Raw genomic sequence first — 57,671 nt, forward strand, 5'->3', positions numbered from 1 at the left:
GGCATAATCGCCAGACCATCAAGGCCATCGGTCAGGTTGACCGCATTACCCGTACCAACGATGACAAAATAGGCCAGCAGGATATAGAACAGACCCAACTGCGGCATCACGTCTTTAAAGAATGGGACCACCAGTTGAGTCGCTGACGTATCTTTGCCCGCCATATACAGCGCAAAGGCGACACCAAGCGCAATCACTGACATCCAGAAGTATTTCCAGCGGGCGATAAGGCCTTTGGTATCCTTGCGCACCACTTTGCGGTAGTCGTCAACGAAGCCGATGATGCCATAGCCGATCAGTACGGTCAGCACGCACCAGACGTAAGGGTTGGACGGATAGGCCCACAGCAGTACGGAGACAACAATAGCGGTCAGGATCATGATCCCGCCCATCGTCGGAGTACCGCGCTTGCTAAAGTGTGACTCCGGGCCATCGTTGCGCACAACCTGGCCGAAAGAGAGTTTTTGCAGACGGGCGATCATGCGCGGTCCCATCCACAGAGAGATGAACAGCGCGGTCAGCAGGCTGACAATGGCGCGAAACGTCAGGTAGGAAAAGACGTTAAAGCCTGAATAATATTTGACCAAATGTTCGGCCAGCCATACTAACATGTTCCGTTCTCCTGTAATGCGCGTACTACCACTTCCATGGCGGCACTACGTGAACCCTTCACTAAAATGGTCATAATTTTGTGTTCTGCAATAAGCTCGCGCAGTCGAGCTAACAGCGCGGCCTTCTCGCTAAAATGTTCGCCAACACCGCTGGCACTGCTGATATCTGAACTCAACGTTCCGACGCTCAACACGCAATCGAGACCAGCCGCTTTCGCCGCCTCGCCCACCTGACGATGGCACGCTTCGCTTTCTGCGCCGAGCTCCGCCATATCGCCAACAACCAGCACCCGATAGCCCGGCATCTCAGATAAAACCTGCACCGCCGCGGTCATCGAGCCGACGTTTGCGTTGTATGAATCGTCCAGCAGGAGCTGGCTGTCGGTCAGTTGGATCGGAAACAGACGCCCCGGTACCGCCTTCAGATCCCGCAGCCCGGCTTTGATCGCCTCATGAGTTGCACCAACCGCCATTGACAGCGCAGCGGCGGCCAGCGCATTGGCGATGTTGTGACGACCCGGCAACGGCAGCAGTACATCAACGCTGCCCGTAGGGGTTTGCAGGGTAAATTCAGTACCGTGCGAGGTCACATGAACATTGGTCGCCGTAAAATCGCTATTGGCAGCATTCGGCGAGAAACGCCAGGTTTTACGCTCGCCAATCACGCTTTGCCAGCTCAGCCAGTCATTGTTATCGGCATTCATAATGGCAATGCCATTGACCGGCAGACCGGTATAAATTTCACCCTTGGCTTTGGCAACACCTTCCAGCGAACCAAAACCTTCAAGATGCGCGGCAGCAAGATTGTTGACTAACGCGGCTTCAGGGCGCGTCAGGCTGACGGTCCAGGCTATTTCGCCCTGGTGATTAGCACCTAATTCGATAACCGCGTAATCATGTTCTTTGGTCAGGCGCAGCAGCGTCATCGGAACACCGATATCGTTATTCAGATTGCCTGCGGTATACAGCGTGTTGCCACACTGGCTGAGAATCGCGGCGGTCATCTCTTTGACCGAGGTTTTCCCGGAAGAACCAGTTAGTGCAACAACTCGCGCCGGAACCTGCTGGCGCACCCACGCGGCCAGTTCGCCGAAGGCCAGACGCGTATCTTTCACTATCACCTGCGGCAAATCACACGCCAGTTGATGACTGACTAACAATGCGCCAGCACCTGCGGCTTTTGCCTGTTCGGCAAAATCATGCGCATCAAAGCGCTCGCCTTTCAGTGCCACGAACAGGCAGCCTGCTGTGATCTTGCGGGTATCTGAAGTAACTTCATCAATCGCCACATCGCTACCGCGCAGTTCACCGCGCGTCACGTCGGCAAGCTGGCTGAGAGTCAAGCGAATCATGCTACCGCTCCCAGCAGACGCGCCACGGTGAGGCGGTCAGAGTAATCTAGTCGGCGATTGCCGACGACCTGGTAGTCCTCATGGCCTTTACCTGCCACCAGCACCACATCGTTTTCTTTTGCCTGCATTACCGCGTTGGTGACCGCTTCCGCACGACCTTCCACCGCTTTCGCATGGCCCGCATCTAGCATGCCAGCGAGGATATCGTTGATGATCGCCCGCGGCTCTTCAGTGCGCGGATTGTCATCGGTGACAACCACGATATCGGCAAACTCTTCGGCGATAGCGCCCATCAGTGGGCGCTTACCTTTGTCGCGGTCTCCGCCGCAGCCAAACACACACCACAGCTTGCCGCTACAATGCAGACGCGCTGCCTGCAGCGCTTTTTCCAGGGCGTCAGGCGTATGGGCATAATCAACCACAACGGTCGGTTTACCCGGCGCGCTGAACACTTCCATGCGCCCGCAAACCGGTTGCAGACGAGAAGCGGTTTTTAACAGTTCAGCCAGCGGATACCCCAACGCCAGCAGCGTTGCCAGCGCCAACAGCAGATTACTGACGTTAAACGCGCCCATCAGGCGGCTTTCGATCTCACCGTTGCCCCAGTTGGATTCAAACTGAATGGTTGCGCCGCTATCGTGATAATTCACAGCGGTTGCTTTGAGCCAGCGACCCCGGCAGTTCGGATTAATATGGTTTTCCATTGAAACAGCAACCGCATCCGGCAGCTTCGCCAGCCAGCGGCGGCCCACTTCATCGTCAGCGTTGACGATCGCCTGGCCGCAATGATGCGTTGAATAGAGCAGCCATTTCGCCGCTTCGTAATGCTCCATGTCGCCATGGTAATCGAGGTGATCGCGGCTCAGATTAGTAAAGACCGATGCGGAAAACTTCAGCGCGGCAACGCGATGCTGCACCAGGCCATGGGAGGAAACCTCCATCGCGGCAAACGTCGCCCCCTGCCCTGCCAGGCCGGAGAGTACGTGCTGCACATCCACCGCAGAACCGGTAGTATTTTCTGTTGGGATCACGTTCTCTAGCAGGCCATTGCCTACCGTACCCATCACCGCACTGGTTTCGCCAAGCAGTTGCGCCCATTGCGCCAACAGTTGAGTAGTGGTGGTCTTGCCGTTCGTCCCGGTAACGCCAACCAGGCGCAGCTGTTCCGAAGGCTGATGGTAAAAACGCCCGGCCAGCGCGGATAAGCGCTCATTGAGCTGGCTCAGGTAAATAACCGGCACGCCGTGCATCTCACGGATTTCGCCGTCATCAGCCTCATCTTTGGCCTCAGCAATAATGGCAGCAACACCTTGCGCTATCGCCTGCGGGATATAACGACGCCCGTCCGCCTGATGACCCAAAACCGCGATAAAAAGATCGCCAGAAGCAGCCACCCGGCTGTCCAGCGTCATTTCCCGCAGAATTCGCTCCGGCGCATTTGGCACCCACGGAGCGAGAAGGTCGCGCAAATTACGATCTGCCACCTGTTCCCTCGCCTTGATTAATGACTAATTCACTTTTCTCAGCCGTTGCCAGCGCATCCGGCTCGATGTTCATGGTGCGCAGTACGCCGCCCATGATGGCACCGAAGACCGGCGCGGAAACGGCGCCGCCGTAGTATTTACCCGCCTGCGGGTCGTTGATCACCACCACCAGCGCGAAACGCGGATGGCTGGCGGGCGCAACGCCTGCGGTGTAAGCAATATATTTGTTGATGTAGCGACCATCTGGTCCTACTTTCTTCGCGGTACCGGTTTTAATGGCGATGCGATAGCCTTTGATCGCCGCCTTCACCCCGCCGCCGCCGGGCAGCGCCACGCTCTCCATCATGTGAACAACGGTACGAACGAGTGATTCCGGGAAGACGCGCTCGCCCGGAACCGGTGGATCAACTTTGGTAATCGACAGCGGGCGATAGATGCCATAGCTGCCAATCGTTGCGTAGACTCGCGCTAACTGTAACGGCGTTACCATTAGCCCATAGCCGAAAGAAAAGGTGGCCCTCTCTATGTCAGACCACCGTTGTTTTTGAGGATATAAGCCACTGCGTTCTCCGACCAACCCCAAATTGGTCGCTTTTCCAAGTCCAAAACGTGAGTAAGTATCTACTAACGCTGAGGACGGCATCGCTAACGCCAGCTTAGAAACACCGACGTTACTCGACTTCTGTAGTACCCCGGTCAGGGTCAATTCGCTATAGCGCGCCACGTCTTTAATCTCGTGGCCATTAATTCGGTATGGGACAGTATTAAGTACGGTATTTTCGTTAACGATACCGCGCTGGAGCGCCGTCATTACTACCATCGGCTTCACCGTTGAACCTGGTTCAAACACGTCGGTGATGGCGCGGTTACGCATGGTATCTTTGGCGGTACCGGCGAAATTATTCGGGTTGTAAGAGGGGCTATTGGCCATCGCCAGCACTTCGCCGGTGCTCACATCAACCAGAACCGCAGTGCCTGACTCCGCTTTGTTAAACGCCACGGCATTATTCAGCTCGCGGTAAACAAGTGCTTGCAGGCGTTCATCAATACTCAATGCCAGATTATGTGCCGCCTGGCTGTCGGTAGAAGAGATATCTTCAATCACGCGGCCATAGCGGTCTTTACGCACGACACGTTCGCCAGGCTGGCCGGTAAGCCACTTATCGAAACTCTTCTCGACGCCCTCAATCCCCTGGCTATCCACGTTGGTGAAGCCAATAAGGTGAGCGGTTACTTCTCCTGACGGGTAGTAACGGCGCGACTCTTCACGCAGATGAATCCCCGGTAGCTTCAGCTTGCGGATGTAATCGGCCATATCAGGGTTCACCTGACGCGCCAGATAGATGAAACGCATTCGCGGGTTGGTATTAATACGCGATGCCAGCTGATCCAGCGGCATATTCAACGCATCGGCCAGCGCTTTCCAACGATTATCCAGCGTGACGCCGCCAGCATCGTGTAGCTCTTTCGGGTCAGCCCAAATCGCTTTTACCGGCACGCTCACCGCCAGCGGGCGACCAGAGCGGTCGGTAATCATCCCACGCGCGGTGGAAACTTCCTGTACGCGCAGAGAGCGCATATCGCCCTGGCGTACCAGCATATCCGGGCTAATCACCTGCAGCCAGGCCACGCGGCCCAGCAGGAAGCCCAGCGCCAGCAGAATACAGCCGCATAACAACGCAAAACGCCAACTGACAAAGTTGGCTTGTTCTTCCTGACGTTTTGCTTTTGGCGTTTTCGGCGCTGCTTTCATGCGTCGCAATAATCCTTATTTCTGTACAACGATATTTTCTTGTGATGGATCAACGTGTTGCATCTGCAACTTCTCCGTCGCGATCCGCTCAACCCGACTGTGATCGCCCAAGGCGTTCTCTTCAAGGATCAGGTTGCGCCATTCAATGTCCAGCGCGTCACGTTCCAGAACCAGTTGTTCACGCTGTGCCGTTAACAGGCGAGTATGGTGCGCCGTTGTCACCACCGTAATCGCCGTAACAATGATGCAAATGAACAGACAGAGTGGCAGCTTCCCAAACCGCAGAAGGTCGTCTCCGATCACGCCAGGCAAAGCATGGCGCTCGTTGCTTCCAATCGACCCTTTAACCTTGCTTAGGGCTTCTGTCACTCTGCCGATCATGCGTTCGTCCTCTCTGCAATACGCAGAACTGAACTACGGGCACGAGGATTTTCAGCTACCTCTTCTTCACCCGGCATCAACTTGCCTAGTGCTCTTAACTCACGGCCGCCCAGTTTTTTGAGCTGCTCTTCGGTCATCGGTAATCCAGCCGGAACCTGCGGACCGCGGCTTTGTTCACGCATAAAGCGCTTCACAATACGGTCTTCCAGCGAATGGAAACTGATGATTGAGAGCCGCCCACCTGGAGCCAGCACGCTGAGCGAGCTTTTTAGCGCCTGCTCTATCTCCTCCAGTTCACTGTTCACCCAAATGCGCACCGCCTGGAAGGTACGGGTCGCGGGATGTTTGAATTTGTCCTTTACCGGGGTGGCGGCCGTCACAACTTCCGCCAACTCTTTAGTTCGCGTCATCGGCTCCACACGGTTGCGCTCAACAATGGCGCGGGCAATACGTTTACCAAAACGCTCCTCGCCAAAGGTTTTAATCACCCAGGCGATATCGGCTTCATCGGCGGTTTGTAGCCACTCGGCGGCAGATTGACCGCGAGTTGGATCCATGCGCATATCCAGCGGGCCATCGCGCATAAACGAAAAACCGCGTTCAGCGTCATCAAGTTGCGGAGAGGAAACGCCAAGATCGAGCAGAATCCCATCGATCTTGCCAGTAAGTTCGCGCTCGCTAACATAATCAGCAAGCGCAGAGAAAGGACCATGAATGATGGAGAAGCGCGGATCATCGATGGTCTTCGCGACGGCGATAGCCTGCGGATCGCGATCGATTGCCAGCAGACGTCCCTCCGCTCCCAGTTGGGAGAGAATCAGACGCGAGTGACCGCCGCGACCAAAGGTTCCATCAATGTAGATACCATCCGGACGAATATTCAGGCCGTTGACGGCTTCATCCAGAAGTACCGTAGTATGTTTAAAATTTTCCATCATTTTACAAAGACAAGTCCTGCAGGCGCTCCGACAGTTCCCCGGATGCGGACTGCTCAGCGTCAATATCTTCCTTGACCCGTTGATACCAGGTCGTTTCATCCCACAGCTCAAATTTATTGAACTGCCCGACCAGCATCACTTCTTTTGTCAGCCCGGCATGTTGCCGCAGCACCGGGGCAATCAATAGTCGCCCGGCATTATCCATCTGACATTCGCTGGCATGCCCCAGAAGCAAACGCTGCACGCGCCGCTCAGTGGGATTCATGCTCGATAAACGCGACAATTTTTGCTCGATGATTTCCCATTCGGGCAAGGGGTAAAGCAGCAGGCATGGGTGATGAATGTCAATGGTGCAAACCAATTGACCGGAAGCGTCCTCGATCAGCCCGTCGCGGTAACGCGTCGGTACGGCCAGACGGCCTTTGCTGTCAAGATTGACTAACGTTGCCCCTCGGAACATGCCAGCCTCACCCCTTTTCGCCACTTTAACCCACAAATTCCCACAAGAAGGAGTTTACGGAGCGGAGGAAAAGCTTGTCAAGCCAGCACGGATGCTAACAGAGCTCAAAAACCCATTATTTACAGCCGATATTCACCCTGATGGAAAATCACCCAACAAACGAAGCAAATTAACGTTATGAATATCGGCAAGAAAACAACCAACAAACTTGTAACAGTTAAAAGCAGCAAAATATCTTCGCGGGGAAAATATAAAGTGTCAGTTTGCGACGCGAGCGGCATTTTAGGCCATTCTGATGTCTGTTAACAGCACCAGTTGTTGTCATAGAAGCACGTTTGCCGCGGGGTACAGAGGAATGAGGGGGAGCACGGGCATAAAATGATTGTTAATTCAGCAAATAACCAAATGAATGTAACAAAATAATACGAATAAAAACCTGAGGCGCTTTTCATGAACGCACTTGATACAAAAAGGCAATGGGTCCTAATAAAACAAAAATAATACGTAAAGAAGTTTAGGGATTTGTCTGAAAGATATTCAGCCAAAAAATATTTACGTCATTTGTTCGGATTATCGCCAGACGTGTATCCGTCTGGCGAACAACCTGCGAATAATCCTAACTGCATACTGCCGATATGTTTAACGACGGTTCAAACTACCACGACGATACAGATTGCGCCGGATGCGACTCAAGCCCGGCTTTGGTTTGCGCGGTTCATCAAGGCTAGCGAGCACAATCTCCAGTACTCGTTCAGCAACATCACGATGGCGCTGAGCAACGGCTAACACCGGACACTGAAGGAAATCCAGCAGCTCATTATCGCCAAAAGTCGCAATAGCCAGTTCAGAAGGCAGCTTCCCTTCACGACGCAGCGTGACATCCATCACCCCCTGCAACAGCGGAAATGATGTCGTGAACAGCGCCTGCGGCATTGGATGCGTTTCCAGCCACTTCTCGAATAGCTGTGCCGCTGCTTCGCGTTCATAGCTGTTGGCGTAGAGGTAATTCACCTCTCGCGGATCGTCTTTCCACGCCGTACGGAAGCCCTGCTCGCGCAGGAAGCTCACCGATAGCTCCGGTAACGCACCAAGATACAGTACCGTTTCAGCAGGAAATTTACGTAATTCTGCGCCGAGCATTTCAGCATCGTCCTGATCGGCACCAACAACGCTAGTAAAGTGTTCACGATCGAGCGCCCGGTCAAGGGCGACAATCGGGAAGGAATCATTGGCCCAGCGTTGATAGAACGGATGTTCAGGCGGTAGCGAGGTAGAAACGATAATGGCATCAACCTGACGCTGTAGCAGGTGCTCAATACAGCGCATTTCGTTATCCGGTTGATCCTCAGAACAAGCAATCAATAACTGATAGCCGCGCTGACGCGCCTGACGCTCCAGGTAATTAGCGATGCGCGTATAGCTGGTATTTTCCAGATCCGGAATGACCAGACCAATGGAACGCGTGCGTCCTGCACGCAAGCCCGCAGCGACCGCATTCGGGTGATAGTTGTGCTCACGAACAACCGCCATCACCTTTTCAACAGTCTTATCGCTAACGCGATACTGCTTCGCTTTACCGTTAATCACATAGCTAGCGGTGGTTCGCGAGACACCGGCCAGCCGGGCGATTTCATCCAGTTTCACAATTGCCCCTTGGGTAATAAGTACAGAACATAACCATTCTTCAGGTATGGATTCATTTTTATAACATCTAAGCGCAGAAAAGTGAGCACAGCAACCGCTTTAGTCCACAGTTCCCACCGATTTCGCAAAAAAATAGCCCGACAGGCGGTGTCGGGCTATTTTTACATCAGTTTCAGCGACTCAACGCATGATTTTGTCGCCGCGCGACAATCCGACCACGCCGGAGCGAGCCACTTCCACAATTCGCGCAACATCGCGCAGTGAAGCCAGGAACGCATCCAGCTTGTCGCTAGTGCCCGCCAGTTGAACGGTATAAATAGACGGCGTCACATCGATAATTTGCCCACGGAAAATCTCCGTGTTGCGCTTGACCTCATCGCGCCCATAACCGCTGGCCTGGACTTTCACCAGCATAATTTCTCGCTCAACGTGCGCACCCTGCCCAAGCTCGGTAACGCGTAAAACGTCCACCAGCTTATGCAATTGCTTTTCTATTTGCTCGATCGCTTTCTCGTCGCCAACGGTTTGAATCGTCATCCTGGACAGCGTAGGATCGTCCGTCGGTGCTACCGTCAGGCTTTCAATATTGTAGCCACGCTGCGAAAAGAGGCCGATCACGCGGGATAATGCACCCGATTCATTCTCCAGCAATACTGATAATATCCGGCGCATAATCAGGTCCTCTCCGTTTTGCTCAGCCACATCTCGTCCATACCGCCGCCGCGAATCTGCATAGGGTATACATGTTCGCTGCCGTCAACCATCACATCAACAAAAACCAAGCGATTGTTGCGTACTTGCTCCAGCGCTTCGGCCAGCTTCGCTTCCAGCTCTTGTGGGTCGCTAATACGAATCCCAACATGACCATAGGCTTCCGCTACGCGGGCAAAATCGGGCAGCGATTCCATATAAGATTGTGAATGGCGGCCAGAATAGAGCATATCTTGCCACTGCTTAACCATCCCGAGATAACGGTTGTTCAGATTCAGTACCAACACAGGAAGATCGTATTGCAACGCGGTGGACAGCTCCTGAATATTCATCTGAATACTGCCATCCCCCGTCACACAAACAACCGTTTCTTCCGGCAGCACCATCTTCACGCCGAGCGCTGCAGGTAGGCCAAATCCCATGGTCCCCAGCCCGCCGGAATTAATCCAACGCCTTGGTTTGTCGAAAGGATAATAGAGTGCGGCAAACATTTGGTGCTGACCAACATCGGACGTCACGTACGCATCGCCGTTAGTCAGACGCCAGATAGTCTCGATAACCGCCTGCGGCTTGATCTTGCCGCTTTGGGTGTCATATTGCAGACAATGACGCGCGCGCCACTGCTCAATCTGCTGCCACCAGTCGCGAATTTCATCTAACGGCTGCAGAGACTCCTCGTGTTCGAGTAGCTCCAGCATTTGTTCCAGCACCAGACGCGCATCACCAACGATAGGAACATCGGCGGGAACGGTCTTTGAAATCGAAGTGGGATCAATATCAATGTGCAGTACCGTCGCGTTCGGACAGTACTTTGCCAGATTGTTCGTCGTACGATCGTCGAAGCGCACGCCAACAGCGAAAATCACATCAGAGTTATGCATGGTCATGTTGGCTTCATAGGTGCCATGCATACCTAACATCCCTAATGCCTGCTGATGCGATGCAGGAAAAGCGCCCAGCCCCATCAGCGAAGAAACGACGGGCAGCTTCAGTTTCTCAACCAGGGTATATAGCTGCGGTTCACATTTCGCATTAATCGCCCCACCGCCAACATAAACGACCGGTTTTTTTGCCGTAATCAGCGTTTGCAGCGCACGTTTAATCTGCCCTTTATGGCCCGTTGTCGTCGGGTTATAGGAGCGCATGCTGACCGTATCTGGCCAGGTGTAAGGCAGCTTTTTCGCCGGGTTCAAAATATCCTTCGGCAAATCAACCACCACCGGACCAGGACGTCCACTCGCCGCCAGCCAAAAGGCTTTTTTTAGGACACCAGGGATATCTTCGGTTTGCTTAACCAGAAAGCTGTGCTTCACCACCGGTCGGGAAATCCCCACCATATCGCACTCCTGAAAAGCATCGTAACCAATCAAAGAGGTCGCGACCTGTCCGGAAAGAATCACCAGCGGAATAGAATCCATGTAGGCCGTCGCAATGCCGGTAATCGCGTTCGTGGCTCCTGGCCCCGACGTCACCAGCACCACACCGACTTCGCCTGTCGCACGGGCCAGGCCATCAGCCATATGAACAGCGGCCTGTTCATGGCGAACCAGAATATGATCGATACCACCAAGGGTATGTAACGCATCATAGATATCGAGGACTGCGCCCCCGGGGTAACCGAACACTTGCTTGACGCCCTGATCGACTAGCGACTGGACGACCATCTCGGCTCCTGACAACATCTCCATGGTTTGCCTCCCGGCTTATTGTTTTTAACGACAGCGGAATCCAATTTCCGCGCGCTCGCACAATACGAAGCAAAAAGGCTCCGCAGTGAGGTGAATAGACTGCATGCCTTTACCATAACTGCTCGCCAACGGGCAGGCAATTAGCCACCGCCGCCACACTGCAAGCATTAATAGAAGAAAAGAAAGATTCTAAGAAGAAAAGCGGTGAAAAACTTCAGGGATAAGAAAATATGATGGTCAATACTCGGATAAAATTACCAACTACAGTAAATCATCCATTTTTCATCTGATGTCGATGGCCACCGGCGAGGATAAACAGAATAAAATTCTGCATTTGATGACTTTTGTCACACAAAGCAGGAGCCGAAGCCCCCGTTTGTTTAGCGACAATTTAGCGCTGGCAAATACTCGTCAGTAATTCTTCCATCCACTGATGGCCTTTATCACGGCCCGCTGCTTCGTGCCAGGAGAGATAGCAGGTGCGGCTATTCACTTTCAGCGGCAAAGGTAATATTTGTAGATCCAGCTTATCGGCAAATTCAGTCGCCAGCCAGCGTGGTGCAATTGCAACCATGTTGGTCTGCGAAACAACATTTAATACGCTGACCATCGCATTTCCCTGATACGCAATGCGAGATTGTTTATCTGCAGAGTCATACCATGGCTGGCTAAATGATGCATAGCGATCAAGAGCAACAACAGCATGTTCTTCCTGATAAATATCATTTTCCATCAATGGCCCAGAAATACGTGGATGCTTCCGGCTGGCCACCAGCACCATTTCATCTTTAAATAATGGAACACAAGCAAACTCAGGACGACGAAACTCTTCATAACCAACAACGAATTCAATTTCCTGATAACGCAATTGATGCTCAGTGTTTTGATTCAATGCAGATTTAAAAACCAAATGAATGTTCGGCGCAATTTCGCCAACTTTATTAAAGATAACGGAAGTCAAATAGTTATCTAACGGGCTGCAGACACACAGATTGAAAACACGTTCGCTACTGAGCGGCTCAAAGCCAGAGCCTGGTAATTCATTTTGCACTAATTGCAGTGCCTGACGTACTGAGCCAAATAGCTGGAAAGCACGCGCAGTAGGCTGGATGCCGCGTCCGTAGCGAACAAACAGCTCATCATTAAACATCACTTTTAAACGTGATACCGCATTACTGACCGCTGGTTGGGACATTCCCAAAGAATGTGCCGCACGGGTGATGTTTTGTTCCTGCATCACCGCATCAAAAACGGTAAGTAGATTGAGATCAACCATACGCAGTTGAGGTTTAGTGATCTCTGCCCCTGGGGCAGCTTTATATTCAGTACCTTCAATTAACATATCTAACTCCACTGTCACGCTAAATTCCCTTTGCCAAAGTGCAGTAATTAATTCTGAGAATATCATTTATCATGCATATGACATTTGCAAAAGGGCAAAGATGAATTTTAGGAATATATCAAGGTTATGAGTGGCGACGAAAAATCCGCGCGATTGAAAGTACCGAAACCACTTAAACCATATCGTTTACTTGATGACATTAAGTTTACCCATAAATATTAAAAATAAACAACAACAGTAGCGGTTAACTATAATTTAAGCACTATTAAAGTATCTATTTAAGCCACCCTTAAAGTTAACGTTTATTTATCATTGATAATCTATCCATATTCACACAAAAACATTCATACAATAAATAAATTCATAATTTTCATTAAGATATCATCTAGCCACAACGCACAGAAAATGAGAGCGTAAGTGAAAAGAAAACTTATCAAATGTTGACAGTCACACAGCGAGGAGCAACATCCAAAAAAGGATCATCGGTCAAAAAGCGCGATCTCTAGCACAATTAGCTAATTCACTGCTCAGGCAAAAAGACGTTTTCTTCTTCCGAGTGTTGACATTAAACGCCATATCCAGTAACTCTAAAAGCATAACGATTTCATTTGGAGTATGACGCAATGATTTGCACCACTCGCTTCCTCAGCCTACTACTACTAAACGCATCCATTTTGCGCGGTAGGCTGTTGGGCGACGTTCATCGTTAAGTCATCTTCCAGCAAGACTATAAAACCCGCGCCGATGCGCGGGTTTTTTTATGCTCGTCAGCAAGGCGCCCGGACACAGACTAAGGATTTAAACCATGAGCCAGCAAGTCATTATTTTCGATACAACCTTACGTGACGGCGAACAAGCCTTACAGGCCAGCCTGAGTGTGAAAGAGAAGCTGCAAATTGCTCTGGCCCTGGAGCGTATGGGCGTTGATGTGATGGAAGTCGGTTTTCCGGTCTCTTCTCCGGGCGACTTTGAGTCCGTACAAACCATCGCTCGCAACATTAAGAACAGTCGCGTTTGCGCGCTGGCCCGCTGTGTTGAAAAAGATATTGATGTAGCAGCAGAATCTTTAAAAGTGGCCGAGGCGTTCCGCATTCATACTTTTATCGCCACCTCACCGATGCATATCGCCACCAAGCTGCGCAGCACCCTGGACGAAGTGATTGAGCGCGCGGTGTATATGGTGAAGCGCGCACGTAATTACACTGACGACGTTGAGTTTTCCTGTGAAGATGCTGGCCGTACGCCAATTGCCGATCTGGCGCGCGTCGTCGAAGCCGCTATCAACGCTGGCGCAACCACTATCAACATCCCGGACACCGTTGGCTACACCATGCCGTTCGAATTCGCCAATATCATTACCGGTCTGTATGAACACGTTCCTAATATCGATAAAGCGATTATCTCCGTCCACACTCATGACGATTTAGGCATTGCGGTCGGTAACGCCATCGCTGCGGTTCACGCCGGCGCTCGTCAGGTTGAAGGCGCAATGAACGGCATCGGCGAGCGCGCAGGTAACTGCTCGCTGGAAGAAGTGATCATGGCTATCAAAGTGCGCAAAGACATCATGGATGTGCACACCCGCATTAATCACAACGAAATCTGGCGCACCAGCCAGACCGTTAGCCAGATTTGTAATATGCCGATCCCCGCGAACAAAGCCATCGTCGGTACCGGTGCCTTCGCTCACTCCTCCGGTATTCACCAGGATGGTGTGCTGAAGAATCGCGAAAACTACGAAATCATGACGCCGGAATCTATCGGTCTGAACCAGGTTCAGTTGAACCTGACTTCTCGTTCAGGCCGTGCCGCGGTGAAACACCGTATGGAAGAGATGGGCTATAAAGAAAGCGACTACAACATGGATCATCTGTATGACGCTTTCCTGAAGCTGGCGGATAAAAAGGGCCAGGTGTTTGATTATGATCTGGAAGCTTTAGCCTTCATTAACAAGCAGCAAGAAGAGCCAGAACATTTCCGCCTGGACTACTTCAGCGTCCAGTCCGGGTCCAGCGATATCGCGACCGCGTCCGTGAAGCTGGCCTGTGGTGAAGAAACAAAAGCTGAAGCCGCCAACGGCAATGGCCCGGTAGATGCCATTTATCAGGCAATTAACCGTATCACCGGCTATGAGGTTGAGCTGGTTAAATACGACCTGAACGCCAAGGGTCAAGGCAAAGATGCGCTGGGTCAGGTGGATATCGTGGCTACCTACAACGGACGTCGCTTCCACGGAGTGGGTCTGGCAACGGATATCGTGGAATCATCCGCGAAAGCCATGGTTCACGTCCTGAACAACATCTGGCGCGCCGCCGAAGTCGAGAAAGAATTGCAACGCAAAGCTCAGAATAAAGAGAACAATAAGGAAACCGTGTAATGTCGAAGAATTACCATATTGCTGTTTTGCCAGGTGATGGTATTGGCCCGGAAGTCATGAACCAGGCGATGAAAGTACTGGAAGCTGTTCGCAACCGTTTTGATATGCGCATTACCACCAGCCAGCATGACGTCGGCGGCATCGCCATCGACCGTCAGGGCACCCCGTTACCACAGACGACCGTAGAAGGCTGCGAGCAGGCTGATGCGATTTTATTTGGTTCCGTTGGTGGCCCGAAATGGGAACACCTGCCGCCTGCAGAGCAGCCGGAGCGCGGCGCGCTGCTGCCGCTGCGTAAACACTTCAAATTATTCAGCAACCTGCGTCCAGCCAAGCTGTACCAGGGTCTGGAAGAGTTCTGCCCGCTGCGTGCGGATATCGCCGCCAACGGTTTCGATATTCTGTGCGTTCGTGAACTGACCGGCGGCATCTACTTCGGCCAACCAAAAGGCCGTGAAGGCAGTGGTCAGCACGAGAAAGCGTTTGATACCGAGGTGTATCACCGTTTTGAGATTGAGCGTATCGCTCACATTGCGTTTGAGTCTGCCCGCAAACGTCGTCACAAAGTCACTTCTATTGATAAAGCCAACGTGCTGCAGTCCTCAATTTTGTGGCGCGAAATCGTCAGTGAAATCAGCAAGCAGTATCCCGACGTTGAACTGGCGCATATGTACATCGACAACGCCACCATGCAGCTGATTAAAGATCCGTCTCAGTTCGACGTTCTGCTGTGCTCCAACTTGTTTGGCGACATCTTGTCCGATGAGTGCGCCATGATCACCGGTTCTATGGGCATGCTGCCATCCGCCAGCCTCAACGAGCAAGGTTTCGGCCTGTACGAACCAGCCGGCGGCTCCGCTCCGGATATCGCAGGCAAAAACATCGCTAACCCGATCGCGCAAATCCTGTCGCTGGCGCTGCTGCTGCGCTACAGCCTGGATGCCGATAACGCGGCAACGGCAATTGAGAATGCAATCAACCGTGCATTAGAAGAAGGCGTGCGTACCGGCGATTTAGCTCGCGGTGCGGCAGCGGTCGGTACCGATGAAATGGGCGATATCATTGCCCGCTATGTCGCTGAAGGGGTGTAATCATGGCGAAGACGTTATACGAAAAATTGTTTGATGCTCATGTCGTTTATGAAGCGCAAAACGAAACCCCGCTGTTGTACATCGACCGTCATCTGGTCCATGAGGTTACCTCGCCGCAAGCATTTGATGGCCTGCGCGCCCACAACCGCCCGGTACGCCAGCCGGGTAAAACTTTCGCCACCATGGATCACAACGTTTCAACGCAGACCAAGGACATTAATGCGTCCGGCGAAATGGCGCGCATCCAGATGCAGGAACTGATTAAAAACTGCAAAGAGTTTGGCGTTGAACTGTATGACCTGAATCACCCATATCAGGGAATTGTCCACGTAATGGGTCCGGAACAGGGCGTTACCCTGCCGGGCATGACTATCGTTTGCGGCGACTCCCACACGGCGACTCATGGTGCATTCGGTGCGTTGGCCTTCGGTATCGGCACCTCAGAAGTTGAGCACGTGCTGGCGACCCAGACCCTCAAGCAGGGTCGTGCTAAAACCATGAAAATTGAAGTCAAGGGTAAAGCGGCTCCAGGCATCACGGCAAAAGACATCGTACTGGCGATTATTGGTAAAACCGGCAGCGCTGGCGGTACTGGTCACGTTGTCGAATTCTGCGGCGAAGCCATTCGTGATTTAAGCATGGAAGGTCGTATGACCCTGTGCAATATGGCCATTGAACTGGGCGCCAAAGCGGGCCTGGTAGCGCCTGACCAAACGACTTTTGACTATGTGAAAGGCCGTCTGCACGCGCCGAAAGGCCAGGATTTTGACGATGCGGTCGCATACTGGAAGACCCTGACCACCGACGATGGCGCGACTTTTGATAGCGTTGTCACTCTGCAAGCAGAAGAGATTGCCCCACAGGTCACCTGGGGAACAAACCCAGGCCAGGTTATCTCCGTTACCGACATTATTCCGGACCCGGCATCATTCGCCGATCCGGTAGAACGTGCGAGTGCTGAAAAAGCGCTGGCGTATATGGGTCTGAAGTCTGGCGTGCCGTTAACTGAAGTGGCGATTGATAAAGTCTTTATCGGCTCTTGCACCAACTCTCGCATCGAAGACTTACGTGCCGCAGCGGAAATCGCTAAAGGTCGCAAAGTGGCTCCGGGCGTTCAGGCGCTGGTTGTGCCAGGTTCTGGTCCAGTGAAGGCGCAGGCCGAAGCGGAAGGCCTGGATAAGATCTTTATTGAAGCCGGTTTTGAATGGCGTCTGCCGGGTTGCTCCATGTGCCTGGCAATGAACAACGATCGCCTGAACCCGGGAGAGCGCTGTGCATCTACCAGCAACCGTAACTTTGAAGGCCGTCAGGGCCGTGGCGGACGCACCCATTTGGTCAGCCCGGCAATGGCCGCAGCGGCAGCCGTTACCGGCCATTTCGCCGACATCCGTAGCTTGAAATAAGGAAACTCATCATGGCAGAGAAATTTACCCAACATACCGGCCTGGTGGTTCCGCTGGATGCCGCGAACGTGGACACCGATGCAATCATTCCAAAGCAGTTTCTGCAAAAAGTCACTCGTACCGGCTTTGGCGCACACCTGTTTAACGACTGGCGCTTCCTTGATGACAAAGGTGAGCAGCCGAACCCGGAGTTTGTGCTGAACTTTCCTGAATACAAAGGGGCGTCGATTCTGCTGGCGCGAGAAAACTTCGGCTGCGGCTCCTCACGTGAGCACGCACCGTGGGCGTTGACCGACTATGGTTTTAAAGTCGTTATCGCCCCAAGCTTTGCCGATATCTTCTATGGCAACAGTTTCAACAACCAGTTGCTGCCGGTCACCTTGAGCGACGAACAGGTCGATGAAATGTTTAAGCTGGTTCAGGCGCAGCCAGGCATCAAATTTGAAGTTGATCTGCAAGCTGAAGTGGTTAAAGCGGGCGATAAAACCTACAACTTTAAAATTGATGCTTTCCGCCGTCACTGCATGCTCAATGGTCTGGACAGCATCGGCTTGACGCTGCAGCATGAAGATGCAATCTCTACTTACGAGAATAAACAACCCGCCTTTATGAATTAAAACCACGCGCAGTTCACCTCTCAGCCCGGCCTTTGCGCCGGGCTTTTTTGTTTTCCTCAGCAGAAAAATGAGATCTGGTGCACATATATCGATATTGCTCAACCTGATATATAGAAATTTTTAAAGCCAGGAAAATAAATATTTATCAATTGGGCATTTATTCAATCATTCCCACACTTTTTTTGTGTCAATTCACAAGTACAAGTAAAAAATCGATTGAGATATTTAATATAAGAATACAAACATGTAAATAAAACGTTAATTCCATAGAAGCACACTATAGCTCCACGCAAAAAAAAGCATTATTTTTCTATTGGACGCCTCGTTATCTTTCCCCACAGAGAAATATTAACTTTGGACAGGCCAGGATCGCCGTACGGCGACCATCAGGCATCCAGTGGAGAGAGCATATGAGCCACTACCCCCACCTTTTTTCCCCGTTGACCATTAACGGGATGACCATAAAAAACCGTATCATCATGCCGCCAATGGGGACTAACCTGGCCAGCCTGAACGGTGAAGTCACTCAGGAACAGATTGAATACTATGAGTTACGCGCGCGTGGCGGCACCGGACTCATCACTATCGAAAATATTTGTATCGATTTTCCTTTCGCTTCTAATGGCACAACGCAGCTGCGTATCGATAACGATCAATATATTCCGCGACTGTTCAAATTAACCGAAACCCTGCATAAACACGGCGCCTGCGTCGGTATCCAATTAAACCATGCCGGCGCTTCAGCTTATGCTTATCGTCTGAATGGTGAAATGCCGCTTTCTTCTTCCAGCACACCATCGAAAAAGAATGGCAATATTCCGCGCCCGATGACACGTGATGAAATTTATCACGCCGTGAGTAAATTTGGCGATGCCGCAGAGCGCGTACGCCGGGCAGGTTTTGACTGTGTGGAAATTCACGCTGGTCACTCTTATTTAATTAGCCAGTTTTTATCGCCGCTGTTTAATAAACGCACCGATGAATTTGGCGGCAGTATAGAAAATCGCGCCAGAATATTAACCTTAATTGTTGATAAAGTGCGCGCCTGCGTAGGGCCACGTTTTCCGGTGAGCTTACGTATTAGCGCTGATGATTTCTTAGAAGGCGGAAATACGCTCGAAGATTCGCTGCGCATCCTCGAACTGTGCCAGGAAAAAGTGGATATTATCAACGTCTCCGCAGCACAAAACGACAACCTGAATTTCCAGATTGACCAGATGTCTCTGGAGGATGGCTGGAAGCGTTATCTCTCCCGTGCAGTTCGCGACAAATTCCACAAACCAACGGTTATTGCAGGCAACATTCGTTCACCAAAAGTCGCCGAAGATATTATCGCCAGCGGTGATGCCGACCTGATTGCGATTGGCCGCGGGCTTATCGCCGAGCCAGAGTGGGTACAAAAAGTCCAGAGCGGTAACGAGCGCCTGATGCGCAAATGCATCTCCTGCAACATTGGCTGCGCGGATCACCGCATCGCCCGCTCTCGCCCGCTGCGTTGCTCTATCAACCCGGATATTATCCACGGCGACGCTTACAAACAGCAGCGTGTGAACCGCGACACCAACGTGGTGGTCATCGGCGCTGGCACGGCGGGAATGGAAGCGGCCTGTACCGCGGCCGAAGTCGGCTGCCACACCTGGCTACTTGAGGAAAAACATAGCATCGGTGGGCTGGCCAGTGAGATCTCTCTGTTGCCAGAGAAAAAGCGTATTGCCGATTTCCCGCAGTTTATGAAAAACCGTATCGCCTCGCTGGATAACCTGATGCTACAGGTCGGCAAACGCGCCACTGTTGAATCGGTTTCCGCTCTGCGCCCCGATCTCATTGTGAATGCGACCGGCTCGGTTCCCCTGCTGCCGCCCATTGAAGGTCTGCGCGAAAACATTGATGTCGAAGGCGGCAGCGTCTTTTCGATTACCAATATGATTCATCATCTGGACCAGTTTGCCGATGCGAAAGGTAAACGCATTGCCGTCGTCGGCGCAGGTGCCGTTGGTCTGGACGTCATCGAGTATTTCTCCGCACGCGGTGCCAGCGCAGTACTTATCGAAATGCAGGAGTCAGCGGGCCGCGACCTGGACATCATCACTAAAAATGCCATGTTGACCATGCTTGATGAACATCACGTGGAACAGCACATGCAAACGCAGTTGGTTGCCGTTACTCCAACGCACTTCACAGTTAAAAACGCGGATAGCACCTTTGACATTCCTTTTGATTACGGCTTCGTCTGCCTGGGAATGCGCGCCAATACCACCGGTCTCAATGAGATTGAACAATGGGCCAGAGCCAATAACGTAAAAATAATGAACATCGGCGACAGCCTGATGGCCCGGCGAATCATTGATGGCGTGCGCGAGGGGCGCAACGTGCTGGACACCCTGGAAGACATGGGTGCTCTGGGTAACCGCGAATCAACAAAAATTCCATTTCTAACATATTGAGGATTTTATCATGGCAGAACGTATTACTGGACACACTGAGCTGATTGGCCTGATTGCAACTCCGATTCGCCACAGCATGTCGCCGACAATGCATAACGAAGCCTTTGCCAAACTGGGGCTGGACTATGTTTACCTGGCTTTTGAAGTCGGTAATGAGGAGCTGAAAGATGTCGTACAGGGCTTTCGGGCGCTAAAACTGCGCGGCTGCAACGTCTCTATGCCGAACAAAACCGAGATTTGCCAGTATCTGGATAAACTCTCCCCGGCAGCAGAACTGGTTGGCGCGGTGAATACCGTGGTGAACGACAACGGCGTGTTAACGGGTCACATCACCGATGGCACCGGCTATATGCGCGCGCTGTCTGAAGCAGGCATCGATATCATCGGCAAAAAAATGACCGTATTAGGCGCAGGCGGCGCGGCAACCGCGCTCTGCGTACAGGCCGCGCTGGATGGCGTCAAAGAGATCTCCATCTTCAACCGTAAAGATAAATTCTTCGCCAACGCAGAACAAACCGTCGCCAAGATCCGTAATAACACCAACTGTGCGATCCATCTGTTCGACCTGGACGATCATGACAAACTGCGCGCCGAGATCGACAGCAGCGTCATTCTTACTAATGCGACCGGCGTTGGCATGAAACCGTTTGAAGGCCAGATGCTGCTGCCTGACGACAGCTTCCTGCGTCCGGATCTGATCGTTTCTGACGTGGTTTATAACCCGCGCAAAACGTATCTGCTGGAAGTAGCTGAGAAAAAAGGCTGCCGCACCATCAACGGTCTGGGCATGATGCTCTGGCAAGGTGCGCGTGCTTTTGAAATCTGGACGGGCAAAGAAATGCCGGTTGAACACGTCAAAAGTATCCTTTTTTAAGGATGGGGCGCGATGAAAAATAAATATGTCCCAACGGCAGCGGGGCTATACCTTAACTATCTGATCCATGGCATGGGGGTATTATTAATTACCCTCAATATGGCGAATTTACAGACGCAATGGGGAACCGACGCTGCCGGCGTCTCCATCGTCATATCGTCGCTAGGTATTGGTAAACTCGCCACGATCGTGACAGGATTCCTGTCCGATCGCTTTGGACGCAAACCCTTTATCTATCTCGGGATCGCCAGCTATCTGGTGTTTTTCCTCGGTATTTTACTGACGAAAAACATTTATATGGCCTACTTCTTCGGCATTATGGCCGGTCTGGCGAACAGCTTCCTCGATTCCGGAACCTATCCGGCGCTGATGGAGTCTTTCCCTAACTCCGCCAGCCGCGCGAACGTGCTGATTAAAGCCTTCGTCTCTGCCGGGCAGTTCCTGCTGCCGTTCATCATCGGTGCGCTGATATGGGCGAATATGTGGTATGGCTGGTCGTTTATCATCGCCGCGGCATTGATGGTTATAAGTGCCATCTATTTGATAAGAATGCCTTTCCCGGATCATCGGGCGAAAAAGGAAACCGTCGAAAAGTCGCAAGCAGTTACAGCGGCTCCGCAAGCTAATTCCAGCAAGCTGGATATGGTGATATTTACCCTGTACGGCTATATCGGGATGGCGACTTTCTATCTGGTTAGTCAATGGTTAGCACAGTACGGCGAGTTCGTTGCAGGGATCCCGCATGAGTCGGCAATTAAGCTGCTGAGTGTCTATACTGCCGGTTCTCTGACTTGCGTATTTGTCACCGCGGCCTTTGTCAAAGAGGTGTTCAGTTCGGCCATCGCCATGATCATCTATACCTTCCTGTCGATGATTTCATTGCTGATCGTCTGCTTGTTTCCCACGCCAATGGTGGTCACTGGGTTCGCCTTTATCATCGGCTTTGCCGCCGCTGGCGGTGTTCTGCAGATAGGCGCGACCATTATGGCGATGAGCTTTCCTAACGGAAAAGGCAAAGCCACTGGGATCTTTTATACCGCAGGGAGTCTGGCCAGCTTTACGATCCCGCTAATCACGGCAAAACTGTCGAAGATTGGTATCGCCAGCATTATGTGGTTTGATCTCCTGATCGCTATCGTCGGCTTTGTGATCGCTCTGTACATCGGTTATCGTCAGTTTCAGGCTCGCGCCGCTGCAAAAACATCTCATGTTGCAGCAACCGCCTGATGGTCAATGACAAAAAGAATAATGGATACCAACATGACTAAAGCAGTAACAGTAAAAAACATCACCTTCCAGGAAGGGGAAACCCTGATTTGCGTTCCGCTGATTGGTAAAACCATTGACGAACTGCAAGTCAATGCTCGCGCCCTGGCTACCGCCGGAGCCGACATTATCGAATGGCGTGTTGATCACTTCACGCAGGTTAGAGAAATTGAGCAGGTACTGTTGGCGTTGGGCGAAATTCGTCAATTGCTGAAAGACATTCCGCTGCTGTTCACCTTCCGCAGTAAAAAAGAGGGCGGCGAAACGGAAATTAGCGATGAAGCTTATTTTGAACTGAATCGCCAGGCGGCGGTTAGCGGGCTCGCTGACGTCATTGATGTCGAGCTATTCAATGATGAAGCACAGATTCGTTCACTGGTGAACGATGCCCATGCGGCTGGCGTAAAAGTCATCATGAGTAATCATGATTTCCATAAAACTCCAGCTCAGGAAGATATTATCTACCGCCTGCGTCGTATGCAGGACCTGGGTGCCGATTTACCGAAAATCGCCGTCATGCCGCAGTCGCCGCAGGATGTGTTAACCCTGCTGTCTGCAACCCTGACGATGAAAGAAAAATATGCAACCCGCCCATTAATTACCATGTCGATGGGTAAATCCGGCGGAGTTAGCCGGGTAACGGGTCGTTTGTTCGGTTCAGCAATGACCTTCGGTACCGTGGGTCAGGCGTCAGCACCGGGACAAATCGCCATTACTCAGCTGCGTGAGCTGATGGATATTCTGTCCTGATAAAACGGTGCCCGGAGGTTTCCTCCGGGCATCTATACCCGTCGTCTTTCAAGTTGCTTCTTTGTTGGCTACGTTCGTTCACCCCAGTCACTTACTTGAGTAAGCTCCCGGGGATTCTCTCTCTTGCCGCCTCAAAGCAACTCGAAATCCATTGGGTATATACTCCAGAGACTTAAATCATTTTTTGGCTGTCATTAATAATGACATTCTTAAACGACTGAATTGCAGGGGAAAGTACCCGCTCTTTCATCGTTGCCAGATAGATATAGCGTGGAGGAATCGCATTTTTAATCGTCAGGATATGCACGTTGTAGTACGAGAGTGCGGAAATTCGCGGCATAATCGCAATACCATAATCAATACTCACCAGCCCCGCCATCGCCGTATCCTCGTCAACGTAGCAAGCAATGTCCGGCACTAATTTTTGCTGCATAAATACGTTATCGATAAAAGGCCGCAGACCGCTATTTTCTGAAAAATAGACATAGGGATAATGAATCGTCTCAACCAGATCGACTTCATCATCATATAGCCTGGCAAGAGGATGATCTTTCGCCGTCACTACAACAAGTTCTTGCTGAATAATTGGAATAAAATCAATATCGGGTTCATCAGCAATATAAGAGCAAATGGCTAAATCAGTTTTTCCGGCCTTCAGCTCCTGCAGCAACGTTAGCGACGTGCCCTGAGTAAAAGAAAACGTCACATTGTGACAAGATGGTGAAAGTGAGTATTTATTAATTAACTGCGGAACAACAAACTCACCCATTGTATAAATAAAAGCAATACGAATATTCTCTTTGTTTTCCGCACTATTTTTTTGCAGCGTCATGCGACCATTTTCCAGAGAAGCCAGCGCATCTTCCACGTAGGGCAGAAAGCGTTTACCATTCTGTGTGATCTTGACATTTCGCCCTTTTCTGGCAAATAGCGCCACTCCCAGTTCTTTCTCCAGCTCAGATATGGCATGGCTTAAGGAGGGCTGGGTGATGAAAAGACTAGAGGCCGCCTCGGTGTAATGCTCGGTTTCTGCCAGTCGCTTAAAATAATAAAGTTGCTTTAGGTTCATTATTTTTGCTCGTATAATATAAGAATAAAACTAATGCACCTAATATACCATACAAGCCATCTATGATGAGTCGCAAAGGGAAAATATCGGCGTCGCATCAAATATTGTTTTGTTATTTTATTCATCACGTAACAAAGGATTGCAATATCATAGACTAAATCAATGGTTCAGTAGAATATTTTTGCATGTGTCAATATATGCAAAAATATTTTAAACTTTAAAGGAACTCTCAATGAGGATAAACGATGTTCAGGAAAGGCCTATTTCGCCACCGGCCACGCAGAAGCGAACCAAAACGCGAATTGTAATTTTAATGTTACTCTCTATTGGTACGATGATAAATTATCTTGATCGTACTATCCTTGGTATTGTTGCTCCTAAGTTAACAAGCGAAATACATATCGATCCGGCAATGATGGGCATCGTCTTTTCTGCTTTTGCCTGGACCTATGCGCTGGCACAAATCCCTGGCGGCATGTTTTTAGATCGCTTTGGTAACAAATTAACCTACGCGCTTTCAATTTTTTTCTGGTCAACCTTCACTCTATTACAAAGCTTTTCAGTCGGGTTAAAATCCTTATTGCTATTGCGTTTAGGTCTGGGAATCAGTGAAGCACCCTGTTTCCCGGTCAACAGTCGGGTCGTGAGTAAATGGTTTCCCCAACATGAACGCGCACGTGCAACGGCAACTTACACCGTCGGAGAATATATTGGCCTGGCGGCATTCTCTCCTTTACTCTTTATTATTCTTGAACATCACGGCTGGAGAACGTTATTTTTTATTACTGGTGGTTTAGGTATTGCCTTCACTTTTGTATGGTGGAAATTTTATCACGAACCGCATGAATCCAAAACCGCAAATAAAGCCGAACTGGAATATATCGGTTTAGAAAATACCGAGAAAGCGAATGAAAATGTCCCTTTCAACTGGCCCGATGCAAAACGCTTACTGTGCTGCAGGCAAATCATTGGCGCCAGCCTTGGACAGTTTGCAGGCAATACTACGCTGGTTTTCTTCCTGACCTGGTTCCCCACCTATCTGGCCAATGAGCGCCATTTGCCATGGCTTCACGTTGGTTTCTTCGCCTCCTGGCCATTTATGGCAGCGGCTGTTGGCATTCTTTTCGGTGGCTGGGTCTCCGACAAAATATTAAGAAAAACTAAGTCTGTAAATATTAGTCGAAAATTACCCATTATTTCAGGGCTGTTGCTTTCCAGCTGTATCATCGCGGCTAACTGGGTGGAGAGTAACACTGCGGTCATTATTATTATGTCAATAGCCTTCTTTGGTCAGGGGATGGTTGGACTGGGTTGGACGCTAATTTCAGATATTGCCCCTAAAAATATGGCTGGGCTTACTGGTGGGATCTTCAACTTTTGCGCAAATATGGCGTCGATCATTACCCCATTAATTATTGGCGTCATCATATCGATGACCGGTAATTTCTTCTACGCACTCATTTATATTGGTCTGACGGCATTTATTGGCGTGTTCGCCTATATCTTTATTATCGGCGATATCAAACGGATTGTGTTGAAATAGCAAATCAGGTGAAACTATCCCGGCAGGCATCACCTGCCGGGGTAGCTAAGTCATTAGATATCCTTAACTTTACAGGTCATAAACAGCGTCACCAGCGAAATAGCGGCAATGGTCCAGTAAACGCTGGCGTGTCCATAGCTCTGCGATACCGCCCCCTGAATGACCCCAGCCAGAATCACCCCAGTGGAGATACTGTTGGTGAACAGCGTCGTTGCCGCCCCTGCCCTTCCGGGCATCAGGTCCTGAAACCACAGCATACCAATCCCGGCGACGATGCCAATAAACACGGCGTTAAACAACTGTAGTGCCAGCAACGCCACTCGGTCGTGAAACAGAATCAGGCCGACATAAAACAGCACGCCTGCCGCAACCGCCGTCACCATCATATTGCGTTTGCCCCAGCGCTTAACGTAGTAGCCCGCCAGAATCATTGCCGGAATTTCCAGCCCGGCGGCAGTCCCCATCAAAATCCCCGCAAGACTATCCGGCAGACCCAGATCGCTGCTAATCCACAATGGCATATCGATGATATACATGGTGTTGCAGGTCCACATCAGGGTAGAGGCGATAAACAGCATACGCACGTTTTTATCGTGCCATCCCCCAGCTTGTTGCAATACTTCGGCGCCTTCCGAAGGCTGCTCAACGCGGGCGACCGAGGGCAACTTGAAGGCGATCAGCACCAGACTGATGACAAAAATGCCCGCCGCTATCGTAAACATGGTGGTAAAGCCGTAATTCAGCGCCAACATAAAAGCCAGCGGTGGGCCAATCACCCACGCCAGCGAGAGCTGAGCACGCATTATCGAACTGAACATCACCACTTCACGCGCCGAACTATCGGCATATTCCCGCGCCAGCGCAAAAAGCTGCGGCATCGCGGCATTCGCCACCGAAGCCAGCATCACCCCGCAGGTAATCAGCGTCAGATAATGGCGATTAAATGCAAACAGCAGCGCATTGCCTACCGCCATCAGGCAGCAGAACATAATCAAGCGCCGACGATCGCCCCGGCTATCGGAGCGCTTGGCCAGCGCCAGGCTGACCAGAATCCCGGCAATCGCGTTAACCGTATAGAAAAGCCCCACCCAGAAAGGCTGTGCGCCCACTTCGCGGCTAAGAAATAAACTGAGCGTTGGCGCCTGCAGCGCGCCAGCGATTCCCATCATGAAAGCGACCAGCATAAAAGCGGCGTAAACGCCGTTAAGACGTCGCCCCATCGTCATTAACCACAGCATGTCATGTCCTTAAACCACGCGAAGAAAACGAAAAAAGCCAGCAGAGGTTTTCTGCTGGCGGGTGATTCTATACTCTATGGATTTCGAGTTGCGGGCAGGCGGCCAGAACGTAAGTCCCTGGGAACATAGATAACTATGTGACCTGGGCGAGCGGGCGCAGCCAACGCACCTGCAGCTTGAAAGACGACGAGTATAACACCAATACTCAGTCACACATGATGTCTGCAAGTCAATGATCAGAGGTCTGCGACGTAACTCCCCACTGCATCAGCTCGCCAAGAATTTTCTGCTGTCTTCCTGCCATCAGGCGGGCCAGCCAGGACGCATCCTGCGTCGCAGAAAAGTAGCGTAGGTAGAACTGTTTTGTGGTTGACCTCATCATATTCACCTCCTCACTTCATCGGGGTTAATTATTGACTTAATATAGGAAGTAATAAATTGCTGAGTTTTTATCAGGAGTTCCTCTTTTATGTCTTCCGGTCGTTTACAACAGCAGTTCATCCGCTTATGGCAGTGCTGCGACGGCAAGTCGCAGGAGACAACGCTTAATGAGCTGGCAGATATGTTGAGCTGCTCGCGTCGTCATATGCGTACCTTACTGAATATGATGGAAGAGCGCGGCTGGCTGACCTGGGAGGCGGAGGTCGGGCGCGGTAAGCGCTCCCGGCTGGCTTTCCTCTATACCGGTCTCGCCTTGCAACAACAGCGAGCGGAAGACCTGCTTGAGCAGGACAGAATCGATCAACTGGTGCAGTTGGTTGGCGATAAAGCCGCCGTCCGGCAAATGCTGGTTTCCCATCTCGGCCGCAGCTTCCGTCAGGGGCGGCACATCCTGCGCGTACTTTACTACCGTCCGATGAAAAATCTGCTGCCTGGTAGCGCGCTGCGCCGCTCGGAAACGCACATCGCCCGGCAGATTTTTAGCGCCCTGACGCGAGTAAATGAGGAAAATGGGGAACTGGAAGCGGATATAGCTCACCATTGGCAGCAAATTACCCCAACCCACTGGCGTTTTTTTCTGCGTCCTGGCATTCATTTTCATCATGGACGTGAACTGGAAATGGAAGATGTCATCACCTCCTTACAGCGTAGTAACGCGCTGCCGCTGTTCTCTCATATCGAGCGCATCGACTCCCCTACCGCATGGACGCTGGATATTCATCTCAGCCAACCCGACCGCTGGCTACCGTGGCTGCTCAGCCAGGTTCCAGCGATGATCCTGCCGCACGAGTGGCAAGCCATGGACAACTTCTCCAGCATCCCCATTGGTACCGGGCCGTACTCGGTCGTACGTAATAACCAGAACCAGCTTAAAATTCATGCCTTCGATGACTATTTCGGCTATCGGGCGCTGATTGATGAAGTTAACGTCTGGGTGCTGCCGGAAATCAGCGAAGAACCCAATGGCGGATTAACGCTCCAGGGCACCACGGAGAGTGAAAAAGCAGTGGAAAGCCGTCTGGAAGAGGGTTGCTACTATCTGCTGTTCGACGCCCGCAGCCCGCTCGGCGGCAACACCGCGGTTCGCCAGTGGTTAAGCTACCTGTTCCAGCCCGCCAGCCTGCTCTATCACGCTGGTGAACATTATCAGGGCAACTGGTTCCCGGCCTACGGCCTGCTACCCCGCTGGCACCATGCGCGCAGCCACGCTTGCGAAAAACCGCCAGGCCTGGAGACGGTCAAGCTGACCTATTACCAGGACCACGTCGAGCATCGCTTGATCGGTGGGATTATGGCGACGCTGCTGGCCGAACATCAGGTCAAACTGGAAATTCAGGAGCTGGAGTACGAAGAGTGGCATCGCGGCGAAGTGGTCAGCGACGTGTGGCTCAATAGCGCCAACTTCACGTTACCGATCGATTTTTCCCTGTTTGCCTGGCTGTATGAAGTCCCGCTGATTCGCCACTGTATTCCCATTGATTGGGAGCAAGATGCCAGCCGTTGGCGCGCGGGAGAGCTTAATCCGGCCACCTGGAGCCAGCAGCTGTTGGCCAATCAAACCATTGTGCCGCTCATACACCATTGGCTGATGATCCAGGGGCAGCGCAGCATGCGCGGCGTGCGCATGAATACCCTCGGCTGGTTCGACTTTAAATCCGCGTGGTTTGCACCACCGGAGCCGTAAGGCTTTCCGTCAGCTAACAAAATCATTACACTAACTGCCGTTCTCAACGGGGTGCTAATAAACATACGCAATATCATTCGAGTTGCATCAAGGCAGCAAGCGGGTGAATCCCCTGGAGCATAGATAACTATGTGACTGGGGTGAACGCGCGAAGCTAACGCAGATGCGGCTTGAAGGATGAAGCGTATGGGCTGAGAAAATACCCGTCGAACCTGATCCGGATAACGCCGGCGAAGGGATTTGAGGCCCACTCAAAATCCTTTGCCACCCCTTTTTTCTGAGGTGCAAAGTGTTGAAAAAATTACTCCCGCTGCTGTTGCTGGTCGCCGCGCCCGTTTTCGCCAAACCACTCCTGACCGTTTATACCTACGACTCTTTCTCCGCCGACTGGGGTCCAGGTCCGGCGATTAAAAAAGCCTTTGAAGCCGACTGCAACTGCGAACTAAAGTTTGTGGCGCTGGAAGATGGCGTCTCGCTGCTCAACCGCCTGCGCATGGAAGGTAAAAACAGCAAAGCCGATGTCGTGCTTGGGCTGGATAACAACCTGCTGGAAGCTGCTTCCCAGAGCAAACTGTTCGCCAAAAGCGGCGTACCGGCTAGCGCGCTCAGCGTACCCGGCGGCTGGGACAACGACACCTTCGTCCCCTTTGATTACGGCTACTTCGCCTTTGTTTACGATAAAAACAAGCTCAAAAATCCGCCAAAAAGCCTGAAAGAACTGGTTGAGAGCGACCAGAAATGGCGGGTGATTTATGAAGATCCGCGCACCAGCACGCCGGGCCTTGGCCTGCTGCTGTGGATGCAAAAGGTCTACGGTGATAAAGCCCCGGAAGCCTGGCAGAAGCTGGCGGCAAAAACCGTTACCGTCACCAAAGGCTGGAGCGAAGCCTACGGCCTGTTCCTGAAAGGTGAAAGCGATCTGGTACTGAGCTACACCACCTCCCCGGCCTATCACATTATCGAAGAGAAGAAAGATAACTACGCCGCGGCGAACTTCGCTGAGGGCCACTATCTACAGGTCGAGGTTGCCGCCCGCACCGCAGCCAGCAAGCAGCCAGAGCTGGCGGAAAAATTCCTCAAATTTATGGTATCCCCTGGCTTCCAGAACGCTATCCCGACCGGCAACTGGATGTATCCGGTCACTCAGGTTGCGCTCCCGGCAGGCTTTGATGCGCTGATGAAACCGCAAACCACGCTTGAATTCACGCCGCAGCAGGTCGCCACTGACCGCCAGAACTGGATTAGCGCATGGCAACGCGCCGTCAGCCGCTAACTTTCGGCTGGCTTCTGCCGGGCCTGACGGCGGCCACTTTGTTGGTCGCCGTCGCGCTGGCCGCTTTTCTGGCGCTCTGGAACAGCGCACCGGATGCGGCCTGGCGTACGATCGTCAGCGATAGCTATCTCTGGCATGTGGTGCGTTTCTCCTTCTGGCAGGCGTTTCTTTCGGCCCTGCTTTCGGTAATTCCGGCGATTTTCCTCGCCCGCGCCCTCTATCGTCGACGCTTCCCCGGACGCACGCTGCTACTGCGTCTGTGCGCAATGACCTTAATCCTACCGGTGCTGGTCGCGGTGTTTGGTATTCTTAGCGTCTATGGCCGCCAGGGCTGGCTCGCCGAATTATTTAACGCTTTCGGCTGGCAGTGGGAGTTCTCGCCCTACGGGCTACAGGGGATCCTGCTGGCGCACGTGTTCTTTAATATGCCGATGGCCACGCGCCTGTTACTGCAGACGCTGGAGAATATCCCCGGCGAGCAGCGGCAAATCGCCGCCCAGCTCGGGATGCGCGGTTACGTCTTCTTCAGGCTGGTTGAATGGCCGTGGCTGCGTCGGCAAATTCCACCTGTCGCCGCGCTTATTTTTATGCTCTGCTTTGCCAGCTTTGCGACCGTGTTATCGCTGGGCGGCGGCCCGCGAGCCACCACCATCGAACTGGCGATTTACCAGGCGCTTAATTTTGACTACGACCCGGCGCGCGCCGCAATGCTGGCGCTTATCCAGATGATCTGTTGTCTCGGGCTGGTATTGCTCAGCCAGCGCCTGAGCAAAGCCCTTGCCATCGGGGCCAGCAACATCCACGGCTGGCGCGATCCCGACGACCGACTACACAGTCGCTTAAGCGATTTTGCGTTGATCACCGCGGCGCTGCTGCTTCTGCTACCTCCGCTGCTGGCGGTAATATTCGACGGTCTGAACAGCAATCTGTTTAGCGTGCTGCGCCAGCCCGCGCTATGGCAGGCGCTATGGACTTCACTGCGCATCGCCCTTGCTGCTGGCGTCTTAAGCGTCATTCTGACCATGATGCTGCTGTGGAGCAGCCGCGAGCTTCGCGCCCGCAGTTACCCGCTGGCCGGACAGGCGCTTGAACTCAGCGGGATGTTAATCCTCGCGATGCCCGGCATCGTGCTGGCGACAGGTTTCTTCCTGCTGCTCAATAACAGCGTGGGCCTGCCGGAATCCGCCGATGGCATCGTGATTTTCACCAATGCGCTAATGGCGATTCCCTATGCGCTTAAGGTGCTGGAAAACCCTATGCGCGACATCGCTACCCGCTATGGCACGCTGTGCCAGTCGTTGGGGATGCACGGTTTTACCCGCTTGCGGGTGGTTGAGCTTCGCGCTTTAAAACGTCCGCTGGCCCAGGCGCTGGCTTTTGCCTGCGTTCTGTCGATTGGCGATTTCGGTGTCGTGGCGCTGTTTGGCAACGAAAACTTCCGCACCCTGCCGTTCTACCTGTATCAGCAAATTGGCTCTTACCGTAGCCAGGACGGCGCCGTTACCGCCCTGCTGCTCCTGCTGCTGTGCTTTGTACTCTTTAGCGTGATTGAAAAACTTCCGGGGCGTGATGCTAAAACTGAATGATGTGACCTGGCTTTACCAGCATCTGCCGATGCGCTTTACGCTCGGCGTTGAACGCGGCGAGCGCATTGCGGTTCTTGGTCCCAGCGGCGCGGGGAAAAGCACGCTGCTAAACCTGATTGCCGGTTTTTTACCGCCCGCCAGCGGCAGTATCTCCATCGACGGCCAGTCCCATACCCATACGCCGCCCGCGAGCCGTCCGGTATCGATGCTGTTTCAGGAAAATAACCTCTTTAACCATCTGACCATTCGCCAGAATATTGCGCTCGGGATGAATCCGGGGCTTAAGTTAAATGCCGAACAGACAGACCGTTTGCAGGCTATTGCCGGGCAGATGGGTATCGATTCGCTGTTGGAACGCCTACCGGGCGAGTTGTCCGGCGGCCAACGGCAGCGTGCGGCGCTAGCGCGTTGTCTGGTGCGCAAGCAGCCGGTACTGTTGCTGGATGAACCCTTTTCAGCGCTCGATCCCGCTCTGCGCCAGGAAATGCTGGCGCTGGTCGCCGACGTTTGTCAGCAGCAGCAGTTGACGCTATTGATGGTGTCGCACAGCGTGGAAGATGCGGCGCGCATTGCACCGCGTTCAATCGTGGTCGCCGAGGGGAGAATCGCCTGGGATGGCACAACAGCCGAACTGCTCAGCGGCAACAGCAGCGCCTCGTCGCTATTGGGGATTAGCGCAAAATAACCTTATGCAGGATCTCAAGATAGACCGGCATCAGCGGATGGCGGAAGGCAAAAGTCAGCGCCACTCCGGCGGCAATTAGCATCAGCGGCGTCAGCCACAGCAGGCGCGAGCGCGGCAGGAAGCGGGTTAAGCGATCGCCCGAACTTTTGGCGCTGCGCCACAGTCGCCAGCACAACCACGCAGCCAGCCACGCCAACAGCGCCGCCCCCAGCAGCAACCACTTAAAGCTGGCGCTATGCTCGTCGGCCGGAATATCAATCGCCGCCCCGGCCAGAATTCCTGGTAAAAAGTAGAGCGGCGGCCACAGCAGACAGCCAATAATATTAGGCGGGATAAATTTCGCGACCGGCAGGTCGAGCATTCCGGCAACCATCGGCACCAGCGGGCGCGTCGGTCCAACGAATCGGCCAATCAAAATGGTGAACATACTGTGCTGATGCAGCGCATGTTCGGTTTTATCGAGCAGCGCTTTGTTTTTCTTCAAAAAAGACCAACGGTGCAGCGGCTTTTTAAAGCGCCAGCCAAGCCAGAACGAAATCCAGTCACCGAGCAAGCAACCAATAATCCCCGCCAGCCACGCCTGCCAGAAGTTAACTTCACCGCTGCCGATCAGCGCGCCCAATCCGGCCATCATTACCGTTCCCGGTAAGATAAGTCCCACCAGCGCCAGTGACTCCAGGAAGGCAACCAGCAGAACGGCTATCAGGGAATAGACCGTGGATTGAGTAATAAAGTGTTCCAGCAATGCTTGCATAATGTACCCGGTTTAAAAACGAAGCACGGATTCTCCGGAGCCGCCAATACTTCGTCAAGCCATCAATTGTTTGTATAGTTTACTGGCAGTGTTAATAATCCGGGTCATCATTTCACTTTCTTTACTTTTTATTCACATCCCGCGCGGAACTCACTCGGGCTGGCACCGGTGCATTTCTTAAAGACGCGCGAAAAGTAGAGTTGGTCCTCAAAGCCCACGTTGCGACCCACGGTGGCTATTGGCATCCTCGTGGTACTGAGCAGTAGCTTGGCCTGGCTAATTCGCTGATCTTCCCGCCATCCGAGTACGCTGATGCCCAGTTGCTGGCGGAACAGATGCGATAAGCGCGACGGCGACAGGCACACATGTTGGGCGACGCTGGCAATATCAAAATGGCTGTCCGCCAGATGATCGCTAATGTACTGGCAGGCATCGCGCACCCTGTTATCCAGCGGCGGGTGCAGCGATTCGTTAATTGCCTCCATGCGCCTTAGCAGCAGTTGCTCCATAAGGTTTATCGCCAGCAGCTCGGAATAACGCCCGGCCCCCTGCCCGGCATCAACAATTTGACCGAACAGCTCGCAAAAGCGCGTCTGCCACTGCTCATCGGGGCGAAAAAAACCGGTCTGGGCAAAAATCGTCGGCCAGTTCAGCCATTCATGCCAGTAGGCGCGCGGCCGGAAGTAAACCCACTGGTGATACCACTCCCGAGCGTCGGGATGGCGACCATAATGGTGAATTTCCCCCGGCGGGAACAGCAGCATATCGCCGGGTCGGCAGATAAATTGCTCTCCGTGGTTGTTGATTACCCCTTCGCCGCGGATCGTCAGGTTCAGAATATACCCCTTCATACCCAGCGGGCGGTCAATGAAGAAATCCAGATAGCCTTCTGCGTCAATTGGCGTCAGGCCCGTCACCAGATGGGCATTAAAGGAGTAACCCGGCAATAAAGGATCGTTTTGCGTTTCGGCCATAAAATCAGCTCTCCCGGAGACATTTTGGACACCAATTGTCCATACCTTGTATTTTATCGTCTGGCTGACAGCCCGTACTGCGACGTGGATTAGAAATCGAATTAAAACCCGCCTTCTCTCGGCAAAAACTGAGCACAGCGCACAATTCATACGCATTCAGCACATAACTGAAGTGTCTATAAATACGGCAGAAAAGTCCACATTGAATATTTGCACGGCGTCACACTTTGCGACCTCACAGCAATATAGTCCATAAGATTAGCGAATACAGCCTGACGGTTTTCGGCACGAATATCTACTGTTTCACCATGAATGTTTTTTAGCATGGAGTAACAGAATGGCAATTGCGATTGGCCTCGATTTTGGCAGTGATTCAGTACGCGCCCTGGCAGTGGAATGCGCGACCGGCGAAGAGCTCGCCGCAAGCGTCGAATGGTATCCGCGCTGGCAGGAGGGGCTGTTCTGCGATGGCCCGAACAATCGGTTCCGCCATCATCCACGTGATTACATTGAATCAATGGAAGCCGCGCTGAAAAGCGTCCTCGCGTCATTGACCGCCGAACAACGCGCCGCCGTCGTGGGTATCGGCGTCGACAGTACTGGCTCAACGCCCGCGCCGATTGATGCCGACGGCAACGTCCTGGCGTTACGCGAAGAGTTCGCCAACAACCCGAATGCCATGTTCGTACTGTGGAAAGACCACACGTCGGTGGAAGAGGCGGAGGCCATCACCCGTCTGTGCCACCAGCCAGGCAAAGAGGACTACTCTCGCTATATCGGCGGCATCTACTCCAGCGAGTGGTTCTGGGCCAAGATCCTCCATGTCACCCGCGAGGATAGCGCCGTTGCCGAGGCTGCGACTTCGTGGATTGAGCTGTGCGACTGGGTGCCAGCCCTGCTTTCCGGCACCACCCGCCCGCAAGATATTCGTCGTGGCCGCTGCAGCGCCGGGCACAAATCACTGTGGCACGATAGCTGGGGTGGCCTGCCGCCAGCCAGCTTCTTCGATGAACTCGACCCCATTCTTAACCAGAACCTGACCTGGCCGATGTTCAGCGAAACCTGGACCGCCGATTTACCTGTCGGCACGCTGACCGCCGAATGGGCGCAGCGTCTGGGCCTGACGCAAACCGTCACCATCTCCGGCGGCGCTTTCGACTGTCATATGGGCGCAGTCGGTGCTGGTGCCCAACCTAACGCGCTGGTCAAAGTTATCGGTACCTCAACCTGCGACATCCTGATTGCCGACAAACAAAGCGTTGGCGAACGTACGGTGAAAGGGATCTGCGGCCAGGTAGACGGTAGCGTGGTGCCCAACTTTATCGGTATGGAAGCCGGACAATCCGCTTTTGGCGACATCTATGCCTGGTTTGGCCGCATTCTTGGCTGGCCACTCGAGCAGTTGGCGCTCGCGCATCCGGAACTGAAAGAGCAGATCAAAGTTAGCCAAAAACAGCTGCTACCCGCCCTGACCGAAGCCTGGGCAAAAAACCCATCCCTCGATCATCTGCCGGTGGTGTTGGACTGGTTTAACGGTCGCCGCACACCAAACGCAAACCAGCGTTTGAAAGGGGTGATTACCGACCTGAACCTCGCCACCGACGCTCCGGCGCTGTTCGGCGGACTGATTGCCGCTACCGCTTTCGGCGCACGCGCCATTATGGAGTGCTTCACCGAACAGGGTATCCCGGTCAATAACGTGATGGCACTTGGCGGCATTGCGCGGAAAAACCAGGTAATCATGCAGGCCTGCTGCGATGTATTGAATCGCCCGCTGCAAATCGTCGCCTCCGATCAGTGCTGCGCCCTGGGCGCCGCCATCTTTGCCGCCGTCGCCGCTGGCGTGTACCGCGATATTCCGACCGCGCAGGAGAACATGGCCAGCCAGGTGGAAAGCACCTTGCAGCCGCGCCCTGAGCAGGCACAACGTTTCGAACAACTCTATCAGCGCTACCAGCAATGGTCGGTCAGCGCAGAACAACTCTATCTCCCTTCGACTGCAAAGGCGGAAACAGCCCCGCAATCCCAGGCAGCTCTCACCCATTAAGGACATGAAAATGACAATTTTTAATAACTATGAAGTGTGGTTCGTTATTGGTAGCCAGCATCTGTATGGCCCAGAAACGCTGCGTCAAGTCACGAAGCATGCCGAACATGTGGTGAATAGCCTCAATGCGGAAGCCAAACTGCCGTGCAAACTGGTGCTTAAACCGTTAGGCACCACCCCGGATGAAATCACCCATATTTGCCGCGACGCGAACTACGATGATAAGTGCGCCGGGATGGTGGTGTGGCTGCATACTTTCTCGCCTGCCAAAATGTGGATTAACGGCCTGACTATCCTCAATAAACCGCTGATGCAGTTCCATACCCAGTACAACGCGGCTCTGCCGTGGGACAGCATCGATATGGACTTTATGAACCTGAACCAGACCGCGCACGGCGGCCGCGAGTTCGGTTTTATCGGCGCGCGTATGCGTCAACAGCACAGCGTGGTAACCGGCCACTGGCAGGATCAGGAAGCTCATCAGCGCATCGGCTCATGGATGCGCCAGGCGGTATCGAAACAGGATACTCGCCATCTGAAAGTGTGCCGTTTCGGCGACAACATGCGTGAAGTGGCGGTCACTGACGGCGATAAAGTTGCCGCGCAAATCAAGTTCGGCTTCACGGTTAACACCTGGGCAGTGGGCGATCTGGTGCAGGTGGTCAACGCGGTCACTGAGGGTGAAATCAGCGCGCTGATCGATGAGTACGAAAGTACCTACCGACTGACGCCTGCGGCGCAAATCCACGGCGATAAGCGTCAGAACGTGATTGATGCCGCACGCATCGAACTGGGGATGAAGCGCTTCCTCGAACAAGGTGGGTTCCATGCGTTCACCACCACCTTTGAAGATTTACACGGCCTGAAGCAACTCCCGGGTCTGGCCGTACAACGTCTGATGCAGCAGGGCTACGGCTTTGCGGGCGAGGGCGACTGGAAAACCGCCGCTCTGCTTCGCATCATGAAGGTGATGGCAACTGGTCTGCAGGGCGGCACCTCCTTTATGGAGGATTACACCTACCACTTCGAGAAAGGCAACGATCTGGCGCTGGGCTCGCACATGCTGGAAGTCTGCCCGACCATCGCTACCGCCGAGAAACCGATTCTCGACGTGCAGCCGCTAGGCATCGGCGGTAAAGCCGATCCGGCTCGTATCATTTTCAACACCCAGACCGGCCCGGCGATCGTCGCCAGCATGATCGATCTCGGCGATCGTTATCGTCTGTTGGTTAACACCATTGAAACGGTGAAAACCCCGCACGATCTGCCGAAGCTGCCGGTGGCTAACGCCCTGTGGAAAGCCCATCCGGACCTGCGCACCGCGTCTGAAGCCTGGATTATCGCTGGCGGCGCGCACCACACCGTCTTCAGCCACGCGCTGACCCTGGACGATATGCGCCAGTTCGCCGAACTACAGGATATCGAGCTGACCGTGATTGATAACGAGACCCGTCTGCCGTCGTTCAAAGATGCGCTGCGCTGGAACGAAGTTTATTACGGTTCAAAACGTTAAGAGGCCGTTCCCCTCACCCTAACCCTCTCCCCAGCGGGGAGAGGGGACCGCTCGAGCGCAATGCCGCCTTTCTCCCTCTCCCTTCGGCTGAGGAGGAAAGTTCAAGCGCGGCCCGCCGTTCTCCCTCTCCCTTTGGGAGAGGGCCGGGTGAGGGAAACCTGACTCGCCTGCTATTTGGAGTACATTATGTTAGAAGATCTCAAACGCCAGGTCCTTGAAGCCAACCTGGCCCTGCCAAAGCACAATCTTGTCACCCTTACCTGGGGCAACGTCAGCGCCGTCGACCGTGAACAAGGCGTAATGGTGATTAAACCTTCCGGCGTCGACTACAGCGTGATGACCGCCGAAGATATGGTCGTGGTCAGCCTTGAGACTGGCGAAGTTGTTGAAGGCAAGAAAAAACCCTCTTCAGATACGCCAACTCACCGCCTGCTGTATCAAGCATTTCCAACGCTGGGGGGCATCGTCCACACCCATTCACGCCACGCCACCATCTGGGCGCAGGCCGGGCAGTCGATTCCCGCCACTGGTACCACCCACGCCGACTATTTCTACGGCGCGGTTCCCTGCACCCGCCTGATGACCGATGACGAAATCAACGGTGAATACGAGTGGGAAACGGGTGAAGTGATCGTCGAAACCTTCCGTGAAAAAGGCATCGATCCGGCGCAAATGCCCGGCGTACTGGTACACTCCCACGGCCCGTTTGCCTGGGGAAAAAACGCAGAAGACGCGGTGCATAACGCCATCGTGCTCGAAGAGATCGCCTATATGGGCATTTTCTGCCGCCAGCTGGCACCGCAATTACCAGATATGCAGCAAACGCTGCTGGATAAACACTATCTGCGTAAACACGGGGCGAAAGCCTATTACGGGCAGTAAAGCTCCACCGCATTCCCGGCTACAGGTTCACAGCCGTCTGCAGACTGGTAGCCCGATGTGATGGACACCTCCCACCTTACGGCATCAGAACGTGCCAGACTGGAAGTGTTACCTGCAGTCCACAGGAGGAGGTGTCCACCATGAATATTAAACGTATCGGTCTTGACCTGGCAAAAAATGTCTTTCAGATCCATGCTGTGGATCACCATGAACATGTCGTCGTGCGGAAATCTCTCCGCCGCGCCCACATGCACGCTTATTTCTCTCAGCTGGCTCCCTGCACCGTCGGGATTGAAGCCTGCGCGTCATCCCACTACTGGGCCCGCGAACTCACCCGCATGGGACATACCGTGCACATTATTCCCCCGAAGTTTGTTAAGCCCTACCTCAGGGGCAACAAGAATGATGCCAACGATGCCGAAGCCATCTGTGAAGCCATCAGCCGCCCCGCCATGCGCTTCGTCGCGGTTAAGACAGAGCGCCAGCAGACTCTTCAGGCTGAGCATCGCGTGCGGGCCAGAGTGATAAAAAGCCGCACGGCGCTGTGCAACGAGATACGGGGCTTTCTGGGCGAATTCGGCGTGGTGCTGCCGGTCGGCATCAGCCAGTTGCGTAAGGCGCTGCCGGAGATACTGTCACAGCAGGAGCAGTGGGATGACCGGTTTATGCGCCTGCTGTGCGAGCTGGCCGAAGAGCTGCGGATGCTGGATGACCGGGTGGCGGGGCATGACCGGCGGCTCGCAGAGGCGGCGCGGGAAGATATCTGCATCCAGCGGCTGATGAAAATAGAAGGTATCGGCGTGATAACCGCCAGCGCGATGGTGGCGTTGTTGGGTGACGCGACGCAGTTTAAGAACGGTCGGGAGATGGCGGCTTATGTGGGGCTGGTTCCCCGGCAGCACTCAAGCGGCGGTAAGCAGCAGCTGGGGCATATCAGCAAGCGGGGTGACAGCTACCTGCGTACGCTGGTCATCCACGGGGCACGGTCAGTTCTGAAGACATGTGCAGGCAAAGAAGACCGGCGGAGCCAGTGGCTGCAGTCGGTGGTGGAAAGACGGAACCGGAATATCGCGACGGTGGCGCTGGCGAACAAGAATGTGCGGATAGCGTGGGCGGTGATGAGTCGCGGAGAAGATTACCATGGCTCACGGGTCGCCGGTTAACCGACGCCCCGTGAGCCATGCAGTAAAAAGAGCAGTAACCCTGTCGTGAGATTGCGAAGCGATTTAGCGTGATGAGTAACCGGTAAGACCAGCACCTGAGAAATCCGGCCTGTCCGAAGGCTCCCTGCGAAGCAAAGCCGATAGCCCGAAAGGAAGCAGGTGCGCAGAACACATCATGGCCCGGGTACGACGGTACCGAACGAGAGGCCGGATATACGAACGCAACTTACCCTGGTGACTCACACAAAAAATAGCTTGCATCACGGGAGGTGTCCATATACGGACAGGTGCGAAGCGCCGCCTCCGGGAACGGATGCCCGTCACACCTGTATAAAACCCCAGCACCGTTACGCGAACCAGGCTATAATCAGGCCTGGTTTTTACTGATGAGAGCACGGCGTGACGCAGCCACGAGAAGGTTTTTTACTGACCCGTCACTGGCGGGATACCGCGCAGGGCACCGAACTGACCTTCTGGCTGGCGACCGACGACGGTCCGCTTCAGGTCACGCTGCCGCCGCAGGAATCCGTTGCTTTCATCCCCGAATCCCAGCGCGCGCAGGTTGAACGCCTGCTGCAAGGGGAAAACGGCCACCGTCTTGCTCCCCTCACCCTGAAAGATTTTCATCGCCAGCCGGTGTTTGGCCTCTACTGCCGCGCTCACCGCCAGCTGATGCGGCTGGAAAAAAAGCTGCGCGAAAACGGCATCACGGTCTATGAAGGCGACATTCGTCCGCCAGAGCGCTATCTGATGGAGCGCTTTATCACCGCCCCGGTGTGGGTCGAAGGCGACGCGCGTGGCCAGCAGCTGGTTAACGCGCGGATGAAGCCCAACCCCGATTACCGCCCGCCGCTGAAATGGGTCTCACTGGATATCGAAACCAGCCGCCACGGCGAGCTCTACTGCATCGGCCTTGAAGGCTGCGGGCAGCGGGTCGTCTATATGCTCGGGCCTGAACCCGTCTCACCGCCTGCCGTTGATTTCAATCTGGAGTACGTCGCCAGCCGCCCCCTGCTGCTGGAAAAGCTTAATGCCTGGTTTGCCGCCCACGACCCGGACGTACTGATCGGCTGGAACGTAGTGCAGTTCGATTTACGCGTCCTGCAAAAGCATGCCGAGCGCTATCGTATCCCGCTGATGCTCGGGCGCGGCAACAGCGAGCTGGAGTGGCGCGAGCACGGTTTTAAAAACGGCGTCTTCTTCGCTCAGGCCAACGGCCGCTTAATTATCGACGGTATCGAGGCGCTAAAATCCGCCTTCTGGAACTTCTCCTCTTTTGCGCTGGAATCGGTCGCTCGTGAGCTGCTCGGCGAGGGGAAAGCCATTGATAATCCCTGGGATCGGATGGACGAAATCGACCGCCGCTTTAACGAAGATAAACCGGCGCTGGCGACCTATAACCTCCAGGACTGCGAGCTGGTTACGCGTATCTTTCATAAAACGGAGATCATGCCGTTTTTGCTGGAGCGCGCGACGGTCAACGGCCTGCCAGCAGATCGTCACGGCGGCTCGGTCGCCGCCTTCGGCCATCTCTATTTCCCGCGTATGCACCGTTTGGGCTACGTCGCGCCAAACCTCGGCGAAGTGCCGCCACAGGCCAGCCCCGGCGGCTACGTGATGGACTCGCGGCCCGGCCTGTACGATTCGGTGCTGGTGCTGGACTATAAGAGCCTGTACCCGTCAATTATCCGCACCTTCCTGATTGACCCGGTCGGGCTGGTCGAGGGGCTGGCGCAGCCCGATAACGAACACAGCACCGAAGGCTTTCTCGGCGCACGTTTCTCGCGTGAGAAACACTGCCTGCCGGGTATTGTCGGGCAAATCTGGCACGGGCGCGATGAGGCTAAACTGCACAAAAACAAACCGCTGTCGCAGGCGCTGAAGATCATCATGAACGCCTTTTATGGCGTGCTGGGCACCAGCGCCTGCCGCTTTTTCGATCCGCGCCTGGCCTCCTCAATCACCATGCGCGGCCACGCCATTATGCGCCAGACCAAAGCGCTGATTGAATCCCAGGGCTATGACGTTATCTACGGCGATACCGACTCCACCTTCGTGTGGCTAAAGCGCGCCCACAGCGAAGAAGAGGCAAGCAAAATCGGCCGCTCGCTGGTGGCCTTCGTCAATGCGTGGTGGGCAACAGAACTTGGCAAAGATAATCTGACCAGCATCCTGGAACTGGAGTTTGAAACCCACTTCTGCCGCTTTTTAATGCCGACCATTCGCGGTGCCGATACCGGCAGTAAAAAACGCTACGCCGGGATGATTCAGGATGCAGACGAGCAGCGGATGGTGTTTAAAGGGCTGGAGACGGTACGCACCGACTGGACGCCGCTGGCCCAGCAGTTTCAACAGGAGCTTTATCTGCGCATCTTCCGCAATCAGCCTTACCGGGAGTATGTGCGCGAAACCATTGATAAGCTGATGAACGGCGAGCTTAACGATCGGCTGATCTACCGTAAACGTCTGCGCCGCCCGCTGGCGGAGTATCAGCGCAATGTGCCGCCGCACGTGCGAGCGGCCAGGCTCGCGGATGAGCAAAACGTCAAGCTGGGCAGGCCGCAGCAGTATCAGCAGCGCGGCAGCATTAAGTATGTCTGGACCACCAGCGGACCCGAGCCGGTGGACTACCAACAATCACCGCTCGATTATGAGCACTATTTGTCAAAGCAATTACAGCCTGTTGCCGACGGAATTCTTCCCTTTGTCGACGACGATTTTGCTACAATAGTGACAGGTCAGCTGGGGCTATTTTGATTTTCACTCACTCATTCAGCTTGCAAAAAAGCTACAAATTGAGGGGTGAGGAGGACGTGACGAACGTTCCGCCATCCAGTAATATAGCGCCCTTTCCATTCCCGGACCCAATATTGACGCATCTCCGACCTTTCAGGAGACTCTCAACTATTGCCTGCAATTAAAGAACTAAAGAGCCGAACATATATGCCTTTTACACTTGGTCAACGCTGGATTAGCGACACAGAGAGCGAACTGGGATTAGGGACGGTGGTTGCGCTGGATGCGCGCATGGTTACCCTTCTTTTCCCTGCTATCGGCGAAAACCGTCTGTACGCACGCAACGACTCCCCGATCACCCGCGTGATGTTTAACCCGGGCGATACCATCACCAGCCACGAAGGCTGGCAGCTCCAGGTTGACGAAGTTAATGAAGAGAACGGCCTGCTGGCCTATACCGGCACCCGTCTCGATACCGAAGAAGCCAACGTCGTCCTGCGTGAAGTGCTGCTCGACAGCAAGCTGGTCTTCAGCAAACCGCAGGATCGCCTGTTCGCCGGACAGATCGACCGCATGGACCGTTTCGCCCTGCGCTATCGCGCGCGCAAATTTCAGAGCGAACAGTACCGTATGCCGTGGAGCGGCCTGCGCGGACAGCGCACCAGCCTGATCCCACATCAGTTGAATATCGCCCACGATGTCGGTCGCCGTCACGCGCCGCGCGTCCTGCTGGCTGATGAAGTGGGCTTAGGTAAAACCATCGAAGCCGGGATGATCCTCCATCAACAATTGCTCAGTGGCGCTGCCGAACGGGTGCTGATCGTCGTTCCGGAAACTCTGCAACACCAATGGCTGGTGGAAATGCTGCGCCGCTTCAACCTGCGCTTCTCGCTGTTTGATGACGAACGCTATGCCGAAGCCCAGCACGACGCCCTTAACCCGTTCGAAACCGAACAACTGGTTATCTGCTCGCTGGATTTCGTGCGCCGCAGCAAGCAACGTCTGGAACACCTGTGCGATGCCGAGTGGGACATTATGGTCGTCGACGAAGCACACCACCTGGTGTGGAGCGAAGAGGCACCTAGCCGTGAATATCAGGCGATTGAACAGCTGGCCGAACGCGTGCCGGGCATTCTGCTGCTGACCGCAACCCCGGAGCAGCTGGGTATGGAGAGCCACTTCGCTCGCCTGCGTCTGCTTGACCCTAGCCGTTTCCATGATTTCGCTCAGTTCGTTGAAGAACAGCAAAACTACCGCCCGGTGGCCGACGCCGTTGCCCTGCTGCTGGCGGGCAATAAACTCAACGATGCCGAGCTGAACGCGCTGAGCGATCTGATCGGCGAGCAGGATATCGAGCCGTTATTGCAGGCCGCCAACAGCGACCGCGATGACGCCCAGGCCGCCCGTCAGGAGCTGGTCTCCATGCTGATGGATCGCCACGGCACCAGCCGCGTGCTGTTCCGCAACACCCGTAACGGCGTCAAAGGTTTCCCGAAACGCGAGCTGCACACCATTCGTTTGCCGCTGCCGACCCAGTACCAGACCGCTATCAAGGTCTCCGGCATTATGGGTGCGCGCAAAACCGCAGAGGAACGCGCTCGCGATATGCTCTACCCGGAACAGATTTATCAGGAATTTGAAGGCGATAGCGGTACCTGGTGGAACTTCGACCCGCGCGTCGATTGGCTGATGGGCCACCTCACCAGCCATCGCTCGCAGAAAGTGCTGGTCATCTGCGCCAAAGCGGCCACCGCATTGCAGCTGGAGCAGGTACTGCGCGAGCGCGAAGGTATCCGCGCGGCAGTGTTCCATGAGGGCATGTCGATTATCGAGCGCGACCGCGCCGCCGCCTGGTTTGCTGAAGAGGATACCGGCGCTCAAGTGCTACTGTGTTCTGAAATCGGCTCCGAAGGGCGTAACTTCCAGTTCGCCAGCAACCTGGTGATGTTCGACCTGCCGTTCAACCCGGATCTGCTCGAGCAGCGTATCGGCCGTCTCGACCGTATCGGCCAGGCCCACGATATTCAGATCCACGTTCCGTATCTGGAAAGAACCGCTCAGTCGGTGCTGGTACGTTGGTATCACGAAGGGCTGGACGCATTCGAGCACACCTGTCCGACCGGTCGCACCGTTTACGACAGCGTGCATAACGAACTGATTAACTACCTTGCCGCGCCAGAAAATACCGACGGCTTTGACGATTTGATCAAATCCTGTCGCCAGCAGCACGACGCGCTGAAAGTCCAACTGGAACAAGGTCGCGACCGCCTACTGGAAATCCATTCCAACGGCGGAGAAAAAGCCCAGGCACTGGCGGAAAGCATTGAAGAGCAGGATGACGACACTAGCCTTATCGCCTTCTCCATGAACCTGTTTGATATTGTCGGCATCAACCAGGACGATCGCGGTGAAAACCTGATTGTGCTGACCCCGTCAGATCATATGTTGGTTCCTGACTTCCCGGGCCTGCCGGAAGATGGCTGCACCATTACCTTCGAACGTGATGTTGCGCTGTCTCGCGAAGACGCACAGTTCATCACCTGGGAGCACCCGCTGATTATCAACGGCCTGGATCTGATCCTCTCCGGCGATACCGGCAGCAGCACCATTTCCCTGTTGAAGAACAAAGCGCTGCCGGTAGGAACCCTGCTGCTGGAGCTGATTTACGTCGTCGAAGCGCAGGCGCCGAAGCATCTGCAGCTTAACCGCTTCCTGCCGCCGACGCCGGTACGCATGCTGCTCGACAAAAACGGTAATAACCTCGCCGGTCAGGTGGAGTTCGAAAGCTTTAACCGCCAGCTGAGCGCAGTTAACCGCCATACCGGCAGCAAGCTGGTTAACGCCGTCCAACAGGATGTTCACGCCATTTTGCAGCAGGGCGAAGGCCAGGTGGCAAAAGCGGCCCAGGCACTGATCGACGCCGCGCGTAGCGAAGCTGACGATAAGCTGTCGGCTGAACTGTCGCGTCTTGAAGCGCTGCGCGCCGTTAACCCGAACATCCGCGATGATGAACTGGCGGCTATCGAGAGCAACCGTCAGCAGGTGATGGACGCGCTGGCCCAGGCAGGCTGGCGTCTCGACGCGCTGCGCTTAATCGTGGTCACCCACCAGTAACGGAACACGAATATGGCGATGGAAAACTACAATCCGCCACAGGATCCCTGGCTGGTTATCCTTTATCAGGATGAGCACATTATGGTGGTCAACAAGCCCAGCGGCTTGTTGTCCGTGCCGGGGCGACTGGAGGAACACAAAGACAGCGTGATGACGCGCATTCAGCGCGACTTCCCGCAAGCTGAGTCAGTGCACCGCCTGGATATGGCCACCAGCGGCGTGATTGTGGTGGCGCTGACCAAAGCAGCTGAGCGCGAGCTGAAGCGTCAGTTCCGCGAACGCGAGCCGAAAAAGCAGTACGTCGCTCGCGTGTGGGGGCATCCGGAAAAAGCGGAAGGACTGGTGGATTTACCGCTGATTTGCGACTGGCCAAACCGGCCAAAGCAGAAGGTGTGTTACGAAACCGGCAAAGCGGCGCAAACCGAGTATGAAGTGCTGGAGTTTGCACAAGATAATACCGCCCGCGTGCGCCTGAAGCCGATTACCGGACGTTCGCATCAGCTGCGCGTACATATGCTGGCGCTGGGTCATCCGATTCTTGGCGACCGCTTTTACGCCTCGCCAGAAGCGCTGGCCATGGCGCCGCGTCTGCTGCTGCACGCCGAAACGCTGACCATCACCCACCCATCGTTCGGTAACGCGATGACGTTTCGCGCCCCCGTCGATTTCTAATCGTTCAGAACTGTCCCGGGTCGTGCCGCTCGCGACTCACCCGGGCTATCCCATCGCTTATTCAGCAAACGAGAAGTTCGCGTTAATCGCGGGCAAACCACGCATCAATCATCTTCTCGACGCGAGCGACAACCAGCCCGGTATCATGACGACGACTGCGGGCGCAGGCGTGTGCGGGTTCTTCGCACAGCAGGCAGCGGCGTTGATTTTCACCCATTGATTGACGACCAACCAGGCCATTTTTCGGGCAAATCACGTCGATATCCCACAGGCGGCCCAGCGGATGAGCCTGTTCCAGCTCCGAGCAAAACGCTTTGATTTCACTGGCGGCGTGATCAACACACCACAACGCTTCCGGGCCAGTCGGCAGCCACAAGACCTGGCGATCGAGCGTTTGCCAGCGATGTTTCCACAGCATCTGATCGCAGGCCTGCAGCGCCACACCCATCATATTACGGTAGCGAATGCTGTCTTTCACCGCACCCGGCGTCACCAGAGTCAGCGAAATCACCGGCTGCTGATAATGGGCTAACCAGTCGGCCTGGCGAGCCGCGCGCTGCTCTTTCGCCGCCAGCAGCGCTTCCATGCTTACGCCCTCACGGGCGAGAGTATCCACTGACATTTGTTCCTCTCCTCACTTAATAAAAGACAGCGATCGGGCTGTCGTCGCAATAGCGAATAATGGCGCTGATTGTATCGCTAAACGATCCCTGTTTTGGAGACGGGGCGCAGAAATTTTCTGCGCCATTTAGCACGAAAAAGCAGACTTAACTGTTACAAAAAAGTTAAATCAGGCTAAAAAATGACTGAGGAATAGCAGACCCAATGAAACATTAATCGCACCACCAATTCTTGTTGCGATCTGCGCGAACGGCATCAGGTTCATGCGGTTGCCGGAAGTCAGAATCGCCACGTCGCCAGTGCCGCCCTGACCGCTCTGGCAGCAGGAAACAATCGCCACATCAATCGGGTGCATACCTATCTTTTTCCCCACCACAAAGCCGGTCGCCACCAGCGCCGACACGGTGCTGATAATCACCAGCAGGTTGCTCACAGTGAAGGCGTTGACCAGCTCCTGCCAGGGGGTGATCGCCACGCCAACGGCAAACAGAATCGGATAGGTCACCGCCGTGCGGAAAAATTTATACACCATCTGCGAGCCCTCCTGCAGACGGGGAGAGACACCGTTAGCCAGTTTCAGCAGAACTGCGAGGAACAACATCCCCACCGGAGCCGGCAGGCCAATCATCTTCTGACCCAACATTCCCAGCATATACAGCAGCACAGCCAGCAGCGCGCCGGAGGCCAGCGTCGTCACATCCATTTTTCCCTCAGCGGACTCTTCACGGTGCGTTTCGTTGCGGCGGTTTGGCATCAGTTGTCCTTCGCCGGTTAAATGCGGGAAACGCTTGCCGAGCTGGTTTAAACAGCCGGAGATAACAATCGCCGTCAGGCTGCCCAACATCACCATCGGCAGCACGCGGCCCAGCGCAACGCCCTGATCCATATGCATCAGCGCGGCATAGCCTATCGACAGCGGGATAGCGCCCTCGCCTACGCCGCCAGCCATAATCGGCAGGACAATAAAGAAGAATACCTGGAACGGCTCCAGCCCCAGAGCGGTACCGACGCCAACGCCAACCAGCATGCCAACGATTTCTCCGCACAGCATCGGGAAGAAAATCCGCAGAAAGCCCTGAATTAGCGTGGTACGGTTCATGCTCATGATGCTGCCGACGATAATGCAGCAAATGTAGAGATAGAGAATGTTGGTCGACTTATAGAACTTGGTGGTCGATTCCACCACCACATCCGGCAGCAGGCCATAGTGCACCAGCGCGGAGGGAATAAACGTCGCGCAGATCGCCGCCGCGCCGAGCTTGCCCAGTACCGGCAAACGCTTACCGAATTCACCGCAGGCAAAGCCGAAAAAGGCCAACGTTGCCACCATCACCACAATGTCGCTCGGCAGCTTGCCCCCCAGGCAGTCCAGCGCGATCAGGCCGCCGGCCAGCAGAAACAGCGGCAGCGGGATAATACCGACTTTCCAGTTATCGAGGATATGCCACCAGCGCTGCTTGAGCGGTGCTTTCGGCGTATTAATAGGGTCGATGGTTGCAGAGAATGCATTGTCTGTGGTGCTCATAATTAAGCCCTCTGGTTATTATTACTTTTCAGGTTAGAGGGTCATACGCAGACTTAATGTGAGTCTCGCCAGATTAAGAACGAAGTTTTAATGGTCACTATGGTTTTTATGGTTTCTATTATTTATGTGAAATTGCTCTGATTAATTAGCGTGGTTTTTATGGTTTTTAAATCTATCCGCTCATTCACCTTGATAAATTCACCGCCAGCGGATAATTCTGGTTCCCTGACGCCTGTGCATACCCTAAATAATTCGAGTTGCTTAAAGGCGGCAAGGGAGTGAATCCCCAGGAGCATAGATAAACTATGCGACTGGGGTGAGCGAGCGTAGCCAACACATAAGCGACTTGAAGTATGACGGTATAGGCGTTCACTAATTTCCTTCAACCATGATGTCGGCAGCGCAAAAGATGATAGAGTGCCGCATCCCTGATACTGTGCATCATACTTATGAAAGTTTCATTTCAATTTAAGCTGTTCATTTCGCTGGTCGCCTTTTTCTCAGTTCTGTTCGCACTGCTGGGGGTTTATTATTATTTCGATGCCAGCCATCAGCTTTATCAGGAAATGAGCGCCCGCGCTAAAATACAGGCGGAAGAAATTGCTTTAATGCCGAATTTACGCCAGCAGGTGGCACTTGAAGACCCACAGGCGATAAAACCGTTTATGCAAAATATCGCCGCCCACAGCGACGCCAGCTTTATTGTGATTGGCGATAAGCGGGGAGTGCATCTATTTCACTCGGTCCATCCGGAATGGGTCGGTACGCGGTTAGTTGGCGGCGATAACCAGGCGGTGCTGGAGGGGAAAAGCACCACCACCATCCGTAAAGGCGGGCTCGGTATTTCGCTACGCAGCAAAGCGCCGATTCTCGATGATGCGGGTCGGGTTGTCGGCATTGTCTCCGTTGGCTATCTCACCAGCTACCTCGACAGCATCACGCTGGAAAAAGTGATTAATATTTTCGTCGCCGCCGTACTGCTGCTTATCGCGCTGTTTGTCTTCTCCTGGTACTTCACCCGCAGCATCAAGAAGCAGATTTTCTCGCTCGAGCCGCGGGAAATCGGCCTGCTGGTGCGCCAACAAAAAGCGATGATGGAGTCGATATACGAAGGGGTGATTGTGATTGACTACAATCGGCGAATTAAAGTGATAAACCATGCCGCCCGCAGCCTGCTCGGGCTGAGCCAGCCCGCGTACCAGTTGCGTGGTAAGTCGATCGATAATGTCATCACCCCGCAACCGTTTTTCGCCAGCACAGAGATGCTCGAAAGCGATACCCACGATGAGCTGTGTCGCTTTAATCAGCTTACCGTGCTCGCCAGCCGGGTGCGTATCATGCTGGAGGATTCGCTACAGGGTTGGGTGATCACCTTCCGCGACCGCGATGAAATCAACTCCCTTAGCGCCCAGCTCAGCCAGGTCAAACGCTACGTCGATAACCTGCGCATCATGCGTCACGAGCAGCTAAACCGTATGACCACGCTATCCGGACTACTGCATTTGGGCCACTATGATGAGGCGATTCGCTATATTCAGGCCCAGTCGGAACATGCTCAGGAGCTGCTGGACTTTATCTCATCGCACTTTAATTCACCGACTCTGTGCGGACTGCTGCTGGGTAAAGCCGCCAGAGCGCGGGAAAAAGGCGTTGAGCTGAGCTTTGACCCGGCCTGTCGTATCGACCGTCCTCTGCCGTCGTTGATGGAGTCCGAGTTAATTTCTATCATCGGCAACCTGCTGGATAACGCCATTGAAGCCACTCAGCGCGCCGAACTGCCGCACGAACCGGTTGAGGTTCTGATCCAGTTGAACGCCCGGGAGTTAATGATTGAAGTGGCTGACCGCGGGGTTGGTATTCGTGCGGAAATCCGCGAGCGCATTTTTGAACGCGGTGTTACCACCAAAACCCGTGGCGATCACGGCATGGGTCTGTATCTTATTGAACGTTATGTCACTCAGGCGGGCGGCACAATTGAAGTGTCCGATAACACGCCGCGCGGCGCGATTTTCACGCTGTTTATTCCCGCTGATGGGCCTGTTCATCCGCAACAAGAGACGCACTATGCATCATGACCTGGTCGATGTCCTGATCATCGAGGATGAAAACGAACTGGCGCGCCTGCACGCCGAGCTTATCCAGAAACACCCGCGCATGCGGCTGGTGGGTATAGCAGCCTCACTCACTCAAGCGCGGCAAATGCTCAATACCAGGCCACCGCAGTTGGTGCTGCTCGATAACTACCTGCCGGATGGTAAAGGGGTCACGCTGATGACCGATCCCATTCTGGCTAATGCCCACTGCTCGGTGATTTTTATCACTGCCGCCAGCGATATGGAAACCTGTAGCCTGGCTATCCGCAACGGTGCTTTCGATTACATTCTCAAGCCGGTGTCATGGAAGCGCCTGAGCCAGTCGCTAGAGCGGTTTGTGCAGTTTTACGATCAACAGCGCGAATGGAAGATTGTTGACCAGCAGAACGTCGATTCGCTGTATCAACTACAGGCAAAAAACTACCGTACCGACAGCGGCAGTAAAGGCATCGAGGAGAAAACGCTGGCGCTGGTGCAAAACCTGTTTACCGGCAGAGAGGATCGCTGCTTTTCGGTGGATGAGGTGGTTAGCGAGGCAGGATTAAGCAAAACCACTGCCCGGCGCTATCTGGAGCACTGCGTGGAAATTGGCTTTCTGGAAGTGGAGATGCTGTACGGGAAGATTGGCCACCCGCGCCGTATGTATCGTCGCGCCGCAAGCGCATCCTGACGCCTCTCCCCGACGGGGAGAGGCCAGTAGTTTAGAATCCGCGCTGCTCTTTAATCAGCTCCCAGGCTTTCTGGATTTCCTGCGCTTTTTGCTTAGCCATCTCCATCATTTCCGGCGGTAAGCCTTTCGCCACCAGTTTATCCGGATGATGCTCGCTCATCAGCTTACGATAGGCGCGCTTGACGGTGGTGGCATCGTCGGTCGGTTTTACCCCCAACACATTACAGGCATCTTCAAGAGTTGGTCCGCGCTGCGCCTGCTGCCAGCCAGCGTTGCCGCCGTGCTGCCCGTATGACTGCTGCGAACCGCCGCCAAACTGCGCGCCGCCCTGCATCATACGTAGGAACTGCTCAAACTGGGCGCGGGAGATACCTAGCTCATCGGCAATGACAAACAGCACTTCGCGTTCGTTGGGGTGCAGGTCGCCGTCAGCGAAGGCCGCCTGCAGCTGAATTTCCAGAAACATCCGAATCAAATCGAACCGACCAAAACAGACGCTGCGCAGCTGGCGCATTTTCTCACGCAGCGGGTAATCATCTGATTTTCCGACCCGAAACGCGTGCTGCGCCGCGGTGCGCGCTTCGCCGTGCAGGCTCATGCGATCCATCAGTAAATTGGCGACGTGGATATCCGCTTCGGTGACGCGCCCTTTGGATTTAGTCAGATGCCCCATCACCTCGAAGGTGGTGGAGAAGAATAGTGACTGACGCTCCTGCTGGTTGGTAAAAACATTCAGCCGACGACTGCGCGCGCGGTCAAACATATGCCCGATTAAGAAGCCCAGCACCACGCCCCAAAAACCGCCACCCATCATTAACGCAACCGCAACGCCAATTATTTTACCCAAATACTGCATAGACTCCCCAATCTCTCTGCCGCCAGTTAAGCTATATCTGACCGCACATTACAAAGCGTTGACGCCTCGGTCAATTGTGGGACATAGCCTATAATTTGCTTTATCATACTCGTCATTCTACACGGTGCCTAACGCTCGGGTTCGAAACGGGCAGGATTAACACTAGCGCGATTAAGATGAGTACGTTAGGCTCTGACCGTTTGCAAGCCGCTGCCACACGATGACGGAACAACAAATACAACGTATGAAAAAACGTATTCCCAGCCTCCTGGCCACCATGATTGCCAGCGCCTTGTATAGCCAACAGGGCCTCGCTGCCGATCTCGCCACGCAATGTATGCTTGGCGTCCCAAGCTACAATCGTCCTCTGGTTGAAGGGAAACCCAACGACCTGCCGGTGACGATCGATGCCGATCATGCGAAGGGTAATTATCCTGATAACGCCGTCTTTACCGGCAGCGTTGATATCAATCAGGGTAATAGCCGCCTGCAGGCCGATGAAGTTCAGCTCCATCAACAGCAGGCCGCGGGTCAGCCGCAGCCTGTACGCACGGTCGATGCGCTCGGCAACGTTCACTACGACGACAATCAGGTTATCCTGAAAGGGCCAAAGGCCTGGTCGAACCTGAACACCAAAGATACCAACGTCTGGCAGGGCGACTACCAAATGGTTGGCCGTCAGGGGCGCGGTACCGCTGACCTGATGAAACAGCGCGGTGAAAACCGCTATACCATTTTAGAAAACGGCAGCTTTACCTCCTGTCTGCCGGGTTCTGACACCTGGAGCGTCGTCGGCAGCGAAGTTATCCACGACCGCGAAGAGCAGGTGGCGGAGATCTGGAACGCACGCTTTAAGCTCGGCTCGGTACCGATTTTTTACAGTCCCTACCTGCAGCTGCCGGTGGGCGATAAGCGTCGTTCAGGCTTCCTGATCCCTAACGCTAAATACAGCACCAAAAACGGCGCAGAATTCTATCTTCCTTATTACTGGAATATCGCGCCGAACTTTGATGCCACGATCACCCCGCACTATATGAGCAAGCGTGGCGGTGTGATGTGGGAAAACGAATTTCGCTACCTGACTCAGGCTGGCGCGGGTTTATTCGAGTTTGATTACCTACCATCGGATAAGGTTTACGAGGACGATCACTCTGGCGACAGCAACAGTCGCCGCTGGCTGTTCTACTGGAACCATTCTGGCGTCGTAGACCAGGTGTGGCGCTTCAATGCCGACTACACCAAAGTCAGCGACCCGGACTACTTTAACGATTTCAGCTCCAAATACGGTTCCAGTACCGATGGCTACGCTACGCAAAAATTGAGCGCGGGCTACGCCAATCAGAACTTTGACGCGACCGTATCGACCAAGCAATTCCAGGTCTTTGACCGCGACTCAAGCAACGCCTATTCCGCTGAGCCGCAGCTGGACGTGAACTATTATCAGAACGATGTCGGCCCGTTTGATACCCATCTTTACGGGCAGGCGGTGCATTTCGTTAACTCGAACAGCAACCTGCCGGAAGCAACCCGGCTTCACTTCGAGCCGACCATCGATCTGCCGCTGTCTAACGGCTGGGGCAGCATCAATACCGAAGCCAAACTGCTGGCAACCCACTATCAGCAGAACAACATCGATGAATACCGCGCTTACGCTAAGCGGCAGTACAACAATAAGTCTTCAGAATCAAATCAAAATGCGCTTGATTCCGCAAATGCGCTGAAGGATTCGGCAAACCGCGTTATGCCGCAGTTTAAAGTCGATGGCAAAATGGTATTCGAACGCGATATGCAGGAGAGCTATACCCAGACACTTGAACCGCGTATGCAGTATCTGTATATCCCCTATCGTGACCAGAGCCATATTGGCACCTACGACTCAACCCTGCTGCAATCGGACTACAGCGGCCTGTTCCGCGACCGTTCATACAGCGGCCTCGACCGTATAGCTTCAGCCAATCAGCTAACCACCGGCGTCACATCTCGCGTTTATGATGCCGCCGCAGTTGAACGTTTTAATATTTCCGTTGGTCAAATCTACTATTTCACCGAGTCGCGTACCGGTGATGACAACATCAACTGGGAGAACAACGACACGCGGGGTTCACTGGTATGGGCTGGCGATACCTACTGGCGCATCACCGACGATTGGGGTTTACGCGGGGGAATTCAGTACGATACGCGTCTGGATAACGTCGCTACCGGCAGCGGAACCGTGGAATACCGTCGCGACGAAAACCGTTTAGTACAACTTAACTATCGTTACGCGAGCCCGGAATATATTCAGGCGACTCTGCCGTCGTATTCCACCACTCAGCAGTATAAAGATGGTATCTCGCAGGTGGGGATGACCGCCAGCTGGCCAATCGTCGATCGTTGGGCAGTCGTTGGCGCGTACTACTACGACACGAATACCAGAAAGTCAGCAAATCAGATGTTAGGGGTGCAGTATAGCTCTTGTTGCTACGCTATCCGTGTCGGCTATGAACGTAAGATCAACGGCTGGGATAACAGCAGCAACGAAAGCAAATACGACAACACCTTCGGCTTTAACATCGAGCTGCGTGGTCTGAGCTCCAATTACGGTCTCGGCACCCAGCAGATGTTGCGTTCGAACATTTTACCGTACCAGAGCTCCCTGTGATGTGGCTGGTTTAAACGTAATCCGCAATTGCGGTTAATTGAAATGGAAAAAGTATGAAGAACTGGAAAACGCTGCTTCTCGGTATCGCCATGATCGCGAATACCAGTTTCGCTGCCCCACAGGTTGTCGATAAAGTAGCGGCTGTCGTCAATAATGGCGTTGTTCTGGAAAGCGACGTCGCTGGTTTGATGCAATCGGTAAAACTTAACGCCGGCCAGGCCGGGCAGCAGCTGCCGGATGACGCCACCCTGCGTCATCAGATCCTCGAACGTCTGATCATGGATCAGATAGTGCTGCAGATGGGCCAGAAAATGGGCGTGAAAGTCTCTGACGATCAGCTCGACCAGGCCATTGCCAACATCGCTAAGCAGAACAATATGTCGATGGATCAGATGCGCAGTCGTCTGGCCTATGACGGCATTAACTACAACACCTACCGTAGTCAGATTCGCAAAGAGATGACGATTTCGGAAGTGCGTAATAACGAAGTTCGTCGTCGCATCACCGTTCTGCCGCAGGAAGTAGAAACCCTGGCAAAACAAATTGGCGATCAGAATGACGCCAGCACTGAGCTGAACCTCAGCCACATCCTGATCCCGCTGTCGGAAAATCCAACTTCCGAGCAGGTTGCAGAGGCTCAGGACCAGGCAAACTCAGTAGTTGAGCAGGCGCGTAGCGGCTCAGACTTCGGCAAATTAGCCATCACCTACTCTGCCGATCAGCAGGCGCTGAAAGGCGGCCAGATGGGCTGGGGTCGAATTCAGGAACTGCCGGGCATCTTCGCTCAGGCGCTAAGCACCGCGAAGAAAGGCGATATCGTTGGCCCGATTCGTTCCGGCGTTGGCTTCCATATCCTGAAAATTAACGATATGCGCGGCGGCAGCAAAAGTATCTCCGTTACCGAAGTTCACGCTCGCCACATCCTGCTGAAACCTTCGCCGATCATGAACGACGATCAGGCACGGGCGAAGCTTGAACAGATCGCAGCAGATATTAAGAGCGGCAAAACCACCTTTGCTCAAGCGGCGAAAGAGTTCTCTGAAGATCCGGGTTCTGCTAACCAGGGCGGTGATTTAGGTTGGGCGACTCCGGATATCTTCGATCCGGCATTCCGTGATGCGATTCTGCGCCTCAACAAAGGCCAGACCAGCGCTCCGGTTCACTCATCCTTCGGCTGGCACCTGATTGAACTGCTGGATAGCCGCAACGTCGACAAAACCGACGCCGCGCAGAAAGACCGTGCTTACCGCATGCTGATGAACCGTAAATTCTCCGAAGAAGCGGCTACCTGGATGCAGGAACAGCGCGCCAGCGCGTACGTTAAAGTTCTGAGTAACTAAATGACCGGTACACAACGAGTCGTTATCACTCCCGGCGAACCTGCCGGGATTGGCCCCGACCTCGTCGTGCAGCTTGCGCAGCGCGACTGGCCGGTAGAGCTGGTGATTTGCGCCGATGGCGCCCTGTTATCTGACCGAGCAAACCTGCTCGGTCTTCCTTTATCCCTTAGGCCTTACGACCCCACCGCTCCTGCCTCAGCGCAGCGCGCGGGCACCCTGACGCTTCTTCCTGTCGCTCTCAACGTACCGGTTGAGCCAGGTGTGCTTAACGTTAGCAACGGTGGTTACGTGGTCGACACGCTGGCCCGCGCCTGCGATGGCTGCCTGAACGGCGAATTTGCCGCGCTGATCACCGGGCCGGTACATAAGGGCATTATCAACGATGCAGGTATCGCCTTTACCGGCCACACCGAATTCTTTGAAGAGCGCTCACAGGCCAGTAAAGTGGTGATGATGCTGGCAACCGAAGAGCTGCGCGTGGCGCTGGTGACCACTCATCTGCCGCTAAAAGCGATAAGCGATGCGATTACGCCAGATCTGCTGCGTGAAATCATCACCATTCTGCATCACGACCTGCGCACCAAATTTGGCATTAATGACCCGCACGTGCTGGTCTGCGGCCTGAACCCGCATGCAGGCGAAGGCGGTCACATGGGAACGGAAGAGATCGATACGATTATTCCGGTGCTTGAAGAGATGCGCGCAAAGGGCATGAACCTGAGCGGCCCGCTACCGGCAGACACCCTGTTTCAGCCGAAATATCTCGACCATGCCGATGCGGTACTCGCGATGTATCACGATCAGGGCCTGCCCGTGCTAAAATACCAGGGCTTTGGCCGCGGCGTGAATATTACGCTCGGTTTACCTTTTATTCGCACCTCCGTTGACCACGGTACCGCACTCGAACTTGCGGGCCAGGGAAAAGCGGAAGTCGGCAGTTTTATCACGGCGCTTAATCTCGCCATCAAAATGATTGTTAATACCCAATGAATAATCGAGTCCATCAGGGCCACTTAGCCCGTAAACGTTTCGGGCAAAACTTTCTCAACGATCAGTTCGTGATCGACAGCATTGTCTCGGCCATTAATCCACAAAAAGATCAGGCGATTGTTGAAATCGGCCCTGGCCTTGCGGCACTGACCGAGCCGGTCGGTGAACGCCTCGACAAGTTGACCGTTATCGAGCTGGACCGCGATCTGGCTGCACGTTTGCAAACGCATCCGTTCCTCGGACCGAAGCTGACGATTTATCAGCAAGATGCCATGACCATGAACTTTCGCGAGCTGTCGCAGACCATGGGCCAGCCGCTGCGCGTGTTTGGCAACCTGCCGTACAATATCTCCACGCCGCTGATGTTCCATCTGT

Annotated in this window: 46 protein-coding genes (2 of these 46 only partly in view); 27 read left to right on the top strand and 19 right to left on the bottom strand. The window is 53.9% G+C overall.

The window, feature by feature from the left end; all coding sequences use genetic code 11:
- The 11 genes from mraY to leuO all read right to left on the bottom strand — a co-directional run.
- Positions 1 to 611, bottom strand: partial view of a phospho-N-acetylmuramoyl-pentapeptide-transferase gene (gene mraY, locus HV213_RS24045; protein WP_181483600.1) — the 5' portion only. 472 nt of this gene lie to the left of the window's left edge; the window shows 611 of its 1,083 coding nt (coding positions 1-611); it begins with the start codon at positions 609 to 611; its stop codon lies off the left edge, out of view.
- Entirely contained in the window at positions 605 to 1,963 is a 1,359-nt protein-coding gene (murF, locus tag HV213_RS24050) for a UDP-N-acetylmuramoyl-tripeptide--D-alanyl-D-alanine ligase (RefSeq protein ID WP_181483601.1), read from the bottom strand. Before murF ends, mraY begins: the two co-directional genes overlap by 7 nt.
- A complete protein-coding gene (gene murE / locus HV213_RS24055) occupies positions 1,960 to 3,447 on the bottom strand; it encodes a UDP-N-acetylmuramoyl-L-alanyl-D-glutamate--2,6-diaminopimelate ligase (RefSeq protein ID WP_181483602.1) in 1,488 nt (495 codons plus the stop codon). Before murE ends, murF begins: the two co-directional genes overlap by 4 nt.
- Positions 3,434 to 5,200 carry a peptidoglycan glycosyltransferase FtsI gene (locus tag HV213_RS24060; RefSeq protein ID WP_181483603.1) on the bottom strand — a complete coding sequence of 589 codons (1,767 nt, stop codon included), beginning with the start codon at positions 5,198 to 5,200 and terminating at the stop codon, positions 3,434 to 3,436. The genes murE and HV213_RS24060 overlap by 14 nt, the downstream gene beginning before the upstream one ends.
- Positions 5,201 to 5,215: 15 nt before the next feature.
- Complete coding sequence (gene ftsL, locus HV213_RS24065; RefSeq protein WP_110272563.1) at positions 5,216 to 5,581, bottom strand: cell division protein FtsL; 366 nt, start codon at positions 5,579 to 5,581, stop codon at positions 5,216 to 5,218.
- The gene (gene rsmH / locus HV213_RS24070; RefSeq protein ID WP_112215531.1) at positions 5,578 to 6,519 is read right to left on the bottom strand and encodes a 16S rRNA (cytosine(1402)-N(4))-methyltransferase RsmH; all 942 of its coding nucleotides are present in this window, start codon (positions 6,517 to 6,519) and stop codon (positions 5,578 to 5,580) included. The genes ftsL and rsmH overlap by 4 nt, the downstream gene beginning before the upstream one ends.
- 1 nt (position 6,520) lies before the next feature.
- On the bottom strand, positions 6,521 to 6,979 hold the full coding sequence (gene mraZ, locus HV213_RS24075) for a division/cell wall cluster transcriptional repressor MraZ (protein WP_110272565.1): 459 nt from the start codon (positions 6,977 to 6,979) through the stop codon (positions 6,521 to 6,523).
- A 639-nt stretch (positions 6,980 to 7,618) separates the two neighbouring features.
- On the bottom strand, positions 7,619 to 8,623 hold the full coding sequence (cra, locus tag HV213_RS24080) for a catabolite repressor/activator (RefSeq protein WP_112215532.1): 1,005 nt from the start codon (positions 8,621 to 8,623) through the stop codon (positions 7,619 to 7,621).
- Positions 8,624 to 8,803: 180 nt separating this feature from the next.
- Positions 8,804 to 9,295, bottom strand: a complete 492-nt coding sequence (gene ilvN, locus HV213_RS24085) for an acetolactate synthase small subunit (protein ID WP_110272568.1) — start codon at positions 9,293 to 9,295, stop codon at positions 8,804 to 8,806.
- A gap of 2 nt (positions 9,296 to 9,297) precedes the next feature.
- Positions 9,298 to 11,022 (bottom strand): acetolactate synthase 3 large subunit, encoded by a 1,725-nt coding sequence (gene ilvI, locus HV213_RS24090; RefSeq protein ID WP_181483604.1) that lies wholly within the window; start codon positions 11,020 to 11,022, stop codon positions 9,298 to 9,300.
- A 391-nt stretch (positions 11,023 to 11,413) separates the two neighbouring features.
- Entirely contained in the window at positions 11,414 to 12,382 is a 969-nt protein-coding gene (gene leuO, locus HV213_RS24095) for a transcriptional regulator LeuO (protein ID WP_181483605.1), read from the bottom strand.
- Positions 12,383 to 12,987: 605 nt separating this feature from the next.
- On the opposite strand from leuO, the gene leuL reads away from it, so the two are divergent.
- The 9 genes from leuL to aroD all read left to right on the top strand — a co-directional run bounded on the left by leuL (position 12,988) and on the right by aroD (position 23,186).
- Positions 12,988 to 13,074 carry a leu operon leader peptide gene (gene leuL / locus HV213_RS24100; protein ID WP_110272571.1) on the top strand — a complete coding sequence of 29 codons (87 nt, stop codon included), beginning with the start codon at positions 12,988 to 12,990 and terminating at the stop codon, positions 13,072 to 13,074.
- Positions 13,075 to 13,169: 95 nt separating this feature from the next.
- Entirely contained in the window at positions 13,170 to 14,741 is a 1,572-nt protein-coding gene (gene leuA / locus HV213_RS24105) for a 2-isopropylmalate synthase (RefSeq protein WP_110272572.1), read from the top strand.
- Positions 14,741 to 15,832, top strand: coding sequence for a 3-isopropylmalate dehydrogenase (gene leuB / locus HV213_RS24110; protein ID WP_110272573.1), 1,092 nt, complete (start codon positions 14,741 to 14,743; stop codon positions 15,830 to 15,832). Before leuA ends, leuB begins: the two co-directional genes overlap by 1 nt.
- 2 nt (positions 15,833 to 15,834) lie before the next feature.
- Entirely contained in the window at positions 15,835 to 17,235 is a 1,401-nt protein-coding gene (gene leuC / locus HV213_RS24115; RefSeq protein ID WP_181483606.1) for a 3-isopropylmalate dehydratase large subunit, read from the top strand.
- 11 nt (positions 17,236 to 17,246) lie between these two features.
- Positions 17,247 to 17,852, top strand: coding sequence for a 3-isopropylmalate dehydratase small subunit (gene leuD / locus HV213_RS24120; protein ID WP_181483607.1), 606 nt, complete (start codon positions 17,247 to 17,249; stop codon positions 17,850 to 17,852).
- 410 nt (positions 17,853 to 18,262) lie between these two features.
- On the top strand, positions 18,263 to 20,296 hold the full coding sequence (locus tag HV213_RS24125) for an oxidoreductase (protein WP_181483608.1): 2,034 nt from the start codon (positions 18,263 to 18,265) through the stop codon (positions 20,294 to 20,296).
- Positions 20,297 to 20,306: 10 nt separating this feature from the next.
- The gene (locus HV213_RS24130; RefSeq protein ID WP_110272577.1) at positions 20,307 to 21,170 is read left to right on the top strand and encodes a shikimate dehydrogenase; all 864 of its coding nucleotides are present in this window, start codon (positions 20,307 to 20,309) and stop codon (positions 21,168 to 21,170) included.
- 12 nt (positions 21,171 to 21,182) lie between these two features.
- Positions 21,183 to 22,397, top strand: coding sequence for an MFS transporter (locus HV213_RS24135; RefSeq protein ID WP_181483609.1), 1,215 nt, complete (start codon positions 21,183 to 21,185; stop codon positions 22,395 to 22,397).
- A 33-nt stretch (positions 22,398 to 22,430) separates the two neighbouring features.
- The gene (aroD, locus tag HV213_RS24140) at positions 22,431 to 23,186 is read left to right on the top strand and encodes a type I 3-dehydroquinate dehydratase (RefSeq protein WP_112215539.1); all 756 of its coding nucleotides are present in this window, start codon (positions 22,431 to 22,433) and stop codon (positions 23,184 to 23,186) included.
- Positions 23,187 to 23,358: 172 nt separating this feature from the next.
- Here the strand turns inward: aroD and HV213_RS24145 are convergent, their stop codons facing one another.
- Complete coding sequence (locus tag HV213_RS24145; protein WP_110272580.1) at positions 23,359 to 24,255, bottom strand: LysR family transcriptional regulator; 897 nt, start codon at positions 24,253 to 24,255, stop codon at positions 23,359 to 23,361.
- A 232-nt stretch (positions 24,256 to 24,487) separates the two neighbouring features.
- Between HV213_RS24145 and HV213_RS24150 the strand changes: the two genes are divergently transcribed.
- Positions 24,488 to 25,798, top strand: coding sequence for an MFS transporter (locus HV213_RS24150; protein ID WP_181483610.1), 1,311 nt, complete (start codon positions 24,488 to 24,490; stop codon positions 25,796 to 25,798).
- A gap of 53 nt (positions 25,799 to 25,851) precedes the next feature.
- Here the strand turns inward: HV213_RS24150 and HV213_RS24155 are convergent, their stop codons facing one another.
- Both HV213_RS24155 and sgrT read right to left on the bottom strand, forming a co-directional pair.
- Positions 25,852 to 27,036 carry a sugar efflux transporter gene (locus tag HV213_RS24155; protein ID WP_181483611.1) on the bottom strand — a complete coding sequence of 395 codons (1,185 nt, stop codon included), beginning with the start codon at positions 27,034 to 27,036 and terminating at the stop codon, positions 25,852 to 25,854.
- 229 nt (positions 27,037 to 27,265) lie between these two features.
- Entirely contained in the window at positions 27,266 to 27,418 is a 153-nt protein-coding gene (gene sgrT, locus HV213_RS24160) for a glucose uptake inhibitor SgrT (RefSeq protein ID WP_181483612.1), read from the bottom strand.
- A gap of 87 nt (positions 27,419 to 27,505) precedes the next feature.
- On the opposite strand from sgrT, the gene sgrR reads away from it, so the two are divergent.
- The 4 genes from sgrR to thiQ all read left to right on the top strand — a co-directional run bounded on the left by sgrR (position 27,506) and on the right by thiQ (position 32,705).
- The gene (sgrR, locus tag HV213_RS24165; RefSeq protein WP_181483613.1) at positions 27,506 to 29,161 is read left to right on the top strand and encodes an HTH-type transcriptional regulator SgrR; all 1,656 of its coding nucleotides are present in this window, start codon (positions 27,506 to 27,508) and stop codon (positions 29,159 to 29,161) included.
- Positions 29,162 to 29,450: 289 nt separating this feature from the next.
- Positions 29,451 to 30,434, top strand: a complete 984-nt coding sequence (thiB, locus tag HV213_RS24170) for a thiamine ABC transporter substrate binding subunit (protein ID WP_181483614.1) — start codon at positions 29,451 to 29,453, stop codon at positions 30,432 to 30,434.
- The gene (gene thiP / locus HV213_RS24175; RefSeq protein ID WP_181483615.1) at positions 30,410 to 32,020 is read left to right on the top strand and encodes a thiamine/thiamine pyrophosphate ABC transporter permease ThiP; all 1,611 of its coding nucleotides are present in this window, start codon (positions 30,410 to 30,412) and stop codon (positions 32,018 to 32,020) included. The genes thiB and thiP overlap by 25 nt, the downstream gene beginning before the upstream one ends.
- Entirely contained in the window at positions 32,004 to 32,705 is a 702-nt protein-coding gene (thiQ, locus tag HV213_RS24180; RefSeq protein ID WP_181483616.1) for a thiamine ABC transporter ATP-binding protein ThiQ, read from the top strand. The genes thiP and thiQ overlap by 17 nt, the downstream gene beginning before the upstream one ends.
- On the opposite strand, the gene HV213_RS24185 is transcribed toward thiQ, so the two are convergent.
- Both HV213_RS24185 and araC read right to left on the bottom strand, forming a co-directional pair.
- Complete coding sequence (locus HV213_RS24185) at positions 32,692 to 33,459, bottom strand: DedA family protein (protein WP_142512322.1); 768 nt, start codon at positions 33,457 to 33,459, stop codon at positions 32,692 to 32,694. The two genes, thiQ and HV213_RS24185, sit on opposite strands and share 14 nt — an antisense overlap.
- 128 nt (positions 33,460 to 33,587) lie before the next feature.
- Positions 33,588 to 34,433 (bottom strand): arabinose operon transcriptional regulator AraC, encoded by an 846-nt coding sequence (gene araC / locus HV213_RS24190; RefSeq protein WP_110272589.1) that lies wholly within the window; start codon positions 34,431 to 34,433, stop codon positions 33,588 to 33,590.
- Between the two features lie 337 nt (positions 34,434 to 34,770).
- On the opposite strand from araC, the gene araB reads away from it, so the two are divergent.
- The 7 genes from araB (at position 34,771) to rluA (ending at position 46,560) form a co-directional block, all read left to right on the top strand.
- Positions 34,771 to 36,480, top strand: coding sequence for a ribulokinase (gene araB / locus HV213_RS24195; RefSeq protein WP_181483617.1), 1,710 nt, complete (start codon positions 34,771 to 34,773; stop codon positions 36,478 to 36,480).
- Between the two features lie 10 nt (positions 36,481 to 36,490).
- On the top strand, positions 36,491 to 37,993 hold the full coding sequence (gene araA, locus HV213_RS24200) for an L-arabinose isomerase (RefSeq protein ID WP_110272591.1): 1,503 nt from the start codon (positions 36,491 to 36,493) through the stop codon (positions 37,991 to 37,993).
- A gap of 186 nt (positions 37,994 to 38,179) precedes the next feature.
- Complete coding sequence (gene araD / locus HV213_RS24205; RefSeq protein ID WP_181483618.1) at positions 38,180 to 38,875, top strand: L-ribulose-5-phosphate 4-epimerase; 696 nt, start codon at positions 38,180 to 38,182, stop codon at positions 38,873 to 38,875.
- Between the two features lie 140 nt (positions 38,876 to 39,015).
- Complete coding sequence (locus HV213_RS24210) at positions 39,016 to 40,038, top strand: IS110 family RNA-guided transposase (protein WP_181485196.1); 1,023 nt, start codon at positions 39,016 to 39,018, stop codon at positions 40,036 to 40,038.
- 399 nt (positions 40,039 to 40,437) lie between these two features.
- Complete coding sequence (gene polB, locus HV213_RS24215) at positions 40,438 to 42,795, top strand: DNA polymerase II (protein WP_181483619.1); 2,358 nt, start codon at positions 40,438 to 40,440, stop codon at positions 42,793 to 42,795.
- 186 nt (positions 42,796 to 42,981) lie between these two features.
- Positions 42,982 to 45,888: an RNA polymerase-associated protein RapA gene (gene rapA, locus HV213_RS24220; RefSeq protein ID WP_181483620.1), complete on the top strand. Its 2,907-nt coding sequence runs from the start codon at positions 42,982 to 42,984 to the stop codon at positions 45,886 to 45,888.
- A gap of 12 nt (positions 45,889 to 45,900) precedes the next feature.
- Positions 45,901 to 46,560 carry a bifunctional tRNA pseudouridine(32) synthase/23S rRNA pseudouridine(746) synthase RluA gene (gene rluA, locus HV213_RS24225; protein WP_110272602.1) on the top strand — a complete coding sequence of 220 codons (660 nt, stop codon included), beginning with the start codon at positions 45,901 to 45,903 and terminating at the stop codon, positions 46,558 to 46,560.
- Between the two features lie 82 nt (positions 46,561 to 46,642).
- Here rluA and citX read toward each other — a convergent pair whose 3' ends face one another.
- Together citX and HV213_RS24235 are read right to left on the bottom strand one after the other, a co-directional pair.
- On the bottom strand, positions 46,643 to 47,182 hold the full coding sequence (gene citX, locus HV213_RS24230; RefSeq protein WP_181483621.1) for a citrate lyase holo-[acyl-carrier protein] synthase: 540 nt from the start codon (positions 47,180 to 47,182) through the stop codon (positions 46,643 to 46,645).
- Between the two features lie 168 nt (positions 47,183 to 47,350).
- Complete coding sequence (locus tag HV213_RS24235; RefSeq protein WP_181483622.1) at positions 47,351 to 48,706, bottom strand: 2-hydroxycarboxylate transporter family protein; 1,356 nt, start codon at positions 48,704 to 48,706, stop codon at positions 47,351 to 47,353.
- Between the two features lie 449 nt (positions 48,707 to 49,155).
- Between HV213_RS24235 and HV213_RS24240 the strand changes: the two genes are divergently transcribed.
- Both HV213_RS24240 and HV213_RS24245 read left to right on the top strand, forming a co-directional pair.
- The gene (locus HV213_RS24240; RefSeq protein WP_181483623.1) at positions 49,156 to 50,781 is read left to right on the top strand and encodes an ATP-binding protein; all 1,626 of its coding nucleotides are present in this window, start codon (positions 49,156 to 49,158) and stop codon (positions 50,779 to 50,781) included.
- Positions 50,771 to 51,469, top strand: a complete 699-nt coding sequence (locus tag HV213_RS24245) for a response regulator (protein WP_181483624.1) — start codon at positions 50,771 to 50,773, stop codon at positions 51,467 to 51,469. Before HV213_RS24240 ends, HV213_RS24245 begins: the two co-directional genes overlap by 11 nt.
- Positions 51,470 to 51,500: 31 nt before the next feature.
- Here HV213_RS24245 and djlA read toward each other — a convergent pair whose 3' ends face one another.
- Positions 51,501 to 52,325 (bottom strand): co-chaperone DjlA, encoded by an 825-nt coding sequence (djlA, locus tag HV213_RS24250; protein WP_181483625.1) that lies wholly within the window; start codon positions 52,323 to 52,325, stop codon positions 51,501 to 51,503.
- Between the two features lie 244 nt (positions 52,326 to 52,569).
- On the opposite strand from djlA, the gene lptD reads away from it, so the two are divergent.
- The 4 genes in view from lptD to rsmA are tightly spaced (at most 53 nt apart) and all read left to right on the top strand, a layout consistent with a single transcriptional unit that may run on beyond the window.
- Positions 52,570 to 54,966 (top strand): LPS assembly protein LptD, encoded by a 2,397-nt coding sequence (gene lptD / locus HV213_RS24255; RefSeq protein WP_181483626.1) that lies wholly within the window; start codon positions 52,570 to 52,572, stop codon positions 54,964 to 54,966.
- A gap of 53 nt (positions 54,967 to 55,019) precedes the next feature.
- The gene (surA, locus tag HV213_RS24260; RefSeq protein WP_181483627.1) at positions 55,020 to 56,306 is read left to right on the top strand and encodes a peptidylprolyl isomerase SurA; all 1,287 of its coding nucleotides are present in this window, start codon (positions 55,020 to 55,022) and stop codon (positions 56,304 to 56,306) included.
- The gene (gene pdxA, locus HV213_RS24265) at positions 56,307 to 57,296 is read left to right on the top strand and encodes a 4-hydroxythreonine-4-phosphate dehydrogenase PdxA (RefSeq protein WP_181483628.1); all 990 of its coding nucleotides are present in this window, start codon (positions 56,307 to 56,309) and stop codon (positions 57,294 to 57,296) included.
- On the top strand, positions 57,293 to 57,671 hold the 5' portion of the coding sequence (gene rsmA, locus HV213_RS24270) for a 16S rRNA (adenine(1518)-N(6)/adenine(1519)-N(6))-dimethyltransferase RsmA (protein WP_181483629.1). The gene runs 443 nt beyond the window's last position; the window shows 379 of its 822 coding nt (coding positions 1-379); its start codon is at positions 57,293 to 57,295; its stop codon lies off the right edge, out of view. Before pdxA ends, rsmA begins: the two co-directional genes overlap by 4 nt.

Source organism: Klebsiella sp. RHBSTW-00484 (genome assembly GCF_013705725.1).
Lineage (GTDB): Bacteria > Pseudomonadota > Gammaproteobacteria > Enterobacterales > Enterobacteriaceae > Klebsiella.

What these genes read in the sequence shown, in the direction of transcription:
- surA (WP_181483627.1), top strand. Translation starts at nt 55,020, where the DNA reads ATGAAGAACTGGAAAACGCTGCTTCTCGGTATCGCCATGATCGCGAAT.
- HV213_RS24060 (WP_181483603.1), bottom strand. Translation starts at nt 5,200, where the DNA reads ATGAAAGCAGCGCCGAAAACGCCAAAAGCAAAACGTCAGGAAGAACAA.
- ftsL (WP_110272563.1), bottom strand. Translation starts at nt 5,581, where the DNA reads ATGATCGGCAGAGTGACAGAAGCCCTAAGCAAGGTTAAAGGGTCGATT.
- HV213_RS24130 (WP_110272577.1), top strand. Translation starts at nt 20,307, where the DNA reads ATGGCAGAACGTATTACTGGACACACTGAGCTGATTGGCCTGATTGCA.
- mraZ (WP_110272565.1), bottom strand. Translation starts at nt 6,979, where the DNA reads ATGTTCCGAGGGGCAACGTTAGTCAATCTTGACAGCAAAGGCCGTCTG.
- leuC (WP_181483606.1), top strand. Translation starts at nt 15,835, where the DNA reads ATGGCGAAGACGTTATACGAAAAATTGTTTGATGCTCATGTCGTTTAT.
- thiQ (WP_181483616.1), top strand. Translation starts at nt 32,004, where the DNA reads ATGCTAAAACTGAATGATGTGACCTGGCTTTACCAGCATCTGCCGATG.
- sgrT (WP_181483612.1), bottom strand. Translation starts at nt 27,418, where the DNA reads ATGATGAGGTCAACCACAAAACAGTTCTACCTACGCTACTTTTCTGCG.
- lptD (WP_181483626.1), top strand. Translation starts at nt 52,570, where the DNA reads ATGAAAAAACGTATTCCCAGCCTCCTGGCCACCATGATTGCCAGCGCC.
- pdxA (WP_181483628.1), top strand. Translation starts at nt 56,307, where the DNA reads ATGACCGGTACACAACGAGTCGTTATCACTCCCGGCGAACCTGCCGGG.
- ilvI (WP_181483604.1), bottom strand. Translation starts at nt 11,022, where the DNA reads ATGGAGATGTTGTCAGGAGCCGAGATGGTCGTCCAGTCGCTAGTCGAT.
- aroD (WP_112215539.1), top strand. Translation starts at nt 22,431, where the DNA reads ATGACTAAAGCAGTAACAGTAAAAAACATCACCTTCCAGGAAGGGGAA.
- HV213_RS24150 (WP_181483610.1), top strand. Translation starts at nt 24,488, where the DNA reads ATGAGGATAAACGATGTTCAGGAAAGGCCTATTTCGCCACCGGCCACG.
- HV213_RS24135 (WP_181483609.1), top strand. Translation starts at nt 21,183, where the DNA reads ATGAAAAATAAATATGTCCCAACGGCAGCGGGGCTATACCTTAACTAT.
- leuB (WP_110272573.1), top strand. Translation starts at nt 14,741, where the DNA reads ATGTCGAAGAATTACCATATTGCTGTTTTGCCAGGTGATGGTATTGGC.
- murF (WP_181483601.1), bottom strand. Translation starts at nt 1,963, where the DNA reads ATGATTCGCTTGACTCTCAGCCAGCTTGCCGACGTGACGCGCGGTGAA.
- sgrR (WP_181483613.1), top strand. Translation starts at nt 27,506, where the DNA reads ATGTCTTCCGGTCGTTTACAACAGCAGTTCATCCGCTTATGGCAGTGC.
- HV213_RS24210 (WP_181485196.1), top strand. Translation starts at nt 39,016, where the DNA reads ATGAATATTAAACGTATCGGTCTTGACCTGGCAAAAAATGTCTTTCAG.
- HV213_RS24235 (WP_181483622.1), bottom strand. Translation starts at nt 48,706, where the DNA reads ATGAGCACCACAGACAATGCATTCTCTGCAACCATCGACCCTATTAAT.
- araA (WP_110272591.1), top strand. Translation starts at nt 36,491, where the DNA reads ATGACAATTTTTAATAACTATGAAGTGTGGTTCGTTATTGGTAGCCAG.
- leuL (WP_110272571.1), top strand. Translation starts at nt 12,988, where the DNA reads ATGATTTGCACCACTCGCTTCCTCAGCCTACTACTACTAAACGCATCC.
- araD (WP_181483618.1), top strand. Translation starts at nt 38,180, where the DNA reads ATGTTAGAAGATCTCAAACGCCAGGTCCTTGAAGCCAACCTGGCCCTG.
- djlA (WP_181483625.1), bottom strand. Translation starts at nt 52,325, where the DNA reads ATGCAGTATTTGGGTAAAATAATTGGCGTTGCGGTTGCGTTAATGATG.
- leuD (WP_181483607.1), top strand. Translation starts at nt 17,247, where the DNA reads ATGGCAGAGAAATTTACCCAACATACCGGCCTGGTGGTTCCGCTGGAT.
- HV213_RS24155 (WP_181483611.1), bottom strand. Translation starts at nt 27,036, where the DNA reads ATGCTGTGGTTAATGACGATGGGGCGACGTCTTAACGGCGTTTACGCC.
- araC (WP_110272589.1), bottom strand. Translation starts at nt 34,433, where the DNA reads ATGGCCGAAACGCAAAACGATCCTTTATTGCCGGGTTACTCCTTTAAT.
- HV213_RS24240 (WP_181483623.1), top strand. Translation starts at nt 49,156, where the DNA reads ATGAAAGTTTCATTTCAATTTAAGCTGTTCATTTCGCTGGTCGCCTTT.
- HV213_RS24145 (WP_110272580.1), bottom strand. Translation starts at nt 24,255, where the DNA reads ATGAACCTAAAGCAACTTTATTATTTTAAGCGACTGGCAGAAACCGAG.
- HV213_RS24185 (WP_142512322.1), bottom strand. Translation starts at nt 33,459, where the DNA reads ATGCAAGCATTGCTGGAACACTTTATTACTCAATCCACGGTCTATTCC.
- rluA (WP_110272602.1), top strand. Translation starts at nt 45,901, where the DNA reads ATGGCGATGGAAAACTACAATCCGCCACAGGATCCCTGGCTGGTTATC.
- citX (WP_181483621.1), bottom strand. Translation starts at nt 47,182, where the DNA reads ATGTCAGTGGATACTCTCGCCCGTGAGGGCGTAAGCATGGAAGCGCTG.
- rapA (WP_181483620.1), top strand. Translation starts at nt 42,982, where the DNA reads ATGCCTTTTACACTTGGTCAACGCTGGATTAGCGACACAGAGAGCGAA.
- HV213_RS24245 (WP_181483624.1), top strand. Translation starts at nt 50,771, where the DNA reads ATGCATCATGACCTGGTCGATGTCCTGATCATCGAGGATGAAAACGAA.
- HV213_RS24125 (WP_181483608.1), top strand. Translation starts at nt 18,263, where the DNA reads ATGAGCCACTACCCCCACCTTTTTTCCCCGTTGACCATTAACGGGATG.
- araB (WP_181483617.1), top strand. Translation starts at nt 34,771, where the DNA reads ATGGCAATTGCGATTGGCCTCGATTTTGGCAGTGATTCAGTACGCGCC.
- ilvN (WP_110272568.1), bottom strand. Translation starts at nt 9,295, where the DNA reads ATGCGCCGGATATTATCAGTATTGCTGGAGAATGAATCGGGTGCATTA.
- rsmH (WP_112215531.1), bottom strand. Translation starts at nt 6,519, where the DNA reads ATGATGGAAAATTTTAAACATACTACGGTACTTCTGGATGAAGCCGTC.
- leuA (WP_110272572.1), top strand. Translation starts at nt 13,170, where the DNA reads ATGAGCCAGCAAGTCATTATTTTCGATACAACCTTACGTGACGGCGAA.
- thiP (WP_181483615.1), top strand. Translation starts at nt 30,410, where the DNA reads ATGGCAACGCGCCGTCAGCCGCTAACTTTCGGCTGGCTTCTGCCGGGC.